The organism is Spongiibacter sp. (assembly GCF_984394615.1).
Window position 1 is genome coordinate 57,672 of record NZ_CFHTQA010000001.1, and the last position, 57,671, is coordinate 115,342.

General features: G+C 57.4%; 49 protein-coding genes, 1 tRNA gene, 1 other RNA gene and 1 pseudogene (2 of these 52 cut by a window edge). 14 read left to right on the forward strand and 38 right to left on the reverse strand.

Translation table 11 applies throughout. The features are described 5' to 3' along the window. Positions 1 to 1,912 carry the 3' portion of an EAL domain-containing protein gene (locus AC5DB9_RS00255; protein WP_272992451.1) on the forward strand. The gene continues 95 nt to the left of window position 1, outside the view, so 1,912 of the gene's 2,007 nt are visible here — the last part of the coding sequence; the start codon falls outside the window, past its left edge; it ends in the stop codon at positions 1,910 to 1,912. Here AC5DB9_RS00255 and serB read toward each other — a convergent pair. Beyond that, complete coding sequence (serB, locus tag AC5DB9_RS00260) at positions 1,888 to 3,126, reverse strand: phosphoserine phosphatase SerB (protein WP_022958504.1); 1,239 nt, start codon at positions 3,124 to 3,126, stop codon at positions 1,888 to 1,890. The two genes, AC5DB9_RS00255 and serB, sit on opposite strands and share 25 nt — an antisense overlap. Before the next feature lie 168 nt (positions 3,127 to 3,294). Between serB and AC5DB9_RS00265 the strand changes: the two genes are divergently transcribed. Continuing rightward, entirely contained in the window at positions 3,295 to 4,503 is a 1,209-nt protein-coding gene (locus AC5DB9_RS00265; RefSeq protein WP_272992446.1) for a hypothetical protein, read from the forward strand. On the opposite strand, the gene parC is transcribed toward AC5DB9_RS00265, so the two are convergent. Continuing rightward, a complete protein-coding gene (gene parC / locus AC5DB9_RS00270; RefSeq protein WP_272992443.1) occupies positions 4,500 to 6,758 on the reverse strand; it encodes a DNA topoisomerase IV subunit A in 2,259 nt (752 codons plus the stop codon). The two genes, AC5DB9_RS00265 and parC, sit on opposite strands and share 4 nt — an antisense overlap. Before the next feature lie 125 nt (positions 6,759 to 6,883). Between parC and AC5DB9_RS00275 the strand changes: the two genes are divergently transcribed. After that, a complete protein-coding gene (locus tag AC5DB9_RS00275; RefSeq protein WP_022958507.1) occupies positions 6,884 to 7,138 on the forward strand; it encodes a hypothetical protein in 255 nt (84 codons plus the stop codon). Between the two features lie 306 nt (positions 7,139 to 7,444). Further along, positions 7,445 to 7,927, forward strand: coding sequence for an FKBP-type peptidyl-prolyl cis-trans isomerase (locus AC5DB9_RS00280; protein ID WP_272992438.1), 483 nt, complete (start codon positions 7,445 to 7,447; stop codon positions 7,925 to 7,927). On the opposite strand, the gene AC5DB9_RS00285 is transcribed toward AC5DB9_RS00280, so the two are convergent. From AC5DB9_RS00285 to rlmE, 17 genes are all read right to left on the reverse strand, one after another. Further along, positions 7,924 to 8,787 (reverse strand): alpha/beta hydrolase, encoded by an 864-nt coding sequence (locus tag AC5DB9_RS00285; protein WP_272992435.1) that lies wholly within the window; start codon positions 8,785 to 8,787, stop codon positions 7,924 to 7,926. The genes AC5DB9_RS00280 and AC5DB9_RS00285 overlap by 4 nt on opposite strands. Further along, positions 8,769 to 10,595 (reverse strand): Lnb N-terminal periplasmic domain-containing protein, encoded by a 1,827-nt coding sequence (locus AC5DB9_RS00290; protein WP_272992431.1) that lies wholly within the window; start codon positions 10,593 to 10,595, stop codon positions 8,769 to 8,771. The genes AC5DB9_RS00285 and AC5DB9_RS00290 overlap by 19 nt, the downstream gene beginning before the upstream one ends. A gap of 68 nt (positions 10,596 to 10,663) precedes the next feature. Then, positions 10,664 to 11,146 (reverse strand): DUF3015 domain-containing protein, encoded by a 483-nt coding sequence (locus tag AC5DB9_RS00295; protein WP_022958512.1) that lies wholly within the window; start codon positions 11,144 to 11,146, stop codon positions 10,664 to 10,666. Between the two features lie 178 nt (positions 11,147 to 11,324). Next, positions 11,325 to 13,436, reverse strand: coding sequence for a polyribonucleotide nucleotidyltransferase (gene pnp, locus AC5DB9_RS00300; protein ID WP_022958513.1), 2,112 nt, complete (start codon positions 13,434 to 13,436; stop codon positions 11,325 to 11,327). Positions 13,437 to 13,507: 71 nt separating this feature from the next. Beyond that, positions 13,508 to 13,777: a 30S ribosomal protein S15 gene (gene rpsO, locus AC5DB9_RS00305; protein ID WP_022958514.1), complete on the reverse strand. Its 270-nt coding sequence runs from the start codon at positions 13,775 to 13,777 to the stop codon at positions 13,508 to 13,510. A gap of 127 nt (positions 13,778 to 13,904) precedes the next feature. Next, positions 13,905 to 14,840: a tRNA pseudouridine(55) synthase TruB gene (gene truB, locus AC5DB9_RS00310; protein ID WP_272992422.1), complete on the reverse strand. Its 936-nt coding sequence runs from the start codon at positions 14,838 to 14,840 to the stop codon at positions 13,905 to 13,907. 2 nt (positions 14,841 to 14,842) lie between these two features. Further along, entirely contained in the window at positions 14,843 to 15,232 is a 390-nt protein-coding gene (gene rbfA, locus AC5DB9_RS00315) for a 30S ribosome-binding factor RbfA (RefSeq protein ID WP_272992419.1), read from the reverse strand. Positions 15,233 to 15,259: 27 nt separating this feature from the next. Beyond that, positions 15,260 to 18,022 (reverse strand): translation initiation factor IF-2, encoded by a 2,763-nt coding sequence (infB, locus tag AC5DB9_RS00320; RefSeq protein WP_272992416.1) that lies wholly within the window; start codon positions 18,020 to 18,022, stop codon positions 15,260 to 15,262. Positions 18,023 to 18,051: 29 nt separating this feature from the next. After that, positions 18,052 to 19,554 (reverse strand): transcription termination factor NusA, encoded by a 1,503-nt coding sequence (gene nusA, locus AC5DB9_RS00325; RefSeq protein ID WP_022958518.1) that lies wholly within the window; start codon positions 19,552 to 19,554, stop codon positions 18,052 to 18,054. Between the two features lie 43 nt (positions 19,555 to 19,597). Then, positions 19,598 to 20,053 carry a ribosome maturation factor RimP gene (gene rimP / locus AC5DB9_RS00330; RefSeq protein WP_022958519.1) on the reverse strand — a complete coding sequence of 152 codons (456 nt, stop codon included), beginning with the start codon at positions 20,051 to 20,053 and terminating at the stop codon, positions 19,598 to 19,600. 305 nt (positions 20,054 to 20,358) lie between these two features. After that, positions 20,359 to 20,444: transfer RNA gene (locus AC5DB9_RS00335), tRNA-Leu, on the reverse strand. Positions 20,445 to 20,455: 11 nt separating this feature from the next. Further along, positions 20,456 to 20,824 carry a preprotein translocase subunit SecG gene (secG, locus tag AC5DB9_RS00340; RefSeq protein WP_022958520.1) on the reverse strand — a complete coding sequence of 123 codons (369 nt, stop codon included), beginning with the start codon at positions 20,822 to 20,824 and terminating at the stop codon, positions 20,456 to 20,458. Beyond that, a complete protein-coding gene (tpiA, locus tag AC5DB9_RS00345) occupies positions 20,825 to 21,580 on the reverse strand; it encodes a triose-phosphate isomerase (protein ID WP_272992410.1) in 756 nt (251 codons plus the stop codon). A 62-nt stretch (positions 21,581 to 21,642) separates the two neighbouring features. Next, positions 21,643 to 22,977 carry a phosphoglucosamine mutase gene (gene glmM, locus AC5DB9_RS00350; protein ID WP_272992407.1) on the reverse strand — a complete coding sequence of 445 codons (1,335 nt, stop codon included), beginning with the start codon at positions 22,975 to 22,977 and terminating at the stop codon, positions 21,643 to 21,645. Further along, positions 22,974 to 23,846: a dihydropteroate synthase gene (gene folP, locus AC5DB9_RS00355; RefSeq protein ID WP_272992404.1), complete on the reverse strand. Its 873-nt coding sequence runs from the start codon at positions 23,844 to 23,846 to the stop codon at positions 22,974 to 22,976. Before folP ends, glmM begins: the two co-directional genes overlap by 4 nt. Positions 23,847 to 23,855: 9 nt before the next feature. Next, entirely contained in the window at positions 23,856 to 25,811 is a 1,956-nt protein-coding gene (gene ftsH / locus AC5DB9_RS00360; protein WP_272992529.1) for an ATP-dependent zinc metalloprotease FtsH, read from the reverse strand. A 139-nt stretch (positions 25,812 to 25,950) separates the two neighbouring features. After that, entirely contained in the window at positions 25,951 to 26,574 is a 624-nt protein-coding gene (gene rlmE / locus AC5DB9_RS00365) for a 23S rRNA (uridine(2552)-2'-O)-methyltransferase RlmE (protein WP_272992401.1), read from the reverse strand. Positions 26,575 to 26,686: 112 nt separating this feature from the next. Between rlmE and yhbY the strand changes: the two genes are divergently transcribed. Then, a complete protein-coding gene (gene yhbY / locus AC5DB9_RS00370; RefSeq protein WP_022958526.1) occupies positions 26,687 to 26,995 on the forward strand; it encodes a ribosome assembly RNA-binding protein YhbY in 309 nt (102 codons plus the stop codon). 25 nt (positions 26,996 to 27,020) lie between these two features. Here the strand turns inward: yhbY and greA are convergent, their stop codons facing one another. From greA to grpE, 9 genes are all read right to left on the reverse strand, one after another. After that, entirely contained in the window at positions 27,021 to 27,506 is a 486-nt protein-coding gene (gene greA / locus AC5DB9_RS00375; protein WP_037508945.1) for a transcription elongation factor GreA, read from the reverse strand. Then, positions 27,503 to 30,724 carry a carbamoyl-phosphate synthase large subunit gene (carB, locus tag AC5DB9_RS00380; RefSeq protein WP_022958528.1) on the reverse strand — a complete coding sequence of 1,074 codons (3,222 nt, stop codon included), beginning with the start codon at positions 30,722 to 30,724 and terminating at the stop codon, positions 27,503 to 27,505. Before carB ends, greA begins: the two co-directional genes overlap by 4 nt. Positions 30,725 to 30,805: 81 nt before the next feature. Continuing rightward, positions 30,806 to 31,954 carry a glutamine-hydrolyzing carbamoyl-phosphate synthase small subunit gene (gene carA / locus AC5DB9_RS00385; RefSeq protein WP_272992393.1) on the reverse strand — a complete coding sequence of 383 codons (1,149 nt, stop codon included), beginning with the start codon at positions 31,952 to 31,954 and terminating at the stop codon, positions 30,806 to 30,808. A 242-nt stretch (positions 31,955 to 32,196) separates the two neighbouring features. Next, positions 32,197 to 32,628, reverse strand: coding sequence for an acyl-CoA thioesterase (locus AC5DB9_RS00390; protein ID WP_272992390.1), 432 nt, complete (start codon positions 32,626 to 32,628; stop codon positions 32,197 to 32,199). A gap of 2 nt (positions 32,629 to 32,630) precedes the next feature. Beyond that, on the reverse strand, positions 32,631 to 33,443 hold the full coding sequence (gene dapB / locus AC5DB9_RS00395) for a 4-hydroxy-tetrahydrodipicolinate reductase (RefSeq protein WP_272992387.1): 813 nt from the start codon (positions 33,441 to 33,443) through the stop codon (positions 32,631 to 32,633). After that, positions 33,440 to 34,819: a YhjD/YihY/BrkB family envelope integrity protein gene (locus tag AC5DB9_RS00400; protein WP_022958532.1), complete on the reverse strand. Its 1,380-nt coding sequence runs from the start codon at positions 34,817 to 34,819 to the stop codon at positions 33,440 to 33,442. The genes dapB and AC5DB9_RS00400 overlap by 4 nt, the downstream gene beginning before the upstream one ends. 83 nt (positions 34,820 to 34,902) lie before the next feature. Next, positions 34,903 to 36,027: a molecular chaperone DnaJ gene (gene dnaJ / locus AC5DB9_RS00405; protein ID WP_272992384.1), complete on the reverse strand. Its 1,125-nt coding sequence runs from the start codon at positions 36,025 to 36,027 to the stop codon at positions 34,903 to 34,905. Between the two features lie 183 nt (positions 36,028 to 36,210). Beyond that, complete coding sequence (gene dnaK, locus AC5DB9_RS00410; RefSeq protein WP_022958534.1) at positions 36,211 to 38,139, reverse strand: molecular chaperone DnaK; 1,929 nt, start codon at positions 38,137 to 38,139, stop codon at positions 36,211 to 36,213. A gap of 131 nt (positions 38,140 to 38,270) precedes the next feature. Further along, positions 38,271 to 38,825: a nucleotide exchange factor GrpE gene (gene grpE / locus AC5DB9_RS00415; RefSeq protein ID WP_272992381.1), complete on the reverse strand. Its 555-nt coding sequence runs from the start codon at positions 38,823 to 38,825 to the stop codon at positions 38,271 to 38,273. Positions 38,826 to 39,047: 222 nt separating this feature from the next. Here grpE and recN point away from each other — a divergent pair, with 222 nt between their 5' ends. Next, positions 39,048 to 40,715 carry a DNA repair protein RecN gene (gene recN, locus AC5DB9_RS00420; protein WP_272992379.1) on the forward strand — a complete coding sequence of 556 codons (1,668 nt, stop codon included), beginning with the start codon at positions 39,048 to 39,050 and terminating at the stop codon, positions 40,713 to 40,715. Positions 40,716 to 40,775: 60 nt separating this feature from the next. Here the strand turns inward: recN and fur are convergent, their stop codons facing one another. Continuing rightward, complete coding sequence (gene fur / locus AC5DB9_RS00425; RefSeq protein ID WP_022958537.1) at positions 40,776 to 41,189, reverse strand: ferric iron uptake transcriptional regulator; 414 nt, start codon at positions 41,187 to 41,189, stop codon at positions 40,776 to 40,778. Between the two features lie 74 nt (positions 41,190 to 41,263). On the opposite strand from fur, the gene AC5DB9_RS00430 reads away from it, so the two are divergent. After that, positions 41,264 to 41,632 carry an outer membrane protein assembly factor BamE gene (locus AC5DB9_RS00430; RefSeq protein WP_272992377.1) on the forward strand — a complete coding sequence of 123 codons (369 nt, stop codon included), beginning with the start codon at positions 41,264 to 41,266 and terminating at the stop codon, positions 41,630 to 41,632. Positions 41,633 to 41,635: 3 nt separating this feature from the next. Here the strand turns inward: AC5DB9_RS00430 and AC5DB9_RS00435 are convergent, their stop codons facing one another. Genes AC5DB9_RS00435 through AC5DB9_RS00445 form a run of 3 tightly spaced genes read right to left on the reverse strand, consistent with a single transcriptional unit; the run spans position 41,636 to position 43,777 of the window. Then, complete coding sequence (locus tag AC5DB9_RS00435; RefSeq protein WP_022958539.1) at positions 41,636 to 41,932, reverse strand: RnfH family protein; 297 nt, start codon at positions 41,930 to 41,932, stop codon at positions 41,636 to 41,638. A 4-nt stretch (positions 41,933 to 41,936) separates the two neighbouring features. Continuing rightward, entirely contained in the window at positions 41,937 to 42,371 is a 435-nt protein-coding gene (locus AC5DB9_RS00440) for a type II toxin-antitoxin system RatA family toxin (RefSeq protein ID WP_272992374.1), read from the reverse strand. A 38-nt stretch (positions 42,372 to 42,409) separates the two neighbouring features. Further along, positions 42,410 to 43,777, reverse strand: a complete 1,368-nt coding sequence (locus AC5DB9_RS00445) for an SLC5/6 family protein (RefSeq protein WP_272992372.1) — start codon at positions 43,775 to 43,777, stop codon at positions 42,410 to 42,412. Positions 43,778 to 43,863: 86 nt separating this feature from the next. On the opposite strand from AC5DB9_RS00445, the gene smpB reads away from it, so the two are divergent. The 3 genes from smpB to AC5DB9_RS00460 are packed head-to-tail and all read left to right on the forward strand — an operon-like array spanning position 43,864 to position 45,503. Beyond that, entirely contained in the window at positions 43,864 to 44,340 is a 477-nt protein-coding gene (smpB, locus tag AC5DB9_RS00450) for an SsrA-binding protein SmpB (RefSeq protein WP_022958542.1), read from the forward strand. A gap of 16 nt (positions 44,341 to 44,356) precedes the next feature. Continuing rightward, on the forward strand, positions 44,357 to 44,854 hold the full coding sequence (locus AC5DB9_RS00455; RefSeq protein WP_272992368.1) for a SixA phosphatase family protein: 498 nt from the start codon (positions 44,357 to 44,359) through the stop codon (positions 44,852 to 44,854). A 25-nt stretch (positions 44,855 to 44,879) separates the two neighbouring features. Then, complete coding sequence (locus tag AC5DB9_RS00460) at positions 44,880 to 45,503, forward strand: class I SAM-dependent methyltransferase (RefSeq protein ID WP_022958544.1); 624 nt, start codon at positions 44,880 to 44,882, stop codon at positions 45,501 to 45,503. Positions 45,504 to 45,531: 28 nt separating this feature from the next. On the opposite strand, the gene ppk1 is transcribed toward AC5DB9_RS00460, so the two are convergent. After that, a complete protein-coding gene (ppk1, locus tag AC5DB9_RS00465) occupies positions 45,532 to 47,661 on the reverse strand; it encodes a polyphosphate kinase 1 (RefSeq protein ID WP_272992366.1) in 2,130 nt (709 codons plus the stop codon). Between the two features lie 142 nt (positions 47,662 to 47,803). On the opposite strand from ppk1, the gene ppx reads away from it, so the two are divergent. The 3 genes from ppx to AC5DB9_RS00480 all read left to right on the forward strand — a co-directional run bounded on the left by ppx (position 47,804) and on the right by AC5DB9_RS00480 (position 50,618). Further along, entirely contained in the window at positions 47,804 to 49,324 is a 1,521-nt protein-coding gene (gene ppx, locus AC5DB9_RS00470; protein WP_272992364.1) for an exopolyphosphatase, read from the forward strand. Between the two features lie 43 nt (positions 49,325 to 49,367). After that, positions 49,368 to 49,725, forward strand: a transfer-messenger RNA (tmRNA) gene (gene ssrA / locus AC5DB9_RS00475). 326 nt (positions 49,726 to 50,051) lie between these two features. Then, positions 50,052 to 50,618 (forward strand): Panacea domain-containing protein, encoded by a 567-nt coding sequence (locus AC5DB9_RS00480; protein WP_273009030.1) that lies wholly within the window; start codon positions 50,052 to 50,054, stop codon positions 50,616 to 50,618. Positions 50,619 to 51,037: 419 nt separating this feature from the next. Here AC5DB9_RS00480 and AC5DB9_RS00485 read toward each other — a convergent pair. From AC5DB9_RS00485 to AC5DB9_RS00505, 5 genes and pseudogenes are all read right to left on the reverse strand, one after another. Further along, a pseudogene (locus AC5DB9_RS00485) lies at positions 51,038 to 51,253 on the reverse strand (tyrosine-type recombinase/integrase); the annotation flags it as partial. Between the two features lie 321 nt (positions 51,254 to 51,574). Beyond that, a complete protein-coding gene (locus tag AC5DB9_RS00490; RefSeq protein ID WP_272992359.1) occupies positions 51,575 to 51,982 on the reverse strand; it encodes a BLUF domain-containing protein in 408 nt (135 codons plus the stop codon). A gap of 87 nt (positions 51,983 to 52,069) precedes the next feature. Further along, positions 52,070 to 52,513 carry a cyanase gene (gene cynS / locus AC5DB9_RS00495; RefSeq protein WP_272992357.1) on the reverse strand — a complete coding sequence of 148 codons (444 nt, stop codon included), beginning with the start codon at positions 52,511 to 52,513 and terminating at the stop codon, positions 52,070 to 52,072. 16 nt (positions 52,514 to 52,529) lie between these two features. After that, the gene (locus AC5DB9_RS00500; protein WP_272992356.1) at positions 52,530 to 54,314 is read right to left on the reverse strand and encodes a bifunctional protein-serine/threonine kinase/phosphatase; all 1,785 of its coding nucleotides are present in this window, start codon (positions 54,312 to 54,314) and stop codon (positions 52,530 to 52,532) included. Then, positions 54,311 to 55,159: a formate/nitrite transporter family protein gene (locus AC5DB9_RS00505; RefSeq protein ID WP_022958552.1), complete on the reverse strand. Its 849-nt coding sequence runs from the start codon at positions 55,157 to 55,159 to the stop codon at positions 54,311 to 54,313. Before AC5DB9_RS00505 ends, AC5DB9_RS00500 begins: the two co-directional genes overlap by 4 nt. Before the next feature lie 711 nt (positions 55,160 to 55,870). On the opposite strand from AC5DB9_RS00505, the gene AC5DB9_RS00510 reads away from it, so the two are divergent. Continuing rightward, positions 55,871 to 57,671, forward strand: partial view of an ATP-binding protein gene (locus tag AC5DB9_RS00510; protein WP_273009028.1) — the 5' portion only. Its footprint extends 968 nt past the window's final position; 1,801 of the gene's 2,769 nt are visible here — the first part of the coding sequence; it begins with the start codon at positions 55,871 to 55,873; its stop codon lies off the right edge, out of view.

A 57,671-nucleotide genomic window follows, 5' to 3' on the forward strand; every position in this document is an offset into this window, starting at 1 on the left:
TGCGCATACACGCAGTATCAGCGATGGGCCACAGCTGGAAAAGCTGCTTGGCGACGAGCGCTGGGATCTCATTTTCTTCGACGCCATGCGCTCCAGCCTGCCGATTGAGCAATGCGGCAAAATTTTGCGGCACCTGAGCTGTGATCTGCCTCTTATCTACCTCAATGACGACGAGGGGCTTCCACTGCCCGATGAGGCAGTGAGCCTGATTCTCAGCAGCCACAATCGCAGTCGCTTGTTCATGCTGGCACAGCGGGAACTGCAGGCCCTGGAAACCCGCCGCGAGCTAACCGCCACGCAACAGGCACTGCAGGAAGAACAGCAGCGCAACAGCCTGCTTCTTAATACCCATCAGGACGCGGTTTGCTACATCACCGACGGCATGATCATCTATGCCAACGAACTGTTCTGCCAGCGCATGAATCAGGAAGAGCTGGACGGTTTTCCGATTGTCGACCTGATCGCCAACAAGGATCAGGAGCGCTTCAAGAACGCACTGAAAAAACAGTCGCAGACAGATCAGGGCACCCAGTTTGAAGTCAGCTTTGTCGATGCCGACAATCAGGAGTTCAAAGCCAGTATTCACTGCGACAATGCCAGCTACGATGGCGAGGCATGCATTCAACTCACCCTGCATGACAATTCGACGGAAGCAGCCACTGGCCACCTCGACCCGTCCACGGGACTGGCTAATCGCCGGTACTTCCAGCAACTGCTTCAGGACTTTGTCGACACCCAGCGCAACAGTAACAGCACGCTGCTCATCCTCAAGCTGGATAACTTCAGCAAGCACCGCCATGACCTCAAACTGTCAGGCGTGGAATTGCTGTTTGAGCACCTCAGCGAGCGCATTCAGACGCTGCTGCCGGCACAACACTACGGTCGCATTACCGATGACATGATTGCCGTGATCGCGCACCACGTACCCAGCCAGCGCGCGCTGGAAATGGCGAACGAACTGCTTAGAGCCATCGAGGGGGAAATTTTTGAGGTGCGGAAACAATCGCAGCAGTGCACATTGAGCGCGATTATTCTGCCCATCAACCACCTTACCGCGCCGCACGCAGCCTCGTTAATGGACAACGGCTACGATAGCCTGCAGCGACTAGCGCAATCCGGCGGCAATCACGCCGAGATTTATCACCGGGATCGCCAACAGCTTCAAAGCCGGGGCAGCATCAGCGACGTGATCGATGAAGCCTTCGCCGACGAGCGACTGCAAATTTTATTTCAACCGATCATTAACCTCAGTGAGGCCGACGGTGATTACTACGAGTCGTTTCTGGATATTCGCGACTGGCAGGAAGGCGAAGTCACCGCCGGCGAAATGCTTCGCGCCATCGAGGGCGACCCCGGCAACAACAAGCTCGATCGCTGGATCGTGGTCGAAACCACCAAACAACTAGCCAAACGCCGCGGTGATGGCGACGACATTAACCTGACGATCAATCTCAGCGGCAATGTCTTTCACGATGAAGAATTCTGTTCCTGGCTGGGTGTTGCGATGAAAGCCGCCGGTCTGCCCGGCAGCGCCGTCACTCTGCAATTCAGCGAAGAGAGTATCGCCAACTCCCTGAAGCCGGCATTGGACTGTTGCCGACAGCTGGCAGACATGGGCGTAGGCGTAGCCGTGCGCAACTTTGGTCGCAGCAAGGGTGGCAATAAGTTCCTTCAGCATGTGCAGCCGCGCCTGATCAAACCCGGCGTGCGCAAGACTGACAGCCTGAGCACCGAAGAAATTCGCGATATTATTGAAGGCGGGCGCCGCCTGAACAGCCGGGTATTGATCCCCAATGTGAGCAGTGCCGCCAGTCTGGCCGTATTGTGGCAGCTGGGCCCCGACTTTATTCAGGGCAGCTATGTGCAGGATCCGTCGCCGGAGATGAGCTACGAGTTCGCGACGTTCGGCTGATGCGGTGAAGTGAGACGGTCACTGATCCCCAGCAAATAAAGAATGCCGTCCAAGCCCAATGTCGAAATCGACTGTTTGGCATTTTCCCGCACAATCGGTTTGGCCCGGAATGCAATCCCCAAACCGGCAATGCTCAGCATGGGCAGGTCGTTGGCACCGTCACCGACCGCGATGCACTGCTCCATATCAATGCCTTCCTTGCGGGCAATTTCCTGCAATAGCTCGGCCTTACGCTGGCCATCCACCACCACACCACTGACCTCGCCGGTGACTTTGCCATCCTGGATAGCCAGCTCGTTGGCATAGACATAGTCGATTCCCAAGCGCTCCTGCAAAAAGCGCCCGAAGTAGGTAAAGCCGCCCGACAGAATCGCCGTTTTATAGCCGAGACGCTTGAGCGTCGACACCAGGCGCTCGGCGCCTTCGGTAATCGGCAGAGCCTGCGCGATCCCTTCGAGCACGGACTCGTCCAGCCCCTTGAGCAAAGCCACCCGCGCGGCAAAGCTCTCTTTGAAATCAATCTCGCCGCGCATCGCCCGCTCGGTGATTTCCACCACCTGCTCACCGACTCCGGCAGCCCGGGCCAGCTCGTCGATCACTTCAGCCTCGATCAGCGTGGAATCCATATCGAAGGCCACCAGGCGGCGGGTGCGCCGGAACATACTGTCTTCCTGATAGGCAATATCGATATCCATGGCGCTGGCCAGCTGCAGCAGCTCCCGGCGAAAGTCTGACGCGTCCACCAGATTGCCCCGCACCGACAACTCCACCGAGGCCTTGGCTTGCTCGTCGACGCCCTCGAGTGGCACGCGGCCCGACAAGCGATCAATACGGTCGATATTCAAACCGTAGCGAGACACAATCTCGGTCACCCGGGCAATGTGCCGGGCACTGATCTTGCGCGCCAGCAGCGTGACGATATGCCGCTGCTTGCCCTGCCCCGCCACCCACTGCTGATAACGCTCGGCCTCAACCGGGAGAAAGCGCACCTGCAACTGCATTTCATGGCAGCGAAACAGTACATCTTTGAGGATGCTCGCCGCTTCAGTGCCCGCTGGCAGTGACACCAGCAGCCCCAGTGACAGGCTGTCGTGAATCACCGCCTGACCAATATCAAGCACCGTCACCTCGTGATCGGCGAGAATACCGGTAATCGAGCTGGTCACGCCGGGGCGATCGTCGCCGGCGATATTGATCATGATGATTTCGTTCACACTGCCCCCTTGGTTTGCGCGCTATTGTAGCGGGACTGCCGGTTTCGCCCAAGCACACCATGCGCGAAAGGCCACAATTTCACAGCTGTGCGAAGAAGCCTGCCTACCGCCGCTGCAGGCTTGCTATACTCGCGCCAGCAACCTCACTCTTCAGCCCGGGAACACGCCATGCTGAAACAGCTTTTACGCCTGCCACTGTCCGCCAAATGTGGCTTGGTAGCCGCTCTGATCTGCGCCCTGGCAGGGCTGACGCTGCTGATTACCAGCATGACCGCAAGCAAACAGATTCTGCTGGAAACGACTCGCCTCATAGGCCAGCAGTGGACAAATCAACTGGCTTCACAGAGCCAGCAGTCGCTGCTGCGCAATGACCGCGTCAGTCTGCAGGCCATTTTGCAGGACTATATCAACAGCCCATTGATCGTCTACGGCAGCATCAAAGACAGCCGCGGCAATGCGCTGGCGGAAGCCGGCGTGCGCAGCGAACAACACCTGCACTACCAGGCGGGTGTGGCAGCCGACGGACGCCTCGGGCAGGTGGAGCTGTCGCTGAGCAGCGAATTGATCGGCAATGAAATTCGCGACCTCGGCAAAACACTCCTGCTGCTCACCGCGATTCTCTGCTGCCTGAGTTATGCGCTGCTGGCCGTCCCTATGCGCAATATCGAACGCCACATCCAGCATGCGCGCCAACGACTGGCGCAACCCATGCAGGATGACGTAAGTGATTATCCCGGTGAGGATTGCCTGGGAGACTTACTCGACGAAATTCACAATCCACAGATTCGTCTGATGCAGGCCGACGACTACCGCTACCGCGACTACGTGGTATTGCACTGCCAATGGCAGGCCTATGACGATCTGAAACAGAAGATGAGCCCGGCACACTTTGCCGAACAGATTGATACCACCTATGCCCGCAGCGAGGCCATCGCCCGCCTCTACCATGGCGAATTAATGCTGCGTCGCCACCACGCCATTACTCTGCGGTTCTTTGAACTGGAAGACTGCGACCCGCCGTTGTTCCGGGCGCTGTGCGCCGCCGACCTGCTGCAAAAGCTGGATCGCAGCCTGAAAATTCGTCCGGGTATTGCGCGCATTTGCGAACAGGGTGCCCCCTGGCAAATTGCAGCGAAAGAGTGTGAGACGGTAGATCAGCTGCACGACATTACCGCGAGCGGGCAGGGTATCTGGCTGGATGACAACTGCCGTCATCACGAGCGACTGGATGCCTGGGTAAGCTGCCGCGGCAATCGCGTCGGCAGCCTGAAACCACCCTACGACGAGCTGCTCAACCGCCAGCACATGCAGTTGAAACAGCTCAGTCTGAGTCAGCTCAAAAACGACATGTCGTCTGAAGAAACCGAAGACGCTTAGGCGCCCGGCACTAACTCCAGTCCGTCGACTTTCTGGAAACCTCTGGGCAGTTTGTGGCCGCGGCGGCCGCGCTCACCCAGATAGTGTTCCAACTCGGACAGTTTCAGTGTCAGGTGGCGCTTGCCCGACAGCACCTTAATACTGTCTGCAGAACCCATCACCGCCATTGCCACCAGCAGTTCTTCGCGGCTGGCCGCTCGCGCCGAGGGAATTCCCAACAGCTTATTGCCCTTGCCGCGCGCCATGATCGGCAGATCGCTGGCCGGGAACACCAACATGCGGCCTTCGCTACTGATCACCACCACATAGTGCTCGTCAATGCCCCCTACGGGCACGGGCGACATCACCCTCGCCCCCTTGGGCAAACTGAGCGTCGCCTTGCCCGCTTTGTTCTTGCCGTGCAGCTCACCCAGTTTGGCGATAAAGCCATAGCCCGCATCAGAGGCCAGCAGGTAATGGCTGTCATCGCCCCCCATCAGCATGCCTTCAAAGCTTACCCCTGACGGCGGATTGATACGCCCGGTCAGCGGCTCGCCCTGCCCCCGCGCCGAGGGCAAATTATGCCCGGGTAGACTATAGCCACGGCCGGTACTGTCGAGAATCAGCACCGATTGATTACTGCGTCCGCGCGCGGCCAGCTTGAAGCGATCGCCGGATTTGTAGTTCAGCGATTCTGGGTCGATATCATGGCCCTTCGCCGCCCGAATCCACCCCATTTCAGACAACACGACGGTAATCGGTTCGGCCGCCACAATGTCTTCTTCGGCAAAGGCCCGGGCTTCGTCACGCTGCACCAGCGGCGAACGGCGATCGTCGCCGTACTCCTCGGCGGTGGCGGTCAATTCCTTGCGCAGCAGGTTCTTCATGCGGCGCGTCGAACCCAGCGTCTGCTCCAGGTCATCGCGCTCTTTGGAAAGCTCGTCCTGCTCGCCGCGAATTTTCATTTCTTCCAGTTTCGCCAAGTGGCGCAACTTCAGTTCCAGAATCGCTTCAGCCTGAATATCGCTGATACCAAAACGCGCCATCAGCACCGGCTTGGGCTTGTCCTCTTCACGAATGATGGCAATGACTTCATCAATATTGAGAAAGGCGACCAGCAGGCCATCGAGGATATGCAGTCGCTTGAGCACTTTATCCAGACGGAATTCCAGACGGCGCCGGGTGGTCTGGGTCCGAAACTCCAGCCACTCATTGAGAATGCAATCCAGACTTTTTACCTGCGGGCGACCATCAATGCCGATCATATTCAGGTTAACCCGGTAGCTGCGCTCCAGATCGGTGGTCGCAAACAAGTGGTTCATCAGCGACTCGGCATTAACGCGATTCGAGCGCGGCACAATCACCAGCCGCGTTGGGTTTTCGTGGTCGGACTCGTCGCGTAAATCTACGACCATCGGCAGCTTCTTGGCCTGCATTTGCTGAGCGATCTGCTCCAGCACTTTGGAGCCCGAGGTCTGGTGCGGCAGCGCCGTCACCACAATATCTTCCTGTTCGCGATGCCACACGGCGCGCATTCGCAATGAACCGCGACCGGTCTCGTACATCTTGCGAATATCTTCCGGCGGCGTGATCAACTCAGCATCGGTCGGGAAATCCGGCCCTTTCACGTGCTCACACAACTCGGCAACACTCGCTTTCGGCTCATCGAGCAGTCGCAGGCAGGCACTGACCACCTCGCGAAGATTGTGTGGCGGAATATCCGTCGCCATGCCCACAGCAATGCCGGTGGTGCCATTGAGCAGAATATTGGGCACCCGTGCAGGCAGTGTCGCCGGCTCGTCCAACGCACCGTCAAAGTTTGGCACCCAGTCCACCGTGCCCTGTCCCAGTTCACTGAGCAGTACTTCGGCATAGTTCGTCAGTTTCGACTCGGTATATCGCATGGCGGCGAAGGACTTGGGATCATCCGGTGACCCCCAGTTCCCCTGACCGTCAATCAGCGGATAACGGTAGGAGAAATCCTGTGACATCAGCACCATGGCTTCATATACCGCGCTGTCGCCGTGGGGGTGGAACTTACCGATAACATCGCCCACGGTGCGCGCCGACTTTTTGTACTTGGCGCTGGCCTTCAGACCGAGTTCGCTCATGGCATACACAATGCGCCGCTGCACTGGCTTCAGGCCATCGGCAATATTCGGCAGCGCGCGATCGAGAATGACGTACATGGAGTAATCCAGATACGCCTTCTCGGTGTAGGACTTCAGGGGAATCTGCTCGACGCCGTCGGCACCGATCACAATATTGTCTGACATAAATACGGGTTACTCTTTCTCGATATTCACTGAGAGATGACAGATCCGCTCATACGTGTAATTACGAAGCGTTTTGCCAGGCACAGCGACCTATACTGGCTCCACATGATGCGGAGGGTTGCGACATGGCAGTATCAAAAGTAGTGACGTTATCCGATTACCGGGAAAACGCACAACAGATGCAGATCGACGACATTAGCGCACAGGCGTTCCTGTTTCTACAGGAACAGGCGCAAGAGAACAATGTTCCCATGCGAAAACTGTTGATGGAACATTTGTTGGGCATCGCCTGCGTCGTAAAAGCCGTCGAGGGCCTGGACGAAGCCCAGAACTGGCTGGCGCTGATCAGCGACGAACTGGATCAGGAACTCGCCAATTAACCGTGCCGCGCACTACTGCGCGGTCGTTTTGCGTTTACCACAGCGTTCACAGCGATATACCGTGACCAAACGCCCCTGCTTCACATCAAACTGACTGTTCTTTTCAACTTTCCACTTATGATGCCCTTCCCGACACAGACTACTCTGTGCCGTCGGCTTCCGTTTTCGCGGGCCGAATTTCACTACCTCGCCCATTTTCCACTCCGTCTTTAGTCGGCCCGGTCTTCAGCGCTATCCCGGCCGGGAATCTGGCGGTACTATACGCGCCTTGAACACGCCATCAGACAGATTATTTCAGGGGGAGCAATGCAGATCGACAAAAACAGCGTGGTTGCCTTTCACTACGAACTGCGCGACAGCAGCGGCGACGTACTCGAAAGTAACTTTGACGAAACCGCTACGCTGTATCTACACGGCGCCAACAACATTCTCCCCGGCCTGGAAAAAGCCTTTGCGGGACGGGAAGCCGGCGAAGAATTCGAAACCACGCTACCACCCGAGCAGGCCTATGGCATTGTTCAGGAAAATCAGCGTCAGCGCATCCCCGCCAAATACCTGAAACACGAAGGCAAACTGAAGCCCGGGCAAATCGTCCGCTTCAATACTGACCAGGGCATGCGCACGGCCACCGTACTGAAAGTCGGGAAATTCTCTGTCGATATCGACAGCAACCACCCCTTGGCAGGCAAAACGCTCACCTTCCGTATTCGGATCGACAGTGTGCGCGAAGCCACCGCCGACGAACAAGCCCACGGCCACGCCCACGGCGAAGGTGGGCACCAGCACTAATCTGGTGGAGCCCACTGCCTCAGGCTGCTGGCAATAAAGTCCAGCAGCGCCTCCCGACCTTCAGGGCGTTGAAAGGTTTCAATATGCCCGCCATCGTAAAGAAATAATTGCTTCGGAGCTTTCGCCGCCGCATATAAACGCCGCGCATGCTCAACGCCAATCACCGCGTCCCGCTCACCGTGAATCAGCAGTAACGGTGCAGGCGAAATAGCCGGCACACTTTCGGATAAATCGTAGCCATCCGGCATCGCCCACGCAGCGGGATACTGAAAACTCCACGTCAGCCAATGCTTCGCCGCCTGTTCTTTGGCAATCCGGGCATACTCACTGAAACCGGCATCCAATACGACACCCGCGAGGTGTCGACGCCCGTCCGGTGGCAGGCCAGTCACCGCCGCCCCCATCAAACTGGCCCCCAAGCTCTGCCCCAGGGCGAACCAGGGCAGGCCCGTTTCCTTGTCCTCAAGCCAGCGCACGGCCACTTGTAAGTCGCTGACCGCCCCCGCCACACTGGGATAACCGGTAGAGCGGCCGTATCCGCGATAATCCACCAGCAGCACATTGATTCCCTGCGCAGGCAACCAGTACACACCGGCCAAGTGGGTGCTGATATTTTCCGCATTGCCATGCGCGAAGATCAGAGTCGCCCGGGGAGTCTCGGCGGGCAACCACCACGCGTGAAGCGTCACGCCACCCTCGCCATCTAGCACGACATCCTCGTAGGTAACTCCGACCTCCGCCGGTGTGCGCAACAGCGTCGACTGGGGATAGAACAACAGGGCTTCGCAGCCCGACAGCAAACCGACGAGCAGCACAAGACTGAAAGCACGGAGAATGCGCATCAGAAGAAGCGCCGCCAACTGAGCTCAACCCCTAGCGAATCGCCCCAGGGCTGATCGCGATAATCAAGCTGTAGTCGCCACGCGCGATCCGCTTGATAGGCATAGTTGGCCGTCGCACTGAGCTGTTTGCGCTGACCGGCACCGGAGAAATCCATCCACCGCGCAGCCAATTCCGCCGACAACACCGCCCCCTGCCAGACTTGACCGATATTGACCATCGGCGCCAGACGCCAATCCTCTCGAAAATCACTGTTGTATTCCATGCGCACACCGGGCATGGCGTATGCAATGCCACCAAGCCATTTTGTACTGACGCCACCGCCCGCGCTCAGTTGCGCAACAAGAGGCTGACTCGGCGCATCATCCAGTCGCTCCAGACCAAAATTCACCTGCCAGCTGATCGGTGAGAAAAATTCGTCCCGCGGCGACAGAGAGCGTATATCCATGATGGTGAACTCCTGAAGACGCAAGCCCTCCCGCTCCTGCCAGCGCAGGTTTATATCTCCCATCACTAACGTGGCACCAGGCGGATAGCCTGATTGGCTATCCAACGCATCGTGATAGCTGATGCGATAGTTGAGATCGGCATAGGCCAGCGACGCCTGCGCCGACGCGTCCGACAGGTCACGCCACCCGGCATTCACCGCCAACAGGGAGGTACGATGTCCAAAATCCGATCGAGCAGGGGGCGTCACCGCAATATCGTCAGCGGCTTGCAAAGCCTTTGCCTGACGAAGAAGGCGCAAGCTTCGCTCTGCCACCTCCTCACTGCGAACGTCTCGATTACTCTGGTAGCGCAAGTAGCGGTAGGCAGTAAATACTATCTGCGCCTGACGACTTTGGGCTAATGCGCTATCCAGGTCATCGACCTCGCCTGCTGCCAGGCGCCTCACCCATTCCTGCTCCGACTCGCTGAGTGTCTCCAGCAGCGTCTCCAGCTCCAGTCGTTTCGAGGGGCGATATTTCACCTCGTCGACCATTTTCGCATCCACCACTGCACGCACGGTATCGACCGGCATGGCGGCATACTCGAAAGGGCTGGTGAGATCGATACCGGGGCGTGCGACTTCCAACAACTCCAGCAAACGGAAAGAACAGTTTTCGTCGAAGAAAAAATAGTCGAAGTTAATATCGCGCAATTCCCAGACATGGCGCAGAAGGCGATCCATTTCCGCCATACTCAGGTTTAGCTGATACTCCCACATATCGCGGTTTTCCAGCCGGCTGTATTCCTGAATTTTCTGGTAGTAAGGCTGCATGCTGAACAAGCCGGGATAACCGCCAAAGAGGCCCCGGTACGCATACAAAATATCGTTTTCACCGGGAGGGATATTGGCACCGAAGTTAAGCGCATAGGCAAGGAAATCGGAGCGACTGCGGTCTCCTCCCGGGGTAAAACGCAAAAACGTGTGACCGTACATGGATGACGGGCTATTGAGGTAGCTCGCCGCCAGCACCAGCGAGACTTGCTGAACGTCCAGGGTCTCTCGCCATTCGCGGTACTCGTCACACACCGGCGCCGACGCAGGAATCAAAGAACGATCCACCAACCACTGAGCCCGAGCCGGATAGTCACAGCGTCGAAGGGGCTGGGAAATAAACTCGCGTCGCGTCGCCTGCAACTCCGCCAAAGGATCAAGGTGACCAGACGGACTCAAGAAAAAACGCGGATCATCAACGTAGCTTTGCGCGCCAGAGCGAGGGTAATGCAGCAGGGCCCGCCATTGCGGATCCTGACTGAACTTGTCGAGTTGCTTGTCGAGGCCCGCATTGGCGATTGCAGGCATCAGCACACTGAGTGCCACACTGAAAATTAGGAAACGCATGCGCCCTGTCCATGATAAAAAAACGGCCCCGCAGGGCCGTCGTCGCGCTGTTTAGTAGTTCGCGCGCATCAAGACACGTACTTAGACAGTGTCGCGTCTTGCTTCATCAAGCTGACAATTGAGCCCATCACAGCTTCTGCATCAACATTGGCTGCAGGGAACAGGCTGTCGAAATTGCTGTGCAGCGTTTGCTTGAACAGCGCACGATCTTCTTCTGCGATGCCCATTGATACCGCTACAGCCGTCAGTGCTTCACCATCACCCATGGCAACGTCTTCGGAGAACTCATCCATGATCTGTCCCAGATTCACCATGGATTTTCCGCCATAAGTCAGCGTGCCGTTGGCAGAACAACCGTTGGTACCTGAGGTCATGCCGAAGCTGGCGTTACCGGATGTGCCATTAGTAATAGAGGCAACGAGGTGAGCGGGCAGGCCTGACTGACCAGAGAACAGCATGTTGCCCCAACCACAGTTAGGACCACCGGGAGCGACAGCGAAGCTGGCACTGGAAGCCGCCAGGAACGCCGATGCAATCAGCACTTTTTTCATAATTGTTCCTCTTGTTGTAGATTCCCTTCGCACCAAAATGGCGCTGAATCTGAGATTATCACAGCACTAAGCCTTGTCTAGCGATAATCACTGCAAATTCCGCAAGTTGAGACGCGGCGGTATTTCAGGCACAAAAAACCCCGCCGTGGCGGGGTTTTCAGTACAGCTCAGCGAAGGCTTATTCTTCGCTGGTCGCCGCTTCCTCAGCATCGACTTCTTTCATCGACAGCTTGATACGGCCGCGCTGATCTACGTCCAGCACTTTGACTTTCACCTGCTGACCTTCTTTCAGGTAGTCATTGACGTTCTCGACACGCTCATCAGAAATCTGAGAGATGTGCACCAGACCGTCTTTACCCGGCAGGATGGTCACGAAGGCACCGAAGTCAACGATGCGTGCCACAGTACCCAGATAGGTTTCACCCACCTCGGCTTCCGCGGTGATCGCCAGAATACGATCCACGGCGGCATCGCGAGACGCCGCATCAGCACCGTATACCCGCACGGTGCCATCGTCTTCGATGTCGATCTGCGCTTCAGTTTCTTCACAGATACCACGGATCGTTGCACCGCCTTTACCGATGATGTCGCGAATCTTGTCGGAGTCGACTTTCATCACGTGCATGCTCGGTGCGTTGTCGGAAACACCATCGCGAGACGCAGACAGTACCTGGTTCATCTGACCCAAGATATGCAGACGCGCTTGCTGAGCCTGCTCCAGAGCCACTTCCATAATCTTCTGGGTGATACCTTCGATCTTGATATCCATCTGCAGAGCAGTGATACCGTCGGCAGTACCGGCCACTTTAAAGTCCATGTCGCCCAGGTGGTCTTCGTCGCCGAGAATGTCGGTCAGCACCGCAAAGCGCTCACCTTCTTTAACCAGACCCATCGCGATACCGGCAACAGGCGCTTTCAGCGGCACACCGGCGTCCATCAGCGACAGACTGCCAACACAGACTGAAGCCATGGAGCTGGAACCGTTGGATTCGGTGATTTCCGATACCACACGAACGGTGTACGGGAATTCCTCAGCCGTCGGCAGTACCGCAGCCAGACCGCGACGGGCCAGGCGGCCGTGACCGATTTCGCGGCGACCGGTGCCGCCCATACGACCACACTCACCTACCGAGTAGGGAGGGAAGTTGTAGTGCAGCATGAAGTTGTCTTTGCGCTCGCCTTCCAGTGCGTCAATCAACTGCGCGTCACGGGTCGTACCCAGCGTGGCAACACCAATCGCCTGAGTTTCACCACGGGTGAACAACGCAGAGCCGTGCGCCTTGTTCAGCATGCCGACTTCAACAGAGATGGGACGCACAGTACGGCCATCGCGACCGTCGATGCGAGGCTCGCCATTCAGGATGCGCTGACGAACAATTTGTTTTTCCAGCTTGCCGAAAACGCCTTTCACATCTTCTGCATCAAACTGCGGCGCATCGCCGGAAGCCAGTTGCTCAACAGCTTGATCGCGCAGTTTACCGACTTCAGCGTAACGCTGCATTTTGTCAGTAATGCGGTAAGCATCGCCCAGACCGGCTTTGAAACCCTCGGCAACAGCGGCCATCAGGGCTGTGTCTTCGGGCTCAGGCTGCCAGTCCCAGGCGGGCTTGGCGGCTTCGGCGGCCAGCTCGTTGATCACCTTGATCGCGGCCTGCATTTCCTGATGCGCATACAGCACGGCACCCAGCATCTGGTCTTCGGTCAGCTCTTGCGCCTCTGACTCAACCATCAGAACCGCGTCTTGAGTCCCTGCAACCACCATGTCCAGCAAGCTACCTTTGAGCTGGCTGTAAGTCGGGTTCAGCAGGTAACCGTCTTCAGCAGTGAAGCCAACACGGGCAGCACCAATAGGACCGGAGAAAGGGATACCCGAAACGGCCAGGGCCGCGGAGGTACCAATCAGTGCGGCAATATCCGGGTCGACATCTTTCTCAGAAGACATGACCGTACAGACGACCTGCACTTCGTTTTTGAAGCCATTGGGAAACAGCGGACGAATCGGACGGTCGATCAGACGTGAGGTCAGCGTTTCTTTCTCTGACGGGCGACCTTCACGCTTGAAGAAACCACCGGGGATTTTGCCCACCGCATAGCTGCGCTCTTGGTAGTGCACAGACAGCGGGAAAAAGTCCTGGCCAGGCTTGGCGGATTTGGCGGCAACCACGGTACACAACACTTGTGTTTTGTCCATGGTGACCAGAACTGCGCCGGTCGCCTGTCGGGCGATGCGGCCAGTCTCCAGAGTGACGGTGTGACCGCCCCACTGGAAGGTTTTTGAAACGGGATTCACAGATTATTACCTCCCTAAAAAGGGGTTACAAAAGTATGAGGGGGCCGTCGGCCCCCTCAGTTATTCTTCTTTTAGCGACGCAGACCCAAACTTTTGATCAGCTTGCTGTAACGCTCCTGATCTTTGCGCTTCAGGTAATCCAGAAGCTTGCGGCGCTGGTTAACCATACGGATCAGACCACGGCGAGAGTGGTGGTCTTTCTTGTGGCCTTCAAAGTGGCCTTGCAGCTTGTTGATGTTAACGGTCAACAGTGCAACTTGAACTTCCGGAGAACCGGTATCGCCTTCGGCAGTTTGATACTCTTTTACAACTTCAGCTTTTTCAGCAGCAGACAGTGCCATGGGTATTTCCTCTCTGATATGCGTGAATAAACGAGCCTGACCGTGCATATCTACAGACAGGTTCGGAAGGTCTTCCCTTCAGATACAGTTCCGGTTTGGGCTAGGCCGACAAACCAGCGGCGCATTATCACATATTTGCCAGCAAACGACGAGGCGTAACACGCCCATCATCCAATATTTCCCCGATTCCCATAAACTGTGGCTGAGCATCGCCACCCCGGTAGAGTCGTAACAAGGGCCCTTCGGGCAATTTCGGCACGAATACCGCCTGCCCCTGCACGAGGAAATCGGCTGTCGTATCGCTCAGCGATACCGACGGAATATGCTGCAGCGCTGAGTCCAGCGGCAGCAGCAGGGTGTCCAGCTCGTCAAATGCCTCGCGATCTCGCAGCGGCTGAAGCTGCTCGAAGCTCAACGCCTGAGATTCTTCAAACGGCCCTGCCTGCAGTCGACGCAGCGCCGCAACGTAGCCGCCGAGCCCCAGCGCTTCGCCAATATCCTCCGCCAACGAGCGGATATAGGTTCCCTTGCTGCAATGCACCAGCAAACTGACTTCGGCGCGCTCCCCCGGCACAAAGCTTTCCAGCTCCAGGCGACTGATCGTCACCGGCCGGGCTTCACGCTCGACTTCAAGCCCTCGACGCGCCAGCTCGTAGAGCGGTTTACCATCTCGCTTGAGTGCCGAATGCATCGGCGGCACTTGCAAAATATCGCCGCGAAACTGCGACAGCACGGCTTCGACCGCCTCTCGCGTCATTGCCGAGGCATCCGCCTCGGCAATGATCTCGCCTTCGGCATCACCGGTACTGCGGCGCTCACCAACAATCACCGTGGTGCGATACACCTTGTCGGCGTCCAGCAGGTACTGGGAGAATTTGGTGGCTTCGCCAAAGCAGATAGGCAACACACCACTGGCCAGCGGATCGAGCGCACCGGTGTGCCCCGCCTTGGCCGCTTTATAGATCGCCCTCGCCACAATCATGGCAGAGTTCGAACTGCGCTCCAGGGGCTTATCAAGAACCAGAATGCCGCTAACCGAGCGACCTTTGCGACGACGCCCCAAGCTCAGGCCTCGCCGTCGTTGTCGGCCTGGCGGCTGCGATCAGAATCCACCGCTTTTTGAATCAGTGCACTCAGGCGCTGACCGCGGTCGATAGAGGAGTCAAAGTAGAAACGGAGCTGCGGCGTTGTACGCGCGTTATTAATTCGCGCCACCTGACTGCGAAGGAAACCAGCGGCCTTATTCAACGCGGCCAACGATTCCTCAGCCTCCTGAGCGGTGTTTTTACCCATCACCGTGACATACACCTTGGCATGACTGAGGTCGCGACTGACTTCAGCGTCGGTCACACTCACCATGCCAATGCGCGGGTCCCGAAGCTCAAGCTGGATCAACGTCCCCAGCTCCCGCTTCAGGAAGTCGGCGATGCGGGCCGTGCGGCTGAATTCTTTCATTGGCAACGGCCTCGCGACAGGGCAGTTTTACAGGCTGCGGGCAATTTCTTTCACCTCAAACACCTCGATCTTGTCACCGGGGCGCACATCCTTATAGTTCTTCACACCAATACCACACTCAAGACCCGCCTTCACTTCATTGGCGTCATCTTTGAAGCGGCGCAGCGATTCCAGCTCGCCTTCATAGATCACCACGTCATCGCGCAGAACGCGAATCGGCTTGCTGCGATACACCGTGCCTTCGACCACCATACAGCCGGCGATATCGCCAAACTTGGGCGAACGGAAGACGTCGCGCACTTCGGCAATACCCACGATCTCTTCGCGCATTTCGGGGCTGAGCATACCGCTAAGCGCCGACTTCACGTCATCAATCAGGTCATAGATAACACTGTAGTAGCGCAGATCAATGCCTTCGTTTTCAGCCAGTTTGCGCGCACCGCCGTCGGCACGAACGTTAAAACCGAACATGACCGACTCAGACGTCATCGCCAGGTTCACGTCAGACTCAGTGATACCGCCGACACCGCCAGAGACGATATTTACGTTCACTTCCTCGTTACCCAAATCCAGCAGCGACGCTTGAATGGCTTCCAGTGAACCGCGAACATCCGCTTTCAGAACCACGTTCAGGGTCTTGCGATCACCGGCTTCCATACTCTCGAACATGCGGTCGAGCTTGGCAGCCTGCTGACGCTTGATGCGCTGTTCGCGCTCACGCAACTGACGGAAATCAGCCACTTCGCGAGCGCGCTTGTCATTTTCGACCACGACAAAGCCATCACCGGCTTCAGGCGTACCATCCAAACCGAGAATCTCTACTGGAATAGACGGACCGGCTGATTTCACCGGCTGGCCATTTTCATCCAGCATGGCGCGCACGCGACCATAGCACTGGCCTGCCAGCACAATGTCACCTTGTTTGAGCGTGCCTTGCTGAACCAGTACCGATGCCACTGCACCGCGACCTTTATCGAGGCGCGATTCAATAACCATACCCTGAGCCGGCACATCGTCGGCCGCCTTCAATTCCAGCAGCTCGGCTTGCAGCAGTACAGCATCGAGCAGCGCGTCGATACCTTCTCCGCTATGTGCAGAGACATAGCAGAACTGAGTATCACCGCCCCATTCCTCAGAAATGACTTCTTTCTGAGACAGCTCGTTCTTCACGCGCTCAGGGTCGGCGCCCTCTTTATCCATTTTGTTCACCGCCACAACCAGCGGTACTTCAGCAGCTCGGGCGTGAACAATCGCTTCCTCGGTCTGCGGCATCACACCGTCGTCCGCCGCAACTACCAGGATAACGATATCGGTACTCTTTGCACCGCGAGCACGCATAGCGGTAAACGCCGCGTGTCCGGGCGTATCGAGGAAGGTAATCATGCCGTGACCAGTTTCTACATGGTAGGCACCGATATGCTGGGTAATCCCCCCGGCTTCGCCGCTGGCAACTTTCGCTTTACGGATATAATCCAGCAGCGAGGTTTTACCATGGTCGACATGCCCCATTACTGTTACCACAGGCGCACGCGATTTGAGCGTACCTTCGCCAGTTTTAGCAACCAGCGTTTCTTCCAGAGCCTCTTCCAGCGCATCGTCGGAAATCAGCTTGACCTTGTGGCCCATTTCCTCGACCACCAGTTGCGAGGTCTCCTGATCCAAGGGCTGGTTGATGGTAACCATCATGCCCAGCTTCATGAGCTCTTTGATTACCTCAGCAGCTTTCACTTTCATTTGCTGAGCCAGCTCACCCGCTGTGCTGGTTTCCCCGATAGAGACTTCGTAAACAATCTTCTCGGTCGGCGTTTGGAAACCATGACGCTGCTGATCTTCGGGCAGCTTCAGGGTCTTCTTCTTGCGGCGTCCGCCACTTGAATCGCCATCAAAGTCGTCGCGACGGCCACGGCCTTTTTTACCTTTCTTGCCACGACCACGATCATCGTCGTCGTTGCTTGGCGCGGCACGCAAATGACGTGGTCCCGCTGCCTTCTTGTTTTCTTCAGCCTGACGCTCTTTCTTACGGCGCTCACGCTCTTCTTCTTCACGTTTTTTCTCAGCCAGCACCGCTGCACGGCGCTCGCGCTCACGCTCTTCTTCTTCTTTACGGCGAAGAATCGCACGCTGACGAAGAACCTCAGGATCGAGATCGCGCGGATCATCCTCCTCGGCAGCTGACGCAGCACTGGGCTCCTCTTCAGCAACAGCTTCGGGCTCAGGCTCCACTTCAACCTCAGGCGCTTCCGCGACAGTTTCTTCTGGCTCGGCCTCTACCTCAGGTTCAACGACGGGTTCAGGGGTTGCTTCAGGCTCGGGAGCCTCTTCAACAACAGGCTCACTGGCCGGGGCCGGCTCCTCTGCTCGCACGTCCTCAACAACGGCCGCTGGCTCCGCACTTACCTCGGGCTCAGCCTCCACAACCGCTTCAGCCGTGTCTGCCTCGGCGGCCTTACGCGCCACTTCCTCGGCCTCGGCTTCCGCCGCCAGCTCTGCAGGGTCGCGTTTGACGTAAGTGCGTTTTTTACGAACTTCGATATTGACGGTTTTCTTGCCGGAACCCGACCCCGTCTTCAGGGTGCTGATGGTTTTGCGCTTCAGCGTGATCTTGCGTGGCCCCTCGGTGGATTCACCGTGGCTGCGCTTAAGAAAGGTGAGCAGGGTTTGCTTGTCTTCGTCGGACACCACTTCGTCCGCCGAACTGTGCGACAAACCGGCTTCTTTCATTTGCCTGAGCAGACGCTCCACAGGTGCGCCAACAACTTCGGCGAGCTGGCTCACGGTAACTTCAGCCATTCATTATCTCCCTAAACTGTACGACTCGCTTAGCTTGCTGATTCGTCTTCGTCGGCAAACCAGGGGGCACGGGCAGTCATAATCAATTCAGCAGCCCGCTCTTCAGTCATATCATCAATATCGAGAAGATCTTCTACAGCCTGCTCGGCCAGATCTTCCATTGTTACGATGCCGCGGCTCGCCAACACAAAGGCGAGATGCTTTTCCATGCCATCCATATTCAGCAGGTCATCAGCTGGCTCAGTCGCATCGAGTTGTTCTTCACTGGCAATGGCCTGGGTCAACAGGGCATCTTTGGCACGAGCTCGCAGCTCCTGCGCGATATCCTCATCAAAGCCTTCGATATCCATCATCTCTTCCAGCGGCACGTAGGCCACCTCTTCGAGAGTGGTGAAACCTTCTTCAACCAGCACCACAGCGACTTCTTCATCGATGTCCAGCGCTTCCATGAAGGACTCAATGATTTGCCCCGACTCCTGTTCGTGCTTGGCAGACATATCCTCAATGCTCATCACATTGATGGTCCAACCTGTCAGCTCACTGGCAAGGCGGACGTTCTGACCTGCACGGCCAATCGCCTGTGCCAGATTATCTTCGGCAACGCCGACATCCATCGTGTGCGTGTCTTCATCCACAACAATCGACTCGACCTCGGCGGGCGCCATGGCATTGATAACGAGCTGGGCCGGGTTGTCATCCCAAAGAATAATATCTACCCGCTCATTACCCAGCTCACCGGAAACTGCCTGAACACGAGAGCCGCGCATACCCACACAGGCACCAACGGGATCAATCCGGCCATCATTGGTTTTCACTGCGATCTTCGCGCGCGAACCCGGATCACGGGCCGCTGCGCGAATCTCAATCACGTCTTCAGAAACTTCCGGCACTTCAATTTTGAACAGTTCGATCAGCATTTCCGGGCAGGCGCGACTGAGGAACAGTTGCGGGCCTCGAGCTTCCGGACGCACATCTTGCAGAATGGCGCGTACGCGATCGTTGATGCGGAAGACTTCGCGACCGACCAGCTCCTCGCGCGGCAGCAGTGCCTCAGCGTTGTTGCCAAGATCTACAATAATACTGTCACGGGTCACTTTCTTTACGGTGCCATTAATCAGCTCACCGACGCGGTCAGCGTACTCATCCACCACTTGCGCGCGCTCAGCTTCGCGCACTTTCTGCACGATAACCTGCTTGGCAGTTTGCGCGGCAATACGGCCAAAGCCTACGTTCTCGACCTGCTCCTCATACACATCACCGGCCTTCAGACTGGTATCGTGTTCGTGAGCTTCTTCCAGGGTGAATTGAGTACCGAGCAGCGCCATTTCATCATCGGGCATAACTTCCCAACGACGGAATGTATCGTAATCACCCGTGCGGCGATCAATCACCACTCGAATGTCCGAGTCTTCCTCGTAGCGCTTTTTCGTTGCAGTCGCCAGGGCCTGTTCTATGGCCTCAAAGATGATGTCTTTCGACACCCCCTTCTCATTGGATACTGCCTCAACCACCAGCAATATTTCTTTGCTCATCGTCCGCCTCTGTTCCGTAGCCGGCTGTTATGGTTAATCGTGCTTAAAAGCTGGGCACGACCTGTGCTTTGTCAATTTGCTCAAAGGGGAGCAGGTACTCATGCCCATCGAGCTGCAATACCACCTCATCACCTTCAATCGCCACCAGGCGACCTTGGTATTTGCGACGCCCCTCGAAGGCGACGCGCAGGCGGATATTAATGTCACTGCCGATATAACGGCGATACTGCTCCAGGTGGTACAGCGGGCGATCCATTCCCGGCGAAGACACTTCCAGAGTGTATTCCCCGGTAATCGGGTCTTCGACATCAAGAACCCCACTGACCTGATGACTGACTTTGGCGCAGTCATCAACCGACACGCCCTTTTCAGCATCGATGTAAATTCGCAGCAGGCTCTGCCGCGCGTGAGACTGATACTCCACGCCCCACAGCTCGAAACCCAGCGCTTCAACGCCGGGCCGCAGCAGTTCTTCCAGTTTGTCGCGCTGTGCTGACAAGATTCACTACCCACCAATAAAAAATGGGCCCGAGGCCCACTAACGAAAATCCCTGTCGATCACCGCCACGCATGGCGACAATACGAAAAAGCCCCTGTGCAAGGGGCTTTTAAAAAATCTGCGTAAAAAGCAATGTCGCCCTGCACTCGAGACCGGCAAAAACCGCATCGAGCCGACCTGCTCAAAGGAGGCGAAATTATAGACAGGCACCACGCACAGGTCAAGGCAGCACGCATATAACCGCAACAATACCAGCCTCAAAACCCCCAACAAAAAAGGCAGCCGTTTGGCTGCCTTTCATCAGTTGGTGCCGAAGGCGGGACTTGAACCCGCACGAGCTATGCTCACTACCCCCTCAAGATAGCGTGTCTACCAATTCCACCACTTCGGCGTATCTGTTACTTACTGCGACTCCGACGGCATGTCACCAACGGCCGGCATATCTGCATCCGCTGCCGGAATCTCCGCATTGGGAACCGGCGCCACATCGCGACTTTCTTCAAGCACCGGCACATCGATGATATCTTCATCGACAACACTGCGCTGCTTGGCCACATAGGCCAATGACAGGCTAGTCAAGAAAAACACGGTCGCCAGGATGGCTGTCGCGCGGGTCAGCACATTACCACTACCATCGCTACCAAACAACGTTTGCGACGCACCCGCACCAAAAGAAGCACCCATATCGGCACCCTTGCCCTGTTGCACCAGAATCAGACCAATAATGGCCAGTGCAGCAAGGACGTGTACAACAAGAATAATCTGTTCCATTTACTCCGCCGCTCGGCATATTGCGGAAAATTCTTGCGCATCCAGCGATGCGCCACCAACCAGACCACCATCAATATCGGCCTGACTAAACAATTCAGCAGCATTTGCCGCCTTTACACTGCCGCCGTACAAAATACGAACTCCGGCCGCAAGCTTTTCACTGTAGCCAGCAATCCGCTGGCGAATAAACGCATGGACATCCTGCGCTTGCTCAGGACTGGCCGTCTTGCCAGTTCCAATAGCCCAGACCGGCTCATAGGCAACAACCAGCGACGAAAGCTCACCGACCGCTACCGTTTGCATAACTGCATCTAACTGCTCAGCAACAACGTCCAGCGCCCGCCCGGCTTCTCGCTCTTCGTCGGTTTCACCCACACAAAGAATCGGTACGACACCCGCACTGAGGCAACGCTGCACTTTAACGGCCACAACAGCACTGCTTTCACCGTACAGAGCCCGGCGCTCCGAATGCCCAACAATGGCATAGCGACAACCGACATCCGCCAGCATTTCCGCTGACACCTCTCCAGTGAAGGCACCTTGCGCCGCCTGATCACAGACATTCTGCGCACCTACGGCAACCGGACTGCCACTCAAGGCCACCAGGACATCGGCGACATAAAGAGAAGGAGGAAACACCGCCACATCTGTGCCAGGTTCCGCGGGCAGTTCAGCCTTCAAGGAGGCCAGCAGGTTCTGGATCGCCACACGACTGCCGTGCATTTTCCAGTTTCCCGCTACCAGTTTGCTCCGCATACCCCATCCCTTAGCGCAAAATGGGCGCCAATCTTACATAAACTCATGAGCACATACAACAATCACTGCGCCCGACTCTCTACACAGGCTGCAAGCTGCTCACACAGCGATTGAACCTGCTGACCATCGCGCCCCTCAACCATCACCCGAATGAGCGGCTCGGTCCCGGATGCGCGAAGCAGAACGCGACCGGCATCACCCAACTCGGATTCAACCCGAGCAACCTCGCGCTGTAAAACTTCATCCGCCAGATCGAACGCCGACGCCGTGCGCACATTAATCATCACCTGCGGCAACATGGACAACGGGGCTCGCAAGGACGCCAGCGACGCCTGTTGAGTACGCATTGCCCTCAACACCTGCAACGCAGCCACAATGCCATCACCGGTGGTACTGACATCAGAGCAAATAATATGCCCGGAGTTTTCCCCTCCCAGCGAGTACCCCTGAGCCGTCATTAATTCTTTCACATAGCGGTCGCCCACTTTGGCGCGCACAAAAGGAATCGACAATTCGCGCAGGGCTAACTCCAAGCCAAGATTGGACATCAGCGTGCCGACCACCCCCGCACATGCGCCATCGCGGCGCCGCTGTTCCGCCGCGATGATGTACAGCAGCTCGTCACCATCGACCAGTTCGCCATTAACATCGACAAACAGCACACGATCCCCGTCGCCATCAAAAGCAATACCCAGGTCGGCCCCTTCGGCAACTACCCGCTGACAGAGCGCGCCGGGATGCGTGGAACCCACCTCGGCATTGATATTCAGGCCATCTGGCCCCGCCCCCATCACCACAACGTCGGCTCCCAGCTCGGCAAACACCGACGGCGCAACGTGGTAGGTGGCACCGTGAGCGCAATCGAGCACAATCTTCAAGCCGTCCAACGACAGCTCGGTACCAAATGTGGATTTGCAATATTCGATGTAACGCCCTGCCGCATCATCGATGCGTTTTACCTTGCCCAGCGCCGCCGATTCCACCGTCGACATTGGCTGATCCATGGCCGCCTCAATCGCCAGCTCTATCTCATCCGGCAACTTACTGCCCTCGGCGGAGAAAAACTTGATGCCATTGTCATAGTAGGGATTGTGACTGGCACTGATCACGATGCCGGCACGCGCCTTGAAGGTTCGGGTCAGATACGCAATGGCCGGCGTCGGCATCGGCCCCAACAGGCGCACATCCACCCCCGCCGCGACCAGCCCGGCCTCCAGAGCCGACTCAAACATATAGCCGGAAATTCGCGTGTCTTTGCCAATGAGCACACGCCCGCGACCTTCCCGGGCGAACACCTGACCGACTGCCCAGCCCAGTTTGAGCACGAATTCCGGCGTAATCGGAAACTCCCCGACTCGACCACGCACCCCGTCGGTGCCAAAGTATTTTCTTGTCATTGTTGTTGTCCCATCACCGCCGACGCTATAGCGAGAGCATCGACTGTCTCCGCGACGTCATGAACACGGAGAATTGTGGCGCCACGCTCTGCGGCCAACGCCGCCAGCACGATACTGCCCGGCATACGTTGCGCAACCTCGCGACCGGTGATGGCGCCTACCATCGTTTTGCGTGATACACCGACCAACAGCGGATACCCCAGGTCTTTCAACGCAGGCAAGGCACGAAACAGCGTGAGGTTATGTTCGAGACTTTTCCCGAAACCAAAACCCGGGTCCAGCACAATGCGATCCTGAGTGATGCCCGCCGCCAAACACGCCGCCACACGCGCCTCAAGAAATTCGATCACCTCAGCAACCACGTCGTCATAATGCGGCTGGCGCTGCATTACCTGAGGCTCGCCATTCATATGCATCACGCAAACGGGAAGACCGCTCTCTGCCGCCGCCTGCATAGCACCCTCGCGGCTCAGCGAGCGCACATCATTGATCAAGCCTGCCCCCGCTCGCGCAGACTCCCGAATTACCGACGCCGAACTGGTATCCACAGAAATGATCGTTTCAAAGCGCTCCGCAATCGCGCTTACAACCGGCACAACACGTTCTAACTCTTCTGACTCAGATACCGCATCGGCACCGGGGCGCGTCGACTCACCGCCCACATCAATCAACTGCGCCCCAGACTGAATCGCGCGCTCAACCTGTGCCAGTACAGCGTCGACGGCTATACGCCCATCGCGAACAAACCGGCCGCCGTCGGAAAAAGAGTCCGGCGTGACATTGATCACGGCCATCACGCTCGGTCTGGAGAGGTCTAAAATGCGATCGCCACAGCGAAGCTGTGGCGACATAGCGGGAATGGTGCTCATGGAATCAGATTAGTGATCGCTGACCGATCCCGCGAAAGGATCTTCCGGGCGGCGCTTATCCGACGCATCATCATCGCTGCCCGGCTTATCCGCTTCATCATCAACCGCGCGCTGCTGGCCACCACGACGGTTATCGTCATCCCAGCCCGCCGGCCGACGCGGCTTCCGTCCTGCCATGATGTCATCAATCTGTTTGGCATCGATGGTTTCGTACATCATCAATGCCTCGGCCATCATATCCAGCTTGCTGCGATTCTCTTCCAGGATACCTTTGGCCGTTGCATAACAATCGTCAATGATGCGACGCACTTCCTCGTCGATCTGACGTGCCGTCTCTCCCGACACGCTCTTACCAGATTGAGCGGCGGAGCGACCGAGAAACACCTCTTCATCGGCGTCGTCGTACATCAGCGGGCCCATTTTCTCTGACAGCCCCCATTTAGTAACCATCTTCCGGGCGATATCCGTCGCCCGCTGAATATCGTTAGACGCCCCGGTGGTCACACCATCCGCACCCAGGGTCATCTCTTCAGCAATACGCCCGCCGAACAGTGAACAGATCTGGCTGATAATGTGGCGACGACTCAGGCTGTAGCGATCTTCTTCCGGCAGGAACATGGTCACACCCAGAGCGCGACCACGGGGAATAATACTGACCTTATAGACGGGATCGTGCTCCGGCACGACGCGCCCGACAATCGCATGCCCCGCCTCGTGGTAAGCCGTGTTCAGTTTCTCTTTTTCGGACATCACCATGGACTTGCGCTCAGCGCCCATCATGATTTTGTCCTTGGCCAGATCAAACTGCTCCATCGACACCAGACGAAGGTTGGCCCGGGCGGCAAACAATGCGGCCTCGTTTGCGAGGTTCGCCAGATCGGCACCCGAGAAGCCGGGCGTACCACGGGCGATCACTGCAGGATCCACATCGTCCGACACCGGCAACTTGCGCATATGTACTTTCAGAATCTGCTCGCGGCCGCGAATGTCTGGCAGCCCCACCACCACCTGACGATCGAAACGGCCGGGGCGCAACAGAGCGGGATCGAGCACATCGGGACGGTTGGTCGCCGCGATGACGATGACGCCGTCATTCACTTCAAAGCCGTCCATCTCTACCAGCAACTGGTTCAACGTCTGCTCACGCTCATCGTGACCACCGCCCATGCCAGCACCACGGTGCCGACCGACGGCATCGATCTCATCAATAAAGATAATGCAGGGCGCCTGCTTTTTGGCCTGTTCGAACATATCCCGAACACGGGAAGCACCGACCCCCACAAACATTTCCACGAAATCAGAACCCGAGATCGAGAAGAACGGCACTTTGGCCTCACCCGCAATGGCCTTGGCGAGCAGGGTTTTACCGGTTCCCGGCGGCCCCACCATCAGCACGCCGCGGGGAATACGACCGCCGAGTCGCTGGAATTTGCCGGGGTCGCGCAGAAACTCTACCAGTTCCTGCACATCTTCTTTCGCTTCATCCACACCCGCCACATCGGCAAAGGTGGTTTTGATCTGGTCTTCACTGAGCAGGCGAGCCTTGCTTTTACCAAACGCCATCGGGCCGCCTTTGCCGCCCCCAGCGCCGCCCTGCATCTGGCGCATGAAGAACATGAAAATGGCGAGGATGATCAGAATGGGGAAGCTGGCTACCAGCAACTGCGTCCAAAGACTCTGCTGTTCTGGCTTGCGGCCTTCAACGACCACATTGTGCTCCAACAGATCATCGATCAGCTTGGGATCATCCAACAGCGGGCGAACCGTCTCGAAACGACTGCTGTCGCTGCGCTCGCCACTGATGACCAGGCCATCGATGACGACTTTGCGCACACGCTCGTTCTGCACTTCTGTAATGAACTGGGAATAGTTGAGTTGCTCAGTGGGCGACTGCACGCTGAAATTGTTGAAAACTGTCAGCAGCACCGCAGCGATCACCAGCCACAGCAGAAGGTTTTTTGCCATATCGTTCAAGAACCGATCCTCTATTCAGCTTGCGGCGCACCACAATGTTGCGGCGCCCAGCACTAGACCCCACTCTACTACAGAAATTCCGCCCCCTCTACGCTATCGGCCTATCGTCTCGATAGCACAGAACAATCGCTCAGCCGCGGAAACCGCGCCCCAGCAGATACACCTCGCGGGAACGGGGCCGCGACGCCGAGGGCTTGCGGGTGATCACTTTGTCAAAGCGCTGCCGCATATCTCGAAAGTATTCATCAAAACCTTCGCCCTGGAATATCTTGGTTACGAAATCCCCACCGGGGCGGAGCACATGCCCCGCCATATCCAGCGCCAGCTCACACAAATACATGGAGCGAGGCTGATCAACATCCTTCACTCCACTCATATTGGGGGCCATATCGGAAATCACAAGGTCTACCGGCTGATCAGCAATCGCCGCCAGCAGAGAATCGAAGACCGATTGCTCGGTGAAATCCCCCTGAATGAACTCCACACCCGCCAGGGTATCCATCGGCAAAATATCCGACGCCAGCACACGGCCGTTGTGTCCTACCAGCTCTGCCGCCACCTGAGACCAGCCGCCGGGCGCCGAACCGAGATCCACCACACACATACCCGGCTTGATCAGGCGATCTTTTTCCTGAATTTCCAATAACTTATAGCAGGCACGAGAGCGATAGCCCTCTTTCTGAGCCCGTTTCACGTACTGGTCGTCAAAATGTTCTTTAAGCCAGGCGCCGCTGGAGGAAGATCGTTTCGCCAAGGGAAGCCCTCTTTTAATCTGAGTCGCAAGCGTCGCGACCACACCGCGTATCGCTTACAGTATACCTTTCCCGTACAATACCGCCCCCACCAACCCACGCAGCACGAGCATCATGAAAACTCTGACAGCCAGCGACAAAAAACAGCTTCGCAGTATCGGCCACAATCTGAACCCCGTCGTAATGATCGGCGACAAAGGCCTTAGCGAAGGCGTGATGCTGGAGTTAAACCGCGCCCTGGAAGATCACGAGCTGATCAAGGTGAAGGTCAATGTGGCTGACCCTCAGGAACGCCGGGAAGTCATTGAACAGCTCTGCACTGACAGCCGTGCAGAGCTGGTGCAGGCTATCGGTAAAATTGCGCTGCTTTACCGCGCTGCGCAAAAACCGAACCCTCGCCTGTCAAACTTGCTGCGCGGCTGATCAAACCACCGCGCAACCATCACTGCTACTCTTCCAGGTGTTGAACCTGGTCAATCTCGTATTCGATATCACCGCCGGGCGCCGTAACGACGGCCACATCGCCCTCTTCTTTGCCGATCAGCGCGCGCGCGATCGGCGAAGTGACAGAGATTTTGCCCGCCTTAACGTCAGCCTCGTCCTCACCAACAATGCGATACGTCACTTCTTCATCGGTATCGCAGTTAATCAGCGTGACCGTGGTACCGAAAATCACTTTTCCCGTGCAGGGGATCTTGGTGATATCAATCACCCGCACATTGGATAGCTTGCTCTCGATCTCCTGAATGCGGCCTTCACAGAAGCCCTGCTGCTCGCGAGCGGCATGGTATTCAGCATTTTCTTTCAAGTCGCCGTGCTCTCGCGCCTCGGCAATCGCCTGCGTAATCCGCGGACGCTCGACTGACTTGAGACGCTTCAATTCATCCCGCAATGCCTGCTCGCCGGCAACGGTCATTGGTGTTTGCTGGCTCATGATACCCATCCTTCGTGTACATCCTGCAGGCGGCGCACAGTGCGCTCCTCGCCAAAGGCCAGCGCCTGGCAAATGGCTTCCGCGCCTGCCAGGGTAGTGGTGTAGCTGACTTTATTGGCCAGCGCGCTGCGCCGAATCAGCGAGGAATCGGCAATCGCCTGCTTGCCTTCAGTGGTATTGATAATCAAGGCGATGTCGCCATTTTTCACCATATCGACAATATGGGGGCGGCCTTCCATCACCTTGTTGACGCGCTGGCATTTGAGGCCAGCGTCGGTCAATACTTTGTGAGTGCCACGTGTCGCACAAAGTTCAAAACCCTGCTCGAGCAGTTGCCGTGCCACATCGACAGCCCCCGCTTTGTCGGGATCGCGAACGGACACGAACGCGGTACCGGACGTCGGGAATACCTCGCCCGCACCACGCGCCGCCTTGGAGAAGGCCTCCGCGAAGCTTTCACCCAAGCCCATTACTTCGCCGGTTGATTTCATTTCCGGCCCGAGGATCGGGTCAACACCGGGGAACTTGTTGAACGGGAATACCGCTTCTTTCACCGAGTAGTAGCTGGGCACTCGCTCGGTAGTGAAATCCTGCTCGGCCAGCGACATACCCGCCATACAGCGTGCGGCCACTTTGGCCAGCGAAATACCGATACATTTGGAAACGAACGGCACCGTACGCGAGGCACGAGGGTTGACCTCGATCACATAGATTTCGCCATCCTGCACGGCCAGCTGCACATTCATCAGACCGACAACTCCGAGCTCCAAGGCCATGCGCTTGACCATCTCGCGCATTTTGTCCTGAGTTTCGGCATCCAGCGAGTAAGGCGGCAGCGAACACGCCGAGTCACCGGAATGAACCCCTGCCTGCTCGATATGCTGCATGATAGCGCCGATGACCACTTCTTTGCCGTCAGACACGGCATCCAAGTCGACTTCGACGGCCGCATTCAGGAAGTGGTCCAGCAGTACCGGTGACTCATTCGACACCTTTACCGCTTCGCGCATATAGCGCTCCAGCTCTTCCTCTTTGTAGACAATTTCCATCGCGCGGCCACCCAGTACATAGGAGGGGCGCACAACCAGGGGATAACCAATGCGCTGCGCCGCAGCCAGCGCGGCTTCTTCTGAGCGCACGGTGGTGTTCGGTGGCTGCTTCAGGTCGAGGCGCTGAATCATTTGCTGGAAGCGCTCGCGGTCTTCCGCGCGGTCGATGGCCTCTGGACTGGTGCCGATAATCGGCACACCCGCCGCCTCGAGATCGCGAGCCAGTTTCAGCGGCGTCTGCCCGCCGAACTGTACGATCACGCCTTTCGGCTTTTCTTTCGCAACGATTTCCAGCACGTCTTCCAGCGTTACCGGCTCAAAGTAGAGGCGGTCGGAGATGTCGTAATCGGTAGAGACGGTTTCGGGATTACAGTTAACCATAATGGTTTCGTAACCGTCTTCACGCATCGCCAGCGCCGCGTGCACGCAGCAGTAATCAAACTCAATACCCTGACCGATACGGTTGGGACCGCCGCCGATCACCAGAATCTTCTCGCGCTCACTGGGCTGTGCCTCACACTCTTCCTCATAGGTTGAGTACATGTAGGCGGTCGAGGTCGCAAATTCCGCCGCGCAGGTATCCACGCGCTTGTAGACAGGGTGAATACCCAGCGCATGACGACGGGCGCGCAGTTGGCGCTCGCTCACCGCCAACAGCACGGCCAGACGCTGATCGCTGAAACCCTTGCGCTTCAGGCGCCACATCATATCGGCATCAATTTCCGACAGTGCCAGGGTTTTCAGCGCGTTCTCAGACTTCACAATGTCTTCGATCTGCACCAGGAACCAGGGATCGATCCAGGAATGCTCAAACACTTCCTCAACGCTCATGCCCGCGCGGAAAGCATCGGCCACATACCAGATGCGCTCGGGGCCGGGGTTGGTCAGTTCGGCAATCAGAATATCGCGGGCGTCATCGCGGTCGACGTCGATCTTGTGCTCAAAACCGGCAGACCCCACTTCCAGACCACGCAGCGCTTTTTGCACTGACTCCTGGAAGCTGCGACCAATCGCCATCACCTCACCCACCGACTTCATCTGGGTGTGCAGCTTGGTTTGCGCCTCGCCAAATTTCTCAAAGGTGAAGCGCGGTATTTTGGTAACCACGTAGTCGATGCTCGGCTCAAACGACGCCGGGGTCGCACCGCCGGTGATGTCGTTCTGCAGCTCGTCGAGGGTATAACCCACCGCCAGCTTCGCAGCGACTTTGGCAATCGGGAAGCCCGTAGCCTTGGAGGCCAGCGCCGAGGAACGGGACACACGCGGGTTCATTTCGATCACGACCAGACGGCCGTTTTCGGGGTTCATACCGAACTGAACGTTGGAGCCGCCAGTCTCCACGCCGATCTCCCGCAGTACCGCACAAGAGGCGTCGCGCATGATCTGGTATTCCTTGTCCGTCAGGGTTTGTGCCGGCGCAACGGTAATCGAGTCGCCCGTGTGAACCCCCATCGGATCAAAGTTTTCAATGGCGCAAATGATGATGCAGTTGTCGTTCTTGTCCCGCACCACTTCCATCTCGAACTCTTTCCAGCCAATCAGACTTTCGTCAATCAGCAGTTCGTTGGTGGGCGATAGGTCGAGACCACGGGTACAGATCTCGACAAACTCTTCTTTGTTGTAGGCGATACCACCGCCGGAACCACCCATGGTGAACGACGGACGGATGATGGCCGGGAAGCCAATGGAGTCCAGTACCTGCAGGGCTTCTTCCATGCTGTGTGCAATGGCTGAACGCGGCGTTTCCAGACCGATGCGCTTCATCGCCTTATCGAACAGCTGGCGATCTTCCGCCATGTCGATCGCATCTTTCTTGGCGCCGATCATTTCGACGCCATACTTTTCCAGCACACCCTCGCGATCAAGGTCCAGCGCACAGTTCAGTGCAGTCTGGCCGCCCATGGTCGGCAGCAGCGCGTCAGGACGCTCTTTCTCGATAATCTTTTCAACGGTCTGCCAGGCAATCGGCTCGATGTACGTCGCATCCGCCATTGCCGGGTCGGTCATGATCGTCGCCGGGTTGGAGTTCACCAGAATGACCCGGTATCCCTCTTCGCGCAGCGCTTTACAAGCCTGGGCGCCCGAGTAGTCAAACTCACAGGCCTGACCGATAACAATCGGGCCGGCACCGAGGATCAGAATGGATTGTATGTCAGTTCTTTTGGGCATGTTCTCTCCGCTTTACGCTGACGGGAGACGGGAGGCGCATCGCGCCGCTCCCGCACTTGCGCAGTGCGCAATCCGAAATTCTCAACCGGCCTTGTGGGCCTCAATTAATTCAATAAAGTGATCGAACAGCGGGGCAATATCATGCGGCCCCGGGCTCGCCTCAGGGTGCCCCTGAAAGCTGAATGCCGGTTTGTCTGTGCGATGCACACCCTGTAAGGAACCGTCAAACAGAGACTTGTGAGTCACGGTCATCGTGTCGGGCAGACTGTCTTCATCAACCGCAAAACCGTGGTTCTGACTGGTGATGTGCACGACCTTGCTGTTCACGTCCTGCACCGGGTGGTTGGCACCGTGGTGACCAAACTTCATCTTGATGGTTTTGGCACCGGAGGCCAGCGACAACAACTGGTGCCCCAAACAGATACCAAAAACCGGCAGCCCCGTAGCAACAATGTCCTTGATCGCGTCGATGGCGTAATCACAAGGCTCCGGATCACCGGGGCCGTTCGACAGAAACACACCATCGGGATTCATCGCCAGCACCTCAGCCGCGGGCGTCTTGGCAGGCACCACCGTCAAACGGCAGCCGCGATCAGCCAGCATGCGAAGAATATTGCGCTTCACACCAAAATCGTAAGCCACTACGTGGTGGGGCAGTTGCTCGTCGCTGTACACCGCATGACCTTCGCCCAGCGTCCAGCTGCCTTCGCGCCATTCGTAGCGCTCGGCGGTGGTCACTTCCTTCGCCAGATCCATGCCCTTCAGCCCGGCAAAACCCCGCGCCAGTTCCAGCGCCTTGGCTTCATCGGCCTCACCCAGCGACTCACCCGCCAGCAGGCATCCACCCTGGGCACCCTTGTCACGCAGAATGCGCGTCAGACGACGGGTATCGACATCGGCGATACCGATAATATTGCGCGCCTTGAGGTAGTCCGACAGGCTTTGCTCACTGCGGAAGCTGCTCGCCAGCAGCGGCAGGTCGCGAATCACCAGACCTGCAGACCAGATTTCTGCGGCCTCTTCGTCTTCGCTGTTAACGCCGGTATTACCAATATGGGGATAGGTCAGGGTCACGATCTGACGAGCGTAGGAGGGGTCGGTCAAGATCTCCTGATAGCCGGTCATGGCGGTATTGAAAACCACTTCACCAACCGAATGCCCGTGCGCACCGATGGCAACACCCCGAAAAATACTGCCGTCTTCAAGGGCGAGTATGGCTGAAACCGTCAAGATAACCTCCTGGATCAGACTTGCGGCCGAGAGTCACCGCCGACTTGCGTCGGAACGACAACCAGGGAACCACAGAGGAAAATACGCGTGCAAAAAAGCGAGATGCGGTGAAACCCCATCTCGCTCCTTGCGAGGGTCACGGGCCTACTCAACCCGGCGCCCAAATCTGAAACGAAATTTTACGCGAAAGCGTCGCCGGAATCCACCAGAGACTGCCCCACATCGGCCACCAAGGAATGTAACTATTTCGGCTTCAGGGCCGCCAGCATCGCCGACGGGAGATCAACGGCTTTGCCCAGCGTCGGCGACATCAGCAAATGCGCGGTTTTTGCCTCCGCAACCAGCCGACCCGACGCCTTGTCACTTACCCGGTAGACGATATCAAAGCCACAGCGGTGGAAATCGCTGAATGCCGCTTCAAAACACAGGGTTTCGCCGTAGTAGCCTTCGCTGATATAGCGCACGGCCATGTCGGCATTCACCACGACGAGGCCATCTTCGCGACGCCCTTCCTGCTCGCCACGACTGGCCAGCAGGCGCGCCCGCACCTCGTTGAGCAAGCCAATCAGCGCGTCGTTACCGAGGTGGTTTCCGGCGTTGATATGGCCACGCAGCAAACTGATCTCCGTGCTGAAAGAAAACGCCTCGGGCAGCGTCAGAGCAACTTTCGCCACGCTCAGTCCGCCTTCAATCCAAGTACGTCCTGCATATCATAGCGACCGGCCGCCTGCGTTTTGAGCCACGAGGCCGCTCGCACGGCACCGCGCGCAAAAGACATGCGCGAGCTCGCCTTGTGGGTAATTTCTACACGCTCGCCCTCAGCGCAAAACATCACGGTGTGATCGCCCACAATATCGCCCGCACGCACCGTGGCAAAGCCGATAGTGTCGCGCTCACGCGCACCGGTCTGACCTTCGCGTCCGTAAACCGCCACCTTATCAAGGTCACGCCCCAGCGCATCGGCAACAACCTGCCCCATGCTGAGCGCCGTGCCCGAAGGTGCGTCAACTTTGTGACGATGGTGCGCCTCGTACACTTCGATATCGACGTCATCACCCATCACCCGCGCGGCCATATCCAACAGCTTGAAGCACAGATTCACACCGGTGCTGAAGTTAGAGGCCTGACAGACCGCAATGGACGCAATCGCCGTATCCAGCTCAGCCTTTTGGGTGGCATCAAAGCCAGTAGTACCAATCACCATCCCCTTACCTGCGCTGGCACAAGCCTTGGCATTCGCCAGCGTCGCCAGCGGCGCGGTGAAATCGATCAGCACATCAAAGCTGGCCAAAACCTCATTAATATCTCCAACCACCGATACGCCACAGGCACCAATACCTGCCAGTTCGCCGGCATCGGCACCGATAAGGCTGCTCTCAGGCCGCTCAATCGCCGCCGCCAGCTCACAATCCTCTGCCAGCGAAATTGCCTCGATCAGGGTTTTGCCCATTCGGCCAGCCGCGCCGGTTACCGCAATTTTTACACTCATGTCTGTTCCACTTTATCTGCATGCGGCGCCCGCTCCGGCTCTTCAACCGTCACCCTCGCCATGTCTTTAACACTCATCTCGGCAAGCGCATCATTCACTGCCTGATCTATCGATTTTCGCACCTCCGCCACGGCGCCGGGCTCGCTGCGCGGGCGCACACGAATAATGCCGTCACCCCCCTCTTTGCGCACCGCCTCCAGCACCTCGCGCACGGTGACTTTCTCCAGCGGCGCATTGGGCAGGTATCTCGGCGGATCTTCACTGTTCTCAGTGATCAAGCCCGCCGTGCGCAGGGCGCGCAAAACGCGGGTCACACCCTGAATCTGCACACGCAGGCGCGCCACGAACTCCGACGCACTCAGCGGTCGACGCCCTTCGTAATAGCGCTGCGCCAGCACCGTCATAATGCCGAGAGCGAGATCCTCCTGCTGACGGATACTCATATCGCCACTGCGCCGCGAGGGGACGACATATTCCGGATGTTGCACATAAAAAGCAACACTGCTGCCCACCAGCAGGATCAGCCAGCTTATATAGACCCACATCATGAACAGAATCAGAATCGCAAAGCCCGAGTAGATCGCATAGGTACCACTGTCACTGGCGGAGACCACCACACTGCCAAAGCCCCAGCCCAGACTCTGGAACAGCACGCCCGAGACGACACCCGCCACCAAGCCCGCCCGCAGGGTGACCCGCGTATTGGGGATAAACATATAAAAGAAGGTAAAGGCGCAGATAATCATCAGATAGGGCGCCGCCGCGGTCAAAAACGACACCAGTATGGCTATCGGCGGCAGCTGCTCACTTACCTGCTGAACAGCGCCACCACTGAGCACACTGGCCGACAGACCGATGGCCGAAAACACCAACAGCGGCCCGATCAGCATCACACTGCCATAGTCGGCCACACGCCGCCCGATGCTGCGGTGCTGCTCCAGGCGCCAGATATGGTTGAAGGTTGCCTCAATCTTCTGGATCAGCGAGATGGCCGTATAAAACAGCAGGGCAATACCGAAGGTGCCGAGCACGCCGATTTTGACGTTGTCGATAAAACCGATGATCTTCTCGGTAATCTCAACACCCTTGTCGCCCATCGGCGCCAGAAATTGCAGCATGATGGGCTCGAGCTGCTTGTTGTGCATACCAAAGGCTTTCAGTACCGAGAAGCTCACCGCCAATAGCGGCACCATCGACAATAGTGTGGTGTATACCAGACTCATGGCGCGCAGCGTCAGCTCACCTTTGGCGAGATCATCCAGCACCACATACAGGTAGCGCAGCAGATAGATCAGCCGCTTTCGCCAAAAACTGTAGGCCGCCACTTCCGGCGCCCAAAGACGCTCCGCGACAAAACGGTTGAGGGTTTTATCCATAAAACGGGTGCCCGAGCTGAATCAAAGGCTTTCAGGATGGAGAAAAATGCAGGGCAAGTCGAGAGGGGCAAGCCCCTCCCGCCTCAGAGCTTCATATCGTCGATGAAATCTTTCACGCCATCGAACCAGCTTTTCTTGCGCGGCGACTGTTTGTCATCGCCTTCCAGGCTGGCATGGAATTCCTGCAGCAACTCTTTTTGACGCTTGTTCAGCGACACAGGTGTTTCCACCACAACCTTGCAGATCAGATCGCCGGTACTGCCACCACGCACCGGCGTGATGCCCTTACCGCGCAGGCGGAAAGACTTGCCAGTTTGGGTTTCGGCGGGAATCTTCAGCTTCACACGACCATCGAGCGTCGGCACATCCAGCTCACCACCCAATGCCGCATCCGCAAAGCCGATCGGCACTTCGCAGTGCAGGTGCTTGCCATCGCGCTTGAAGATCGGGTGCGGACGCACCGCGATCTGCACATAGAGATCCCCTGCCGGGCCACCGTCAGGACTGGCCTCGCCCTCGCCACTGAGGCGAATGCGGTCACCGGTATCCACACCGGCTGGCACTTTCACCGACAGCGTCTTGGTCTCTTCCACCCGGCCCTGACCATGACAGTCAGAACAGGGGTCAGAAATAATGGTGCCGGTACCGCGACAGTTTGGACAGGTTTGCTGCACAGCAAAGAAGCCCTGCTGCATCCGCACCTGCCCGACACCATTACAGGTGCCACAAGTCAGCGGCGTAGACCCTTTCTTGGCACCACTGCCGTCACAGGTCTTACAGGCAACCAAAGTAGGAATGCGGATTTTCGCAGTGGTGCCGCGCACTGCCTGCTCCAGATCCACTTCCAGGGTGTAGCGCAAATCCGCACCGCGCTGCGGGCCACGCTGACGACCACCGCCGCCACCGAAAATATCACCAAAGACGTCGCCGAAAATATCGCTGAAACCAGCACCACCGCCGCCACCAAAACCGCCGGCGCCCGCGCCAACACCTTCGTGACCAAAGCGATCATAAGCCGCGCGCTTTTCTTTATCGGAGAGCACTTCGTAGGCCTCGGTGGCCTCCTTGAAGATATCCTCTGCTTTCGGGTCATCCGGGTTACGGTCCGGGTGATTCTTCATGGCGATGCGACGATAGGCCTTTTTAATTTCCTTTTCGTCAGCGCTTCGCTCCACGCCCAGAATTTCGTAGTAATCGCGTTTTGACATCGTTTCGTTTCACGCTTTATCTGCGGCGGGGACAGCGTTCACACGCAGCCCGCCGCCAGATTAAAATTTCACCGACAAGACACGCGAAACGGGAGTTGGCGAAACGCCGCGCAAACCTGCTGCTTTCAGCGTCCTCCGTCTCCCGTTCGCGGCAAACCCGGCGGGGCATCGCCCCGCGCAGTTTTACTTCTTGTCGTCGTCCTTCACTTCCTCAAACTCGGCGTCGACCACATCGTCTGCCGCATTGCCGGCCTCAGCCTGCTCAGCGCCACCGGCTGCTTCAGCCTGCGCCGCCTGCTCAGCGTACATTTTCTGTGCCAGGCTGCCAGAGGCCTCGGTCAGTTCCTTGGTCGCCGCCTCAATAGCGTCGACGTCGTCACCTTTAATGACCTCATCAACCTTGCTCAGCGCCGCCTCAATGGCAGACTTCTCTTCATCACTGGCTTTGTCGCCAGCTTCTTCGAGCGTCTTGCGCGTCGCATTGGCCAGACCTTCAGCAGTATTGCGAGCGGTAACCAGCGCTTCGAACTTCTTGTCCGCTTCAGCGTTGGCTTCGGCGTCGCGCACCATTTGCTCGATCTCGTCCTCATTCAGACCGCTGGAAGCGGTGATACGGATCGACTGCTCTTTGCCGGTCGCCTTATCTTTCGCCGACACATTCAGAATACCGTTGGCGTCGATATCGAAGGTCACTTCGATTTGCGGCAGACCACGCGGTGCGGGCGGAATGTCGGCCAGATCGAAACGGCCCAGCGACTTGTTCGCCGCCGCCTGCTTGCGCTCACCCTGAACCACATGGATGGTCACCGCCGTCTGGTTATCTTCAGCCGTTGAGAACACCTGCGACTTCTTGGTCGGAATCGTGGTGTTCTTCTCAATCAGCGGCGTCGCTACGCCGCCCATCGTTTCGATACCCAGCGTCAGCGGGGTAACGTCCAGCAGCAATACGTCTTTCACGTCACCAGACAGTACCGCACCCTGCAGGGCTGCACCCATGGCAACCGCCTCATCGGGGTTCACATCTTTGCGCGGCTCTTTACCGAAGAATTCCGTCACCTTGGTCTGAACCAGCGGCATACGAGTCTGACCGCCGACCAGAATCACTTCATCGACTTCACTGGTGCTCAGACCCGCGTCGTCCAGCGCCGTCTTCATCGGCTCCAGCGAACGCTTGACCAGATCTTCAACCAGCGACTCCAGCTTGGCGCGGCTCAACTTCACCACCAAGTGTTTGGGACCGGTCGCATCTGCCGTGATGTAAGGCAGGTTCACCTCAGTCTGCTGACTGGAAGACAACTCGATCTTGGCCTTCTCCGCCGCCTCTTTCAGGCGCTGAACCGCCAGCGAATCGCCTTTCAGGTCGATGCCATTTTCTTTCTTGAACTCTTCCGCCAGATAGTCGATCAGGCGCAGGTCAAAATCTTCACCGCCCAGGAAGGTGTCGCCGTTGGTCGCCAGCACTTCAAACTGGTGCTCGCCATCCACCTCGGCAATCTCAATGATGGAGATATCGAAGGTACCACCACCCAGGTCGTATACGGCCACGGTGCGATCGCCCTTGGCCTTGTCCATACCGTAGGCCAGTGCAGCCGCCGTCGGCTCGTTGATAATCCGCTTTACTTCCAGACCGGCAATGCGGCCCGCGTCTTTGGTGGCCTGACGCTGAGAGTCGTTGAAGTAAGCCGGCACAGTGATAACCGCCTCGGTGATTTTCTCACCCAGATAGTCTTCAGCCGTCTTCTTCATTTTCTTCAACACTTCCGCAGAAATCTGCGGGGGCGCCAGCTTCTCGCCTTTAACTTCCACCCAGGCATCGCCGTTGTCGGCTTTGCTGATGGTGTAAGGCACCATCTTGATGTCTTTCTGTACAACATCATCCTCAAAACGGCGGCCAATCAGGCGCTTCACCGCATACAGGGTGTTGTTGGGGTTGGTCACCGCCTGACGCTTGGCGCTCTGACCGACCAGAATTTCATTGTCGTCGGTGTAGGCGACGATAGACGGTGTGGTGCGCGCACCTTCCGCGTTTTCAATAACCTTGACCTTGTCGCCATCCATGACGGCAACGCAGGAGTTGGTGGTCCCCAGGTCAATACCGATAATCTTGCCCATAATTGTTACTCCGCATTCGCTGTTTACTGCGCGGGGCGCTTCGCCCCAAAACTGTGTTCTTGCCGTAGATATTGGCCCTTTTCACGACTTTTCAAGGGCACGGCGTGCATTTATGCAAATATTTACGTGGCTTATTCGCCCTTGGCGACCACCACCATCGCGGCGCGCAATAGTCGGCCGTTCAGGGTGTAGCCTTTCTGCATCACATCGATCACCGTGTTGGGCTCAACACTGGGATTGGGCACCATGGCCATCGCCTCGTGAAACTCGGGATCAAAGGGCTGCCCGGTCGGATCAATCGCCTCAACATTGTGACGCGCCAGCGCGTCCTGCAAGGCTTTCCGAGTCAGCTCCACGCCTTCAACTAGCGGCTTCAGCGTTTCGTTTTCCACATCGGCGGCAGCCAGTGCACGCTCGAGGTTATCGGCCACACCCAGCATGTCGCCAGCGAACTTCTCCAGCGCAAACTTGCGCGCGTTCTCGGCGTCTTTCTCGGCGCGACGGCGCACATTCTGCGCTTCGGCCGCAGCTCGCAGGGCCTGTTCTTTGGCATCGGCCGCCTCCTGACGAGCCGCTTCCAGTTGCGCCTGCAGATCATCCCCGGCCTCGGCCTCTGCACCGCTATCAGTCACCTGCTCCTGAAGCTCTTCTTCCGATACCTGAGCCTTATCCTGTTCTTCCGCCACGTTCGCAGCCTCCTGTCTTTCAAATCTGCGGCCCTGCCGCCTGCAATGGTGTGCGACCCCGCGGGATCGAGCTGGCTCGACAATGGGGCCGACCGCCGCGTTTTCAAGGGCAGAAAGAAAATTTCACGCGTCACCCGCCAGAACTATTGAGCCACCCGAGCCAACTACTGTATAAATAACCAGACATCAAAACCCAAACACCCAACCCACGGGAGCCACGCCATGCTGGTTCACTTGAGCATCAGCAACTTCGCCATCACCGAATCACTGGAAGTCGAGTTACAACCGGGCATGACCGTACTGACCGGGGAAACCGGCGCGGGCAAGTCGATCATGCTCGACGCGCTGGGGCTGACACTGGGCGATCGCACCGATAGCGGCGTGGTGCGGGCAGGCGCCGAGCGCGCAGACATTCACGCCGAATTCGACATCAGCCAGATTCCCCGCGCCCGCCAGTGGCTGCAGGAACGGGAACTGCTGGCCGGCGATGAATGCCGACTCCGCCGGGTGATTACCAAAGAAGGTCGCTCGCGCGCCTATATCAACGGCCAGCCCGCCACAGTGCAGGACGTTCGCGAACTGGGCGAACTGCTCATCGACATCCACAGCCAGCACGCCCATCAATCGCTGCTGAAAAAACCGTATCAGCGCGAACTGCTGGACGCCTTTGCCGGCGCCACCGAACTCTGCAGCGCACTGAATGACGACTGCAGCCACTATCAAAAACTCAATAAGCGGCTCACCCAACTGGAAAGCCAGCTCGACGAGCAGAGCGCTCAGGAACAACTGCTGCGCTACCAACTGGAAGAGCTAGACCGACTGGCCATTCAGCCGGGAGAAGTCGAAGAACTGGAAATCGAGCAGAAACAGCTCACCAACGCCGAACAGATCCTGTCCACCAACCATCACAGCCTCGCACTGTGCCGAGAGGGTGAAGTGAATGCCATGGGCATTCTTCAACAGGCTCTGTCGTCGCTGACAGGCTGCCAGCACGGCCACCCGTCACAGGAAGCCGCCATTTCCCTGTTGGAAAGCGCCCGCATCCAGATTGAAGAGGCCGCCAGCGAACTGCAACGCGTTACCGACGAAACCGAGCTGGACCCACAACGCCTGCAGCAAGTGGAAGAGCGCCTCGACGCCATCTATCAGACCGCCCGCAAACACCGCATTCAACCGGAAGAGCTACCGGGACTGCAGGAATCGCTGCAAGAGCAGCTCGACACGCTGGATGCCACCGACGAAAAACTCGACGCCCTGCGCAGTGAGCGCGACACCGCCCTGGCGAACTATCGCAAGAAAGCTGAAAAGCTCAGCAAGCAACGGCGCAGTGCGGCCGCAAAAATGAAGAAAAGTATCGAGGCAAAACTCAGCGAACTGGCCATGAAACACTGCCAGATCGAGTTTGCCATTACCCCACTCGACAGCGACCAGCCCCATAACCACGGCGACGAAGATATTGAGATTCTGATCCGCAGCAACCCCAATGCCGCCATGGGGCCGCTGCATAAAATCGCCTCCGGCGGCGAGCTGTCGCGTATCAGCCTGGCCATTCAGGTAGTGACGGCGCAGGTTGCCACCGTGCCCACCGTGGTTTTCGACGAGGTGGACGTGGGCATTGGCGGCGCCACCGCAGAAATTGTCGGGCAGTTGCTGCACGACCTCGGCTCACGCAGCCAGGTATTGTGCGTGACTCATCAGGCACAGGTCGCCAGCCAGGGCGATCAGCATATTCTCGTGCAGAAAACCGGCGATAAGAACAGTGTGCGTACCGAGCTGCACGCGCTAGGCGATGACCAGAAAATCGAGGAAATTGCCCGGATGCTGGGCGGGATTGCGATTACCGAAAACACCTTGGCTCACGCGAGAGAAATGCTGGCGACGCGCCACTGAGCGAGACGCCAGCATCGAGACACGGTGTCGGCAGCGATCACTGCCGACACAGAAAAAAGCTTACTTCTTGGGGCGAACGTACAGAACCAGGCTGTGGTCGACCAGCTCGTAGCCGCGCTCTTCCACCAGCTTGTGCTGACGCTCTTCGATGATGTCATCGTAAAACTCGATGACCTCACCCGTTTCCATACAAACAATGTGGTCGTGGTGCTCGCCCTTCGCCAGCTCGAATACCGAGTGACCGGCTTCGAAGTTGTGGCGCACCACCAGACCGGCCGCCTCGAACTGGGTCAGCACGCGGTATACCGTTGCCAGACCGACGTCTTCTCCCGAGTCCATCAGCGAGCGATAAACATCTTCCGCACTGAAATGCTGATTGTCGGCCTCGGCCTGCTCAAGCAGTTGGAGAATTTTGACCCGTGGCAAGGTGACTTTCAGACCAGCCTTGCGGAGTTCTTGGTTTTCGCTTGACATAAAGCACTGACCTTAGCGTTGTGTAGAGGATTGCGATATTATCCCCGCCTCTGCGAGCGATTGGAACCCTGACTATGTTTTTGCGTATTGCCACCGTCAGCCTGCTGTTGCTGCTTGGCGCCTGCAGCTCCCTTGAGTTTCCCGGCGTTTATCGCCTGTCCATCGACCAAGGCAATATTATCACCCAGGAGATGGTCGACCAGCTTGAAATCGGCATGAGCCGCAGCCAGGTCGAGTACGTGATGGGCACACCGCTGATCCGTAACACCTTCAACCCGGACCGCTGGGACTACGTCTACACCCTCAACAAAGAGGGCAAGCCCTCAGACCGCCACCAGCTCAGCGCCTTTTTTGAAGGCGACACACTGGTCAAAATTGTGACCGACGTCGCCCCCTCTGAAGAAGGTCGCGTAGGCGGCGGCGCCGACGCCCAGCCCGAGTAACACTCAGGCGTCTTTAAGCGCCTTGGCTTTTGCCGCCCGCTGCTTGCGCACTTCCTTGGGGTCAGCAATCAGCGGGCGATAAATTTCCACACGATCGCCATCCGCCAGCGCCTGTGCTTCAGGCTTGCTGACCACCTTACCGAACACCCCCACATCGACACTGCTCAGATCGAGCTCGGGAAACTGGGCATCCAGCCCCGACTTCTCAACGGCTTCGCGCACAGTGCTGCCCTGCGGCAGTTCCAGCGCCACAATGCGCTGCTTGTTGGGCAGGGCGTAGGCCACTTCTACATGAATCATGTCGTTATTTTCCATATTGCTGATTCGCACGTTTTACCAGGGCATCAACCAAATTGTTCGCCACCGAATTAAACAATTGCTTGGTCGCCGCACCGACCAGGGCACCACTCAGCGCAAAGCGCAGGTGCAGACTCACTTTGCAGGCCGCGTCCCCCAGCGCCAGCAACTCCCATTCACCTTTGAGTTTTTCAAAGGGGCCGTCCACCAGACTCAAGACAATGCGGCGCGGCGGCGTCAGGCTATTACGGGTAGTAAAGCTCATGCGGATACCCGCCCTCGACAGGTCCAGCCGCGCCTCCATAGTATTGTCGTCGGCAAACAGAATCTCGGCACCGACACAGCCATCCATGTACTGGGGATAGGCTTCTACATCGTTGATCAGCGCATACACCCGCTCCGCAGAATACGGCAGCAAGGCACTTCGGCGTATGTCATTCATGGTCAGTTCCGGCTCTTGTCATTCGCTTGGCGGCACCGCTATGTCAGGCGACTGTATAGCCCCCAGCACAACAGACACAGCAATACCGGCGGCGCAATATACCGTAACATGCGCAACCAAAGCCAAAAAAAGCCCTTCTCCAGCCAGCGATCACGCACGCCGTAAACACTCAGCGGCACTCGCCAGCCGGCAAACAACACAAAACACAGCGCGCACATGGGCATCAGCACATTCGCCACGACAATATCCAGCCACTCCATCGCCGAGCGCGAGAACCAGTTCAGCGGCGACCCCGGCTGCAACGACAGCAGCGCGATCTCCGCAACCAGCAGCACCGTGCCGCCCGTCACCAAAGCGGCCAACCAACGGGGCAGCGACCAGCGCTCCACCAGATACGCCACCACCGGCTCAAACAGGGCGACGACCGTGGTGATCGCCAGAATACCCATCAATATATAGAAAGCCGTACCGGCAATATCGCCAAACACCAGATTGCCAAAGCTGTAAGGCAGCGAGACAAACATCAGCGCCGGCCCCTGCCCGGCCACGATATGCTGGTCGCTGACCAGCGCGATAATAATCAGCCCGCCCATCAACATCGCGGCGGTATCGATGCCCGCCAACGCCAGCAACTGGCGACTGGCCGAGCGGCCCGACGGGAAATAGGCACCGTAAGCCATCAGCGCAACACTGCCCAGCCCCAGCGCAAAGAACGCATTCTGCGCAGCGGAAAGCACCGCCTCCCAGGAAAACTCCGTCGCCCTGAAGGTAAACAGCGCACGCTCGGCCGCCCCGAAATCGCCCAACTCATAGGCGAAGTACAGCAGGCCAGCCATGACCAACAGCAACACCGGCAGCAGAATCCGCAGCACAATCGCCATGCCGCGCTTCACGCTTACCGACGACAGCGCAATGGTCAGAACAAGAAATCCGTAGAGTGACTGCTGCTGCATTTCCGGCGAGGCCAGCAACTGCTGGAATTCGGCCGCAACCAGATCCAGACTGGCGGCCTCCATCGCCCCGGAGGACATTTTGGGGATGTACCAAAACAGCCAGCTTGATACCACGCTGAGATTCGCCGCCAGCAACAGGGCCGCCACCGCCGACAGCTGCGCCACCAACGACCAGTGGCGAGACGCACCGGAAAAGCTGGCAATCTGATCAACGGCATGAATGGGGTTTGCTCGGGCACGCATGGCAATGCGCAACTCCGCCACCGCGACCGGCAGCATCACCAACAGCAGAAAGCCCGCATACAACAGCAGATAGACGGCACCACCCTGCGCCGCCGCCTCCTGTGGCGTCGTCCAGAAATTGCCCAAACTGACAACCAGGCCGGTTGCCGCGGCGAGAAATGTCCATCGACTGGACCAGATTCCCTGGACTTTGGTTTTTTTAAGGGCCATACACCTTCGGCGAGCATTGTCACTGCAGCGGTCTTTTTACCTGAGCAGCATAGGTTTTGCCAGCTACTGGCTCTATAATCGCCGCCATGAGCAAAAAGAAACCGAATAACAGCAGCACAATCGCCCTGAACAAAAAGGCGCGACACGACTACCACCTGACCGACAAGCTGGAGGCCGGCGTGTCGCTGCTCGGCTGGGAAGTGAAAAGCCTGCGCGAAGGCAAAGGGCAGATCACCGATACCTACGTGTTGCTGCAGAATGGCGAAGCCTTTCTGTTGGGCGCGCACATCTCGCCCCTGCTCAGCGCCTCCACCCATTTCGTGACCGACCCGACCCGCACGCGCAAACTCTTGCTTCACAGCCAGGAACTCCGCAAACTGGAGGAAGCGACCCAGCAAAAGGGCTATACCTGCGTATGCACCGCCATGTATTGGAAGAAGCATCTGGTCAAAGTCGAAATTGCCCTGGCCAAGGGCAAGAAGGACCACGACAAGCGCGAAACCGAAAAGTCCCGCGACTGGGATCGGCAAAAGCAGCGAGTGCTGCGACAACACAATAGCTGACCCGTAGCGACCGCCAATGAAAACGCTCCACTTACTCAGGCACGCCAAAGCAAGCTGGGAAAAAGACGAGCTGCGCGATGCCGACCGTCATCTGACGCGTCGCGGCAAACAGGACTGCGCAAGGGTTGCCCGCGCGCTCAGCCAGTCGGAACACCACTTCACCCGCATCTATTGCAGCAGCGCCCGCCGCTGCACGGAAACCCTGCAACGCTTCCGCGCCGAAAGCACGCTGTTTGACGGCGTCGAGACCACCATCGACGACGCCCTCTATACCTTCGACCGCGACACCCTGCTGACTTGGCTCAAAGAGCTGGACAATAGCTGCACCGCGCCGCTGATTATCGGCCACAACCCGGCGCTGCGCGATCTGGTGAACTACCTCTACGACGGCGAAATTGAAAACTTCAGCACCACCACATTCATCACTCTCGAGATCAATGTGGAATACTGGGATCAGTTGCGCACCGACAGCGCCAAGCTCACGGAACAGATTCGTCCCAAGCAGCTTCGCTAACCCTCAGACAAGGAACGCCTCTGGCATGAGCCAAGCCGACGCCCTCAAGAATATTCGCATCGTCCACGACGTGCTGATCCTGAAAAAAAGCCACAAACTGATTCGCCGCATGCGCCGGGCACTGGCCGAGCCGGAAATCCACGGCTATCAGGTGTGGGGCTCCTCCTTCCTGATCATGGACTACCTGCTGCAACACCCGCCGCGACGCGGCAGCAAGATCACCGAGATCGGTTCCGGCTGGGGCATTTTGAGTATTTTCTGTGCAATGCAGTTTGGCGCCAAAGTCACCGCCGTCGATGCCGACGAGCACGTCTTCCCCTACCTCGACGCGCACGCACTGCTGAACGACGTGACCATCAAAACCCGGGTCGCGCGCTATGAAGAATTGGGCATCAAGGAATTGAAAGGCCAGAAGATGCTGCTCGGCGGCGATATCTGCTTCTGGCCCAAACTGGTTAACCCGCTGTACAGCGCCATCGAAGCCGCACTGGATGCCGGGGTAAAAACCATCATCATTGCCGATCCGGGCCGCTCGCCGTTTCACAAGCTCGCCCGCAAATGCCAGAAAAACTTCAATGCCGAGCTGCTGGACTGGGAAGTAAAAACGCCCAAATCCATCAGCGGCGAACTGCTGGTGATCCGCGCCTGACCACTGGCTCAGGCGCCGAACAGCCCCCTCAGCCCTTCTTCGACTTCTTGCCTTTTTTCAGCTTCACTCTGGGACGGTAGTCCAGCTTGGGCAGTCGCGGCAACTTGCCTGTCGCCAGATAGCTGTGAATCTGCAGTTGTGAACGCACCTTGGCAGAACTCTTTTTGCGGGGACGGAAATCATTGCTCTGCGACGCATCGATCATCCGCGCCTTCACATTGTCGGCCCACTGAATATCAATGATGTTCTGAATCCGCTTCTGCAGCACCGGACTGTAAACCGGACAGGTCACCTCCACCCGGAAGTCGATATTGCGCGTCATCAAATCCGCCGAGGAAATGTAGTACTTGGGCTTGCCGCGATTGCGGAAGATATACACCCGCGGGTGCTCCAGATAGCCGTCGACAATACTGATCGCCTCAATATTCTCGCTCACGCCCGGCACACCCGGCAGCAGCGAGCACATGCCGCGCACAATCAAACGCACCGGCACCCCCGCCTGACTGGCCTCGTACAGCTTATCGACCAGTTCGCGGTCCACCAGGTTGTTACACTTCAGCGTAATGCCGCACTCCTTGCCCGCCCGCGCCGCATCGATTTCGCCCTGCACATTATCCAGCACGCGCTCGCGGCTGTTCAGCGGCGACACCGCCAGATGCTTAAACTCATGGCGCTTGTAGGTATAGGCGATAAAGTCGAAGACCTTGGCCACCTCATCACCAATCGCCTGATCGTAGGTCAGCAGGCTGAAGTCGGTGTACACCTCCGCCGTCTTCTCGTTGAAGTTACCCGTGCCCACGTGGGTGTAGTACTTCTGAAGATTCCCTTCCTGGCGGCTGATCGAAATCAGCTTGCTGTGCACCTTCAAGCCCGGCACGCCCAAAATCACGTTCACGCCGCCATCGGTCAGACGCTGCGACAGCGCGATGTTGGCCTCTTCATCAAAGCGCGCCTGCAACTCCACCACCACCGTCACTTCTTTGTGGTTGGCGACCGCGTTCAGCAGCGCATCGACAACGTGTGAGTTCGACGCCACCCGGTACAGGCTGATGCGAATCGACTTCACCGCCGGATCAATCGCGGCAGTTTTCAGCAGGTCCGTCAGGTAATCGAAGCTGTGATAGGGATAGAACAGCAGAATATCCTGCTCCCGCATGCAGCTCAGAATATTGTCAGCGGCGTCAATTTCCGGCACCCGGATTTTCGGCAGCGCCTTCGCATCCAGATACGCCGGCCCCAGATTAGGGAAGCGCATAAAGTCTTTGGAGTTGTGGTAGCGCCCACCGGGGATCATCGAGTCGAGGCGACCCAGCCCCAGCCGCTTCACCAGATACTCCATCAAATCATTCGGCATCTGCGCGTCGTACACAAAGCGTACCGGATCCCCCTTGCGGCGGCGCTTGAGACTCTGCGTCATCTTCTCCACAAAGGTCTGCGTCACCTCTTCGCTGAGTTCCAGCTCGGCGTCGCGGGTCAGCTTCACCGTGTAGGCCTCGGCAGAATCCAGCGGAAAAATCCCGCGAAATACCTGCGGCAGGCACACGCGAATCATGTTCTCAAGCGTAATCAGCACCTTGCCGCGCTTGCCCTTGCGACCGGGAATCCGCACAAAGCGCTCGATCCGCGTGGTCGGCACTTCCAGCAGCGCAAAGCGCACCTGACCCTCATAACTGAGCTTGATCGCCAGATAGATCGACGCGTCATTCAGCTCCGGCATCGGGTTGGCATCGTCCAGCAGAATCGGCACCAGCTCCTGCTGGATATGACTGTGGAAATAGCCGCGCACGTACTCCGTCTGCGCCTCATCGAGCTGGCGCTCGTTCACAATGTAGATTTTGCGACGGCGCAATTCCTTCAGGTTGGCGCTGTAGGTGGCATCAAAACGGCGCTGCAATTTCAGCACTTTCTGATGAATTTCCTCCATCAGCGCCTTGTAGTCCTCCTGTTTGGAGGGCGTCGAAAACGCAGCCAGACGACGTACATCCGCCACCCGCACCCGGAAGAATTCATCGAGGTTGTTAGAGAAGATGCCCAGATAACGAATCCGCTGGATAATCGGCACCGACGGATCAGCCGCTTCCTGCAGCACCCGCTCGTTAAAAGAAAGCCAACTCAGCTCTTTGGCAATCCACGCCTGTTCAGCGGTCATTTCGCTCATATTTTCCTACCCTGACAACGTTTAAAGCACTTGTATGCGCGCAACAGCCTAACGGTTATGCATGTCATTTTAGTGACATATTTCAGTGGTCGCATTTGCCAGTGACAGGTCGTAAACTAACTGCTCACAAGGGACAAAATGCATGGCACAAAACAGCGACTCCTTCGCCGCGCTCGACCTCGGCTCCAACAGCTTCCACCTGCTTATCGCCAGCTTCCAGGATGACAAACTCCGCATCATCGACCGCCACAAAGACATGGTTCGACTGGCCGCCGGTCTCGACGATAACGGCGTCCTCAGCGAAGAAGCCCAGCAGCGCGCGCTGGACAGTCTGGCAAAAGTCGCCAACCGCCTGCGCGGTGTCCCGCGTTCGCAAATCCGCATTGTAGGCACCAACACCCTGCGGGCCGCCAAAAATGCCAGCGAGTTTATGACCCGGGCCGAAGCCATCCTCGGCACACCCATCAATATTATTTCAGGTACCGAAGAAGCGCGACTGGTTTACCTCGGCGTCGCCAACGATCTGGCCATTGAAGACCGCCGACGGCTGGTCATTGATATCGGCGGCGGCTCCACCGAAATGGTCGCGGGCGGCCAACAGCCCCGCCTGCTGGAAAGCCTGCCCATGGGCTGCGTCAGCCACAGCCTGCACTACTTTCCCAACGGCAACATCAACGACAAACTCTTCAAAAAGGCCGTCAATGCCGCCCGCCAGTTAATCTCGCCCTACGTGGAAGGCTTCCGCGACCAGTGGCAGGAAGTGGTCGGCTCCTCCGGCACCATTCGCGCTATCAGCAAGATCCTCAGCGAACAGGGCCTGTGCGACGCCGGACAAATCACCCTCGACGGCATGAATGCCCTCAAGGAACAACTGCTGAACGCCGAGCACACCAGCAGCCTGCAACTCAAAGGCCTGAGTGACGAGCGGCGCGATGTTTTCCCCGGCGGCTTTGCGGTGCTCTATGCGCTGTTCAAGGAAATGGGCATACAGGAACTGCATATCTCCAACTACGCCGTGCGCGAAGGCATTGTGTACGACCTCGCCGGGCGGCTGCACCACAAAGACAAACGCGACGAGACCATCCGCCAGCTTATCGAGCAGTACCACATCGACCCCGCCCAGGGTGAGCGTGTGGCCGAACTCTGCCAACGCTGGCTGCCGATGCTCGCCGACCGCATGAACAGCGACTACACCGAAGCCGAAAAACTGCTGCTCTGGGCCGCCAAACTCCACGAACTCGGCCTGGCCGTCGCCCACGGCGGCTACCACAAACACGGCGCCTACATCCTCAGCAATGCCGACCTGCCCGGCTTCTCCCGGCAGGAACAGGCGCGACTCAGCGTGCTGGTGCTCAACCACCGCCGCAAACCCAAAAGCCTGGATATCAGCACCTACGGCGTCACCCCGGACTGGATGATGGTCTGCCTGCTGCGACTGGCCTGCATCTTCTACCGCCGCCGTCAGGCCGTGCGCTTATCCGACGACATCCAGCTCAGCAGCCCCGCCCCCGAACAGATTCAGCTCCACATCCCCAGCCACTGGCTCGACGCCAACCCCCTCACCGCCGCCGACCTCGACGACGAAGCGGAGCTGCTGCGCAAATGCCTTAACATCCAGCTCGACGTTATCAGCCAACAGCCCGCCGACGCACAAACCGGCTAGTGTCCGCGCCCGGTAACTGTTAGGATTAACCGTTGCAGAATTTGGGGCCGTTTTGGATTCGACGCCGGTTACAAAACTCTGTGGTGCATGCCGTGATGACAGCCAATCACGTTAATCCAAAGCTGTACTCTATATAGTTGCCAACGACGACAACTACGCTCTAGCGGCTTAAACCCCGCTAGCAGTCCCAGCAAGGTGCCCATACCGCGCGAAGGACTGTCATATAGAATGGGATCGCAACAAGGTATGCTCTGGGCCGCGTTGTTAAACTTTTACAGAACTCGCTGACTGCGTCCTGACCGTTGGGCTGCAGAAGGCTAAATCAATAAACGGAAACTAAGCATGTAGAGCCCTGAGCAGCGGACGGGCGGACGGGGGTTCAATTCCCCCCGGCTCCACCAATTTTAGATATAAAAAACAAACACTTACATGGAAAATCATGTAAGTGTTTCCACTTTCCTTCCACCCAGCCTAATTAAAAACCAATATTTCTATTCATACGTACCCCTTAAGAACTTTTATACACATCAACCCATTGATTTATATGTATATTAAAAGCTAAAACTATTTACAGCCTTATACGGTAGGTACTATTCCCATCGCATTTTGTATTGACAAATGCTACATTTCGCACAGAATCCCCGCTCCAAAAGCATGGAACGCATGTACGACATTGAAGGTCGAAATGTTTATGACGGTTACATTGACAGAATTGAAGGGGGAAGAAATGACTACATTTCAAGACGTTTCAGCCTATATCCTTCATCTAGCCAGTCGAGCAGGAATCCCAGTTTCTAATCTGAAGCTGCAAAAACTTGTGTATTACTGCCAAGGCTTCAGCTTGGGCGTCACAGGCAAACCTCTCTTTGAAGAAGAGATTGTGGCATGGGATCACGGGCCAGTGGTGGACTCTCTTTATCATCAATACAAGCAATTTGGGCGCAATTCTATTCCTGCGCCTACAGCGTTTGATGAAGACGTTTTTGACGAAATTCAGAAGGAATTAATTTCTGATGTTGTCAACACGTTTGGGCACAAAGGAGCATGGACTCTTCGCGAGATGACGCACAAAGAAGCTGCATGGCTTGGGCATAGCCCTGACGGCATGTCGGGCGACAGCACAGTTATAAGCAAAGAAGAGTTAGCCAGTTTTTTCAAGGGAAAGATGCCAAACCAAGAATATTTCGACAGTTACATCTCCAGCGCCGACTGCGCGACTCCTGAAAACATTGTTCAGGTGCCAGGCAATATTAGTACCGCTGATGAGTTCGTAGCCTGGATAAAGCAAGGGTAACCAAAAGGAATCGGCAAGGATGTCCGAGTGCTCAGTCACCATTAACATAAGTAAAACCGCATTACTGTCTTTGCAACACAAAGATGACACTCTGCTAAGAAAGCTCTTCGACAATTTTATTAAACCACTCCGGCTTGGATACACTGTCAGCGAGCTCGAAGGGAAATATAAGCCTAGCTGGGAGTTACCATTCGAAAGCGCATGCCCAATGAGGAATGCAATGGTTAGGTTTGCTAAAACGAACCTACTTTACCATTATCATTTTGGCTTTCCATACTATCAAACCGGAAGAGATCCCAAATATCCTGGCAATGAATCAGATGGTATCGTCCACACAAAATTCATCACCAACGATAATGAAGCCGAATCATTGGAGTCACATGTAATATTCCGAGTTGATGAGGCCCATCCCCATCCATTTACAATTCCAATGAACTTGTCCGACGACATTGTTCCGCTCTAAATCCAACGGTCGTGATTTTCTCTAGAGGATTTAGCTTGACGGCTTCCTTCAGATGATCAAGGGATAAATGCGCATACCGCATAGTCATAACAATAGTGCTATGGCCCAGCATTTTTTGAAGAGTAAGAATGTTCCCGCCATTCATCATAAAATGACTTGCGAAACTGTGACGAAGAGCGTGAGCTGCCTGCCCTCATGGTAACTCAATTTTTGAACGCTTTAGCGCCCGACGAAAAGCTGTAATCGAGCTGGTAAAATGACCATGAATTTTCAGGTGCTCAACAATTTCAGTCTCTAGCTTTTCAGATATGGGCACACTTCGACTTTTACCTGACTTCGTTTGTGAAAATCTAATTTGTCCTGCCCTCACCATCCTGGGCGTAATTTTCTCAGCCTCCCCCCATCTAGCGCCAGTTGCCAAGCAGATTCTGGCCAGTAGAGATACGTATGGATTCTCAGCGGACTCCAGCACGGCTAGCAAACTGGGGGCGATTCACATCCCCTTGAGCTCCACCATCAGCTTATGACAGCTCTCGCCCGACATATGGTAGGGGCTGAACTCCCCCGTCGGTGAGTAACGCTTATAGCTTTCTCGTGTGGCTTTGATTTCGGGCAGGTAGCCCATTTCCCAGGCGGAGAAGTCGCGGGCTTCGATTTCCTGGTAGTCGAGGATGATGGGATCGCGGTGGCGTTTGTCGTTGAGGATGCGGTGGTAGATTTTATTGACGTTGGAGCGGGAGCCTTCCAGGCATTGCAGGAAGTAGTGCTGGTTGAAGTACATCAGGCCGGTAACGGCCATCGGGCCATTATTGCGGCGCGAGGCGTCGAGTATGTCTTCAATGGATTCCGGTTTGAAATGTTCGGTGGGCTGGCTGGTATAGATCAGGCGGACGAGGTACATGGTGGCGTCTCCACTCGGGCAGGATAAATTACATACGCGGCGCCCAGCCCAAGTGGATAATGCGGAATATACCTATCCTCCGCCACGCTAGTAGGATTTGTAGGGCAGGAATTTACCCGACATCACTACGCTGACACGGTCGCCTTTGGGGTCTGCTTCCCGCTGGATATCTACCGAGAAGTCGATGGCGCTCATAATGCCGTCGCCAAATTCTTCGTGGATGAGTTCTTTCATGGAGCCGCCGTATACGCTGACGATTTCGTAGAGACGATAGAGCAGCGGATCGGTGGGAATACCCGGCGCGCCTTTGGAGGGCACAATCTTCAGCCAGGCAATGGCTTCGTCGCTGAGATCAAACAGGCTGCCGATAACAGCGGCTTGCTCTTCGTTCAGGGCCATCTGGCCGAGACAAGCGGCGGTGGTCCACTCTTTGGAGAGGCCGACTTTCTCGGCAACGTCTTTCCACTTGATCCCTTTGCTGACTTTGGCGGCGAGGATCATCTGGGTGACAGTTTCACGGGATGTGATCATGGTGTGCTCCTTAGCATCAGGGTGAGTTGGGCCATTGGCTTAACAGGTAAACAACGAACGCCAGCAACAACGCGCTGACGCCCTGCCAGAATTGCACCGGTTTGCGCTCAATGAGGGGCGGCCGGGTTTTGTTGAGAAACTGTTGATTGGGGTGGCGCAGGTCGTAGAGGAATTCCGAGAGTTCCCGATAGCGTTTTGCCGGATCGGGATGCACGGCTTTTTTCAGGGTATCGTCCAGCCACGCGGGCAGCTCGCTGTCTTCATCGCGCACGGAGAGGTAGCGCAGACGCCGCTGGGCATTGAGGCTTTTGGCGCGCGCTACGGTGGGGCCGTAGGGAAAACGACCGGACAGGAGTTGGTAGGCAATCACGCCCAGCGAGTAGAGATCGGACGCCGGGCTGCCGCCCTCGCCGAGAAAGTATTCCGGCGCCGCGTAAAGGGCTGTGCCCAGCAACTCGGGCTGATGCGGCGTCAATTGCGATTCAACAATGCCCGCCACGCGCGTCGCACCGACGTCGATAATTTTGACCGTGCCCGCAGCGTCGATCATCAGATTGTCGGGCTTGAGGTCCTGATGCAGCATCTCCAGCCGATGAAAAGCACGCAGCCCCTTTGCGGCCTGTTCGATAATATCCCGCACGGTTTCGAGATCGGGCTCGGGATTGTCGCGCAGCCACTGGGTAAGCGTACGGCCCTCGATGTAATCACTGAGGGTGTACAGGCAGCTTCGCGGACGGCGGACCGGCGGCACGCTGAGCACATGGGGCGAGTGAATGCGCCGGGCAATCCACTCTTCCAGCAGAAAGCGCTCCAGATACTCGGGGTCTTCCGCCAGATCTATCGACGGCGTTTTCATCACGTATTTGTCGCCGCTGTCGGTATCGACCACCAGAAAAACGTGGCTGCGACTGGTGGCGTGAATCTCCCGCTCTATGCGATAGCCATCCAGCACATCGCCTGACTCAAGCACCGGCGGCAGCGGCAGCGCCTCGGCGAGTAAATGCAGATCCCGCGCGTCGGGGTTTGGCAAGGCATCCACACGCAGCAACTGCACGCTGAGGTTGTCGTCGCTGCCTCGCTCAAGCGCTGTAGTCGCCAAGCGGCGAGCACTGTCATTGAGATCGTCGGCCTCACTGAGCGCCGCCCGCACGGTGGCCTCATCGAGGTATTCATACACACCGTCAGTCGCCAGCAGAAAGACATCACCTGCACGCAGCGGCAGTGCCCGGTAGTCGATCTCCAGCGGTTCCTCCACGCCCAGCGCGCGACTCAGATAGCTTTCCTCGCGGGATATACGCAGGCGATGATCTTTGGTGAGCTGTTCCAGCTCGCCCGCTTGCAGGCGATAAATGCGCGCATCGCCCACATGAAACAGGTGGGCCGTAGCCGCTTTGATCACCAGCGCACTAAAGGTGCAGACATAGCCCCGGTCGGCATCGTGGCGGTATTCGCTGCGGCGGGTTTGCGATACCAGCCAGGAATTGCTGGCGGCGATCACCCGCTCGGCGGCGGTGCGTACCGACCAGGCTTCGGAGGTACAGAAGTAGTCATCGAGAAAGCTTTGCACGGCACTCGCACTGGCAATCTGGCTGACCGGACTGGAGCTGATGCCATCGGCGATGGCAACGGCAGCGCCCTTGAGGCTGAGCTGGGGCTCGGGGGGAATCCTCGCGGCGCAGGCGTCCTGATTGTCGGCCTTGCGCCCCTTATCGGAATACTGGCCGACACTCAGTTGCAGTCGCGGCGGTGTGGCTGCCACGTTTGCCCCGGCGACACTGGCCGGGGCGGTGGGACGGTTCATGCAGAGGTCGTCGCCGCTTTGGCAGCCGGTGCGGCAGCCACTTTGCGCTTGGCGCCGGTGCGCACATGCGTGGTGTAGAGAGTCAGGCCGGTGAACGCCAGACCGCCAACCAGGTTGCCCAGTGCGGTGGGGATTTCATTCCAGAAGAAGTAATCACCAATGGAGAATTCGCCGCCCATGATCATCGCGAAGGGGAACAGGAACATGTTCACCACCGAGTGCTCGAAGCCCATAAAGAAGAACAGCATGATGGGCATCCACATCGCCAGTACCTTGCCACTGACATGGGTGGAAATCATCGCGCCGACAACGCCCATCGACACCATCCAGTTACACAGCATGCCGCGAATGAAAATGGTGAGCCAGCCGTCCATGCCGTAGGCCGCGTAGCCCACGGTACGCGATTCACCGATACTGGCCACTTTCTCGGCAATCGCGCCGCCGTCGGTGTTGTAGCCCATCGTAAAGATGTAAGACATCATCACCGCCACGGTAAACGCACCGGCAAAGTTGCCGACAAACACCAGCCCCCAGTTGCGCAAAATTTGTGAGGGGGTGACGCCGGGGCGCTTATCCAGCCAGGCCAATGGCGTGAGCATGAAGACGCCAGTCAGCAGATCGAAGCCCATCAGGTAGAGCATGCAAAAGCCCACCGGGAAGAGAATCGCGCCGATCAGAAACACCCCGGTTTGCACCGCCACGGTTACCGCAAACACCGCCGCCAGTGCCAGAATGGCACCCGCCATATAACCGCGAATCAGGGTATCGCGGGTGGACATGTGAACCTTGGATTCACCCGCGTCGACCATTTTGGTCACGAACTCGGAAGGAACTAAATAAGCCATAGAATTAGCCTCGCTCAGCGTTTAATGCACTACTTTCGATAAATGGTTTGAAGCCGCCCAAAGCGCATAAAAAAAGCGCCCGCACTTACCCCGCTTGTTGCAGGTCAGTGTCGGACGCCTTTATCCGGATACGCTCAATGTCGATCGAAGCCAGCCTTGGCCTCGAGTGATTTACATTTCGCAAGCCTCGTGCCAATTAGGCAAAGCGGGGTAAGTTGTTGCGGAGAAAGGATTTATTGGATTCTCGGGAACGCCGCGCAATCCAACAACATGCGTTGCACTGGTGCAGACGCAGCAAACGCTGCGCCGTATTGGATCAAAACACAGTGAAATTAAGGCGCGATATGGCGCCTATAGATATGACGCCTACAAATTCAGCCTCCAGGCAATGAGCAAGGTATAACTCGCCGCCCTCGTCGAACCGAGGGCCAGTCAAGCCTGTCGCCGCAATGTTGAGCTAGCCTGCACAGTTCTGCGCTCTGCAATTGCTAGAGTCAGAACCGCTTCGCTATGATGGTGCCACCGTTCTAACCCGACTTGCTGCGCTTCCCGCTTTGTTCGCGAAGTGCCCTGTGCATTGCTGTGAACAATAACGCCTTAACCAACAACATCGCGGCATGGCTTTTTTTATTCCTTACCGCACTCTTTGCGCCATCGCTGCTGGCAGCAGACTCGCCGTGCCAGTTTCAATGGGATGCGAACGCTGCGCCGATGACCGCGCTGGCAGGTCAGTGGTGCGCACAGAGTGGCGACGCCAGCGGGCAGCTCAACGTGCCCGGCACCTGGCACAATACCCGGCTGGCAGAAGCCCGGGTGCCCGGCGATGCCGAAGTGCACTACCGCCTGACGGTGAACCACGGCGAGCTTGACCGCGCGCTGGCCATTCGCCTGCCCCGCCCCTACGACAGTTATCGCCTGCGGGTTAACGGTCGCGAGTTGCTGGCAACCGGCCGATACAGTGCTTCCGGGCACGACGAATGCTACCCGCACTACGCCCAGTTTTATGCCAGCGGCGACCAGAGCCTGATTGAAGTCGATGTTGCCAACCAGCAGTTCATTGCCGGGGGCATGCGCTCGCCCCCCATATTGGGGCTGGCCGATGACATGTATGAATGGCGGGCCAGAGAGCTGGCCATTGAAGGCTTTCAGTCCGGACTGCTGGTGTTGATGGCCTTTATCCAGCTCGGCCAGTTTGCCGCCGCGCGGCGTGTCTATGCCGCCCAGCTTTTCTTCGGATTAACCTGTTTGTCGGTGGCGGTTTTTTCCAGCCTTGGCGGCGAACAGTGGCTGAGCCTGTTGCTAGCACCGTGGCATCTGGCTCCCGACCTGCATTTGCGCTGGGCGATGATTCCCCTCGCCATTCTCGGTTTAAGCGAATTCAGCGCGCAGCTCTTTCCCGATGAGTTTCATCGCCGCCCCCGACAATACTGGCGCGCCATTACTGTCGTCTTCCTGCTGGGAAGCCTGCTGCTGCCCAGCCGCCCTCTGGCCGTGCTGTTCTGGGCAATGGAGAGCGCAGCCCTGCTGATGTCGGGTTATATCCTGTTCGCCACCTTCCGTGCCGCACGGCAGCGACGGCCCGGCGCCCTCTCTCTCACCGCGGTGTATGGCATTCTGTTTATCACCGTGATGCGCGATATTGTGGTGGATTTTCAGGGCCAGTACCTGGGCAATCTCGGCCCCACGGGCATGGTGGTCTGCCTGGTCTGGCAGGGGCTGCTGCTGGCCCGTCACAACGCCCGCGCCCACAAGCGCTCCATGGAACTGGTGCAGCAACTGGAGCAAGCGGAAGCGGTAAAAGATGAGTTTCTCGCCAACACCTCTCACGAACTGCGCACGCCGCTGCAAACCATCATCGGACTGGCCGGGCTGGACAGCCAGACCCAGGATCAACGCGGCCGCAATGCCGGACTGATCGGCGACACGGCTCGGCGGCTGGCCCTACTGGTCGATGATCTGATGGACCTCACGCGTATGCGTCATCAGGGCATACAGGTGCAGCCGATGGCGGTGTCATTGCGCGGCGAATTTGAAACCCTGCAACAGCTCTTTTCGCCGGTGATCCGGCACCGGGACCTGGAAATCCGACTGGCGCTGCCCGCTGAAGACCTGTACGTGATGGCCGACCCGAAGCGCCTGAGGCAGGTGCTGTATAACCTCCTCGGCAACGCGGTGAAGTTCACCCCGGCAGGCGAAATCTGCCTCTACGCCGAAGTACAAACAGAAGTACAAACACCGGGCGGCGAGCTGCGCATAGGCGTGCGCGACACCGGTCCGGGCATGGACAGCAAACAGTTGCGACTGGCTCGCCAGCGCTATCAGCAGGGTGAGCTTGCCAGCGAAGGGGTGGGGCTGGGATTGCCGATCAGCCACGGCATTCTCCACGCCCACGGCTCGGCGCTGGAGATCGACTCCACCCCCGGCAAGGGGACGGATTGTCACTTTGCCCTGCCGCAGGCAACGGCAAGTCCGTCTGTCAGCCCGATGGAAAACGCCATCCCGGCGCCCCGTC

Excerpts from the sequence above, each read along its gene's own strand:
- AC5DB9_RS00505 (WP_022958552.1), bottom strand. The coding sequence starts at position 55,159 with ATGGCTTATTTAGTTCCTTCCGAGTTCGTGACCAAAATGGTCGACGCG.
- AC5DB9_RS00490 (WP_272992359.1), bottom strand. The coding sequence starts at position 51,982 with ATGTACCTCGTCCGCCTGATCTATACCAGCCAGCCCACCGAACATTTC.
- nusA (WP_022958518.1), bottom strand. The coding sequence starts at position 19,554 with ATGAGCAAAGAAATATTGCTGGTGGTTGAGGCAGTATCCAATGAGAAG.
- glmM (WP_272992407.1), bottom strand. The coding sequence starts at position 22,977 with ATGACAAGAAAATACTTTGGCACCGACGGGGTGCGTGGTCGAGTCGGG.
- AC5DB9_RS00445 (WP_272992372.1), bottom strand. The coding sequence starts at position 43,777 with ATGGCCCTTAAAAAAACCAAAGTCCAGGGAATCTGGTCCAGTCGATGG.
- infB (WP_272992416.1), bottom strand. The coding sequence starts at position 18,022 with ATGGCTGAAGTTACCGTGAGCCAGCTCGCCGAAGTTGTTGGCGCACCT.
- rpsO (WP_022958514.1), bottom strand. The coding sequence starts at position 13,777 with ATGGCACTGTCTGCTGCTGAAAAAGCTGAAGTTGTAAAAGAGTATCAA.
- ppx (WP_272992364.1), top strand. The coding sequence starts at position 47,804 with ATGGCACAAAACAGCGACTCCTTCGCCGCGCTCGACCTCGGCTCCAAC.
- tpiA (WP_272992410.1), bottom strand. The coding sequence starts at position 21,580 with ATGCGGAGCAAACTGGTAGCGGGAAACTGGAAAATGCACGGCAGTCGT.
- AC5DB9_RS00295 (WP_022958512.1), bottom strand. The coding sequence starts at position 11,146 with ATGAAAAAAGTGCTGATTGCATCGGCGTTCCTGGCGGCTTCCAGTGCC.
- greA (WP_037508945.1), bottom strand. The coding sequence starts at position 27,506 with ATGAGCCAGCAAACACCAATGACCGTTGCCGGCGAGCAGGCATTGCGG.
- parC (WP_272992443.1), bottom strand. The coding sequence starts at position 6,758 with ATGTCAGACAATATTGTGATCGGTGCCGACGGCGTCGAGCAGATTCCC.
- folP (WP_272992404.1), bottom strand. The coding sequence starts at position 23,846 with ATGAGCACCATTCCCGCTATGTCGCCACAGCTTCGCTGTGGCGATCGC.
- ppk1 (WP_272992366.1), bottom strand. The coding sequence starts at position 47,661 with ATGAGCGAAATGACCGCTGAACAGGCGTGGATTGCCAAAGAGCTGAGT.
- dapB (WP_272992387.1), bottom strand. The coding sequence starts at position 33,443 with ATGAGTGTAAAAATTGCGGTAACCGGCGCGGCTGGCCGAATGGGCAAA.
- AC5DB9_RS00290 (WP_272992431.1), bottom strand. The coding sequence starts at position 10,595 with ATGCGTTTCCTAATTTTCAGTGTGGCACTCAGTGTGCTGATGCCTGCA.
- fur (WP_022958537.1), bottom strand. The coding sequence starts at position 41,189 with ATGTCAAGCGAAAACCAAGAACTCCGCAAGGCTGGTCTGAAAGTCACC.
- AC5DB9_RS00265 (WP_272992446.1), top strand. The coding sequence starts at position 3,295 with ATGCTGAAACAGCTTTTACGCCTGCCACTGTCCGCCAAATGTGGCTTG.
- secG (WP_022958520.1), bottom strand. The coding sequence starts at position 20,824 with ATGGAACAGATTATTCTTGTTGTACACGTCCTTGCTGCACTGGCCATT.
- smpB (WP_022958542.1), top strand. The coding sequence starts at position 43,864 with ATGAGCAAAAAGAAACCGAATAACAGCAGCACAATCGCCCTGAACAAA.
- AC5DB9_RS00400 (WP_022958532.1), bottom strand. The coding sequence starts at position 34,819 with ATGGATAAAACCCTCAACCGTTTTGTCGCGGAGCGTCTTTGGGCGCCG.
- AC5DB9_RS00280 (WP_272992438.1), top strand. The coding sequence starts at position 7,445 with ATGCAGATCGACAAAAACAGCGTGGTTGCCTTTCACTACGAACTGCGC.
- dnaJ (WP_272992384.1), bottom strand. The coding sequence starts at position 36,027 with ATGTCAAAACGCGATTACTACGAAATTCTGGGCGTGGAGCGAAGCGCT.
- AC5DB9_RS00500 (WP_272992356.1), bottom strand. The coding sequence starts at position 54,314 with ATGAACCGTCCCACCGCCCCGGCCAGTGTCGCCGGGGCAAACGTGGCA.
- AC5DB9_RS00455 (WP_272992368.1), top strand. The coding sequence starts at position 44,357 with ATGAAAACGCTCCACTTACTCAGGCACGCCAAAGCAAGCTGGGAAAAA.
- AC5DB9_RS00480 (WP_273009030.1), top strand. The coding sequence starts at position 50,052 with ATGACTACATTTCAAGACGTTTCAGCCTATATCCTTCATCTAGCCAGT.
- AC5DB9_RS00435 (WP_022958539.1), bottom strand. The coding sequence starts at position 41,932 with ATGATTCATGTAGAAGTGGCCTACGCCCTGCCCAACAAGCAGCGCATT.
- AC5DB9_RS00440 (WP_272992374.1), bottom strand. The coding sequence starts at position 42,371 with ATGAATGACATACGCCGAAGTGCCTTGCTGCCGTATTCTGCGGAGCGG.
- AC5DB9_RS00430 (WP_272992377.1), top strand. The coding sequence starts at position 41,264 with ATGTTTTTGCGTATTGCCACCGTCAGCCTGCTGTTGCTGCTTGGCGCC.
- carB (WP_022958528.1), bottom strand. The coding sequence starts at position 30,724 with ATGCCCAAAAGAACTGACATACAATCCATTCTGATCCTCGGTGCCGGC.
- rbfA (WP_272992419.1), bottom strand. The coding sequence starts at position 15,232 with ATGAAAGAATTCAGCCGCACGGCCCGCATCGCCGACTTCCTGAAGCGG.
- yhbY (WP_022958526.1), top strand. The coding sequence starts at position 26,687 with ATGAAAACTCTGACAGCCAGCGACAAAAAACAGCTTCGCAGTATCGGC.
- AC5DB9_RS00275 (WP_022958507.1), top strand. The coding sequence starts at position 6,884 with ATGGCAGTATCAAAAGTAGTGACGTTATCCGATTACCGGGAAAACGCA.
- cynS (WP_272992357.1), bottom strand. The coding sequence starts at position 52,513 with ATGATCACATCCCGTGAAACTGTCACCCAGATGATCCTCGCCGCCAAA.
- ftsH (WP_272992529.1), bottom strand. The coding sequence starts at position 25,811 with ATGGCAAAAAACCTTCTGCTGTGGCTGGTGATCGCTGCGGTGCTGCTG.
- dnaK (WP_022958534.1), bottom strand. The coding sequence starts at position 38,139 with ATGGGCAAGATTATCGGTATTGACCTGGGGACCACCAACTCCTGCGTT.
- AC5DB9_RS00460 (WP_022958544.1), top strand. The coding sequence starts at position 44,880 with ATGAGCCAAGCCGACGCCCTCAAGAATATTCGCATCGTCCACGACGTG.
- recN (WP_272992379.1), top strand. The coding sequence starts at position 39,048 with ATGCTGGTTCACTTGAGCATCAGCAACTTCGCCATCACCGAATCACTG.